Source organism: Streptomyces sp. NPDC032822, from assembly GCF_055578825.1.
In genome coordinates this window covers 488,725-544,377 of sequence record NZ_JBVIOL010000002.1, presented here as the reverse complement: position 1 = coordinate 544,377, position 55,653 = coordinate 488,725, and the positions used below count along the sequence as shown (strand labels likewise).

Annotated in this window: 50 protein-coding genes and 3 pseudogenes (1 of these 53 only partly in view); 29 read left to right on the top strand and 24 right to left on the bottom strand. The window is 71.3% G+C overall.

The genetic code is table 11. The annotated features are described in order from the left end of the window. Window positions 1–335, bottom strand: partial view of a CoA transferase subunit B gene (locus tag ACZ5VD_RS08090; RefSeq protein WP_468551346.1) — the 5' portion only. The gene continues 310 nt to the left of window position 1, outside the view; the window shows 335 of its 645 coding nt (coding positions 1–335); the start codon lies at window positions 333–335; the stop codon falls past the left edge of the window. Then, entirely contained in the window at window positions 335–1,090 is a 756-nt protein-coding gene (locus ACZ5VD_RS08085) for a CoA transferase subunit A (protein ID WP_468681441.1), read from the bottom strand. Before ACZ5VD_RS08085 ends, ACZ5VD_RS08090 begins: the two co-directional genes overlap by 1 nt. 214 nt (window positions 1,091–1,304) lie before the next feature. On the opposite strand from ACZ5VD_RS08085, the gene ACZ5VD_RS08080 reads away from it, so the two are divergent. Beyond that, window positions 1,305–1,772, top strand: coding sequence for a MarR family winged helix-turn-helix transcriptional regulator (locus ACZ5VD_RS08080; RefSeq protein ID WP_468551348.1), 468 nt, complete (start codon window positions 1,305–1,307; stop codon window positions 1,770–1,772). 14 nt (window positions 1,773–1,786) lie between these two features. On the opposite strand, the gene ACZ5VD_RS08075 is transcribed toward ACZ5VD_RS08080, so the two are convergent. Beyond that, on the bottom strand, window positions 1,787–2,794 hold the full coding sequence (locus ACZ5VD_RS08075; RefSeq protein WP_468681440.1) for a DUF3048 domain-containing protein: 1,008 nt from the start codon (window positions 2,792–2,794) through the stop codon (window positions 1,787–1,789). A gap of 193 nt (window positions 2,795–2,987) precedes the next feature. Here ACZ5VD_RS08075 and ACZ5VD_RS08070 point away from each other — a divergent pair, with 193 nt between their 5' ends. Continuing rightward, complete coding sequence (locus ACZ5VD_RS08070; RefSeq protein WP_468551350.1) at window positions 2,988–4,178, top strand: zinc-dependent alcohol dehydrogenase; 1,191 nt, start codon at window positions 2,988–2,990, stop codon at window positions 4,176–4,178. 31 nt (window positions 4,179–4,209) lie between these two features. On the opposite strand, the gene ACZ5VD_RS08065 is transcribed toward ACZ5VD_RS08070, so the two are convergent. After that, window positions 4,210–5,277, bottom strand: a complete 1,068-nt coding sequence (locus tag ACZ5VD_RS08065) for an ATP-dependent DNA ligase (RefSeq protein WP_468681438.1) — start codon at window positions 5,275–5,277, stop codon at window positions 4,210–4,212. A 353-nt stretch (window positions 5,278–5,630) separates the two neighbouring features. Between ACZ5VD_RS08065 and ligD the strand changes: the two genes are divergently transcribed. Next, window positions 5,631–6,707, top strand: coding sequence for a non-homologous end-joining DNA ligase (gene ligD / locus ACZ5VD_RS08060; protein ID WP_468681435.1), 1,077 nt, complete (start codon window positions 5,631–5,633; stop codon window positions 6,705–6,707). Here ligD and ACZ5VD_RS08055 read toward each other — a convergent pair. Together ACZ5VD_RS08055 and ACZ5VD_RS08050 are read right to left on the bottom strand one after the other, a co-directional pair. After that, complete coding sequence (locus tag ACZ5VD_RS08055; RefSeq protein ID WP_468681678.1) at window positions 6,694–8,847, bottom strand: OmpL47-type beta-barrel domain-containing protein; 2,154 nt, start codon at window positions 8,845–8,847, stop codon at window positions 6,694–6,696. The genes ligD and ACZ5VD_RS08055 overlap by 14 nt on opposite strands. Window positions 8,848–8,894: 47 nt before the next feature. Next, window positions 8,895–11,393 (bottom strand): ThuA domain-containing protein, encoded by a 2,499-nt coding sequence (locus ACZ5VD_RS08050; RefSeq protein WP_468681433.1) that lies wholly within the window; start codon window positions 11,391–11,393, stop codon window positions 8,895–8,897. 189 nt (window positions 11,394–11,582) lie between these two features. On the opposite strand from ACZ5VD_RS08050, the gene ACZ5VD_RS08045 reads away from it, so the two are divergent. Beyond that, window positions 11,583–12,614 (top strand): multicopper oxidase domain-containing protein, encoded by a 1,032-nt coding sequence (locus ACZ5VD_RS08045; protein WP_468551354.1) that lies wholly within the window; start codon window positions 11,583–11,585, stop codon window positions 12,612–12,614. A 148-nt stretch (window positions 12,615–12,762) separates the two neighbouring features. Next, entirely contained in the window at window positions 12,763–13,797 is a 1,035-nt protein-coding gene (locus ACZ5VD_RS08040) for a LacI family DNA-binding transcriptional regulator (protein WP_468551355.1), read from the top strand. Window positions 13,798–13,810: 13 nt separating this feature from the next. On the opposite strand, the gene ACZ5VD_RS08035 is transcribed toward ACZ5VD_RS08040, so the two are convergent. Further along, window positions 13,811–14,605: a VOC family protein gene (locus ACZ5VD_RS08035; protein WP_468681431.1), complete on the bottom strand. Its 795-nt coding sequence runs from the start codon at window positions 14,603–14,605 to the stop codon at window positions 13,811–13,813. Window positions 14,606–14,865: 260 nt separating this feature from the next. On the opposite strand from ACZ5VD_RS08035, the gene ACZ5VD_RS08030 reads away from it, so the two are divergent. Next, the gene (locus ACZ5VD_RS08030) at window positions 14,866–15,111 is read left to right on the top strand and encodes a WhiB family transcriptional regulator (RefSeq protein ID WP_468551357.1); all 246 of its coding nucleotides are present in this window, start codon (window positions 14,866–14,868) and stop codon (window positions 15,109–15,111) included. Between the two features lie 34 nt (window positions 15,112–15,145). Here the strand turns inward: ACZ5VD_RS08030 and ACZ5VD_RS08025 are convergent, their stop codons facing one another. The 4 genes from ACZ5VD_RS08025 to ACZ5VD_RS08010 all read right to left on the bottom strand — a co-directional run bounded on the left by ACZ5VD_RS08025 (window position 15,146) and on the right by ACZ5VD_RS08010 (window position 20,282). After that, window positions 15,146–15,799 carry a maleylpyruvate isomerase N-terminal domain-containing protein gene (locus ACZ5VD_RS08025; protein ID WP_468551358.1) on the bottom strand — a complete coding sequence of 218 codons (654 nt, stop codon included), beginning with the start codon at window positions 15,797–15,799 and terminating at the stop codon, window positions 15,146–15,148. 329 nt (window positions 15,800–16,128) lie between these two features. Further along, window positions 16,129–17,106, bottom strand: a complete 978-nt coding sequence (locus tag ACZ5VD_RS08020) for an acyl-ACP desaturase (protein ID WP_468551359.1) — start codon at window positions 17,104–17,106, stop codon at window positions 16,129–16,131. 210 nt (window positions 17,107–17,316) lie between these two features. After that, window positions 17,317–18,093 (bottom strand): dimethylargininase, encoded by a 777-nt coding sequence (gene ddaH, locus ACZ5VD_RS08015; RefSeq protein ID WP_468551360.1) that lies wholly within the window; start codon window positions 18,091–18,093, stop codon window positions 17,317–17,319. Window positions 18,094–18,656: 563 nt separating this feature from the next. Then, window positions 18,657–20,282 (bottom strand): ABC-F family ATP-binding cassette domain-containing protein, encoded by a 1,626-nt coding sequence (locus ACZ5VD_RS08010; RefSeq protein WP_468681428.1) that lies wholly within the window; start codon window positions 20,280–20,282, stop codon window positions 18,657–18,659. 317 nt (window positions 20,283–20,599) lie between these two features. Between ACZ5VD_RS08010 and ACZ5VD_RS08005 the strand changes: the two genes are divergently transcribed. After that, window positions 20,600–21,256: a GOLPH3/VPS74 family protein gene (locus ACZ5VD_RS08005; protein WP_468681424.1), complete on the top strand. Its 657-nt coding sequence runs from the start codon at window positions 20,600–20,602 to the stop codon at window positions 21,254–21,256. A 148-nt stretch (window positions 21,257–21,404) separates the two neighbouring features. On the opposite strand, the gene ssgD is transcribed toward ACZ5VD_RS08005, so the two are convergent. Then, window positions 21,405–21,821: a spore wall synthesis regulator SsgD gene (gene ssgD, locus ACZ5VD_RS08000; protein WP_468551363.1), complete on the bottom strand. Its 417-nt coding sequence runs from the start codon at window positions 21,819–21,821 to the stop codon at window positions 21,405–21,407. Window positions 21,822–22,163: 342 nt separating this feature from the next. Here ssgD and ACZ5VD_RS07995 point away from each other — a divergent pair, with 342 nt between their 5' ends. Then, on the top strand, window positions 22,164–23,228 hold the full coding sequence (locus ACZ5VD_RS07995) for a WD40/YVTN/BNR-like repeat-containing protein (RefSeq protein ID WP_468681422.1): 1,065 nt from the start codon (window positions 22,164–22,166) through the stop codon (window positions 23,226–23,228). Window positions 23,229–23,231: 3 nt separating this feature from the next. Here the strand turns inward: ACZ5VD_RS07995 and ACZ5VD_RS07990 are convergent, their stop codons facing one another. Next, window positions 23,232–23,528: a YciI family protein gene (locus ACZ5VD_RS07990; RefSeq protein WP_468681419.1), complete on the bottom strand. Its 297-nt coding sequence runs from the start codon at window positions 23,526–23,528 to the stop codon at window positions 23,232–23,234. Window positions 23,529–23,584: 56 nt separating this feature from the next. Between ACZ5VD_RS07990 and ACZ5VD_RS07985 the strand changes: the two genes are divergently transcribed. Together ACZ5VD_RS07985 and mmpA are read left to right on the top strand one after the other, a co-directional pair. Further along, window positions 23,585–24,307 (top strand): endonuclease V, encoded by a 723-nt coding sequence (locus ACZ5VD_RS07985; RefSeq protein ID WP_468551366.1) that lies wholly within the window; start codon window positions 23,585–23,587, stop codon window positions 24,305–24,307. A gap of 209 nt (window positions 24,308–24,516) precedes the next feature. Continuing rightward, window positions 24,517–24,669: a morphogenic membrane protein MmpA gene (gene mmpA / locus ACZ5VD_RS07980; protein ID WP_468551367.1), complete on the top strand. Its 153-nt coding sequence runs from the start codon at window positions 24,517–24,519 to the stop codon at window positions 24,667–24,669. Between the two features lie 7 nt (window positions 24,670–24,676). Here mmpA and ACZ5VD_RS07975 read toward each other — a convergent pair whose 3' ends face one another. After that, window positions 24,677–25,855 (bottom strand): saccharopine dehydrogenase family protein, encoded by a 1,179-nt coding sequence (locus ACZ5VD_RS07975; RefSeq protein WP_468551368.1) that lies wholly within the window; start codon window positions 25,853–25,855, stop codon window positions 24,677–24,679. A 92-nt stretch (window positions 25,856–25,947) separates the two neighbouring features. Here ACZ5VD_RS07975 and ACZ5VD_RS07970 point away from each other — a divergent pair, with 92 nt between their 5' ends. The 6 genes from ACZ5VD_RS07970 to ACZ5VD_RS07945 all read left to right on the top strand — a co-directional run bounded on the left by ACZ5VD_RS07970 (window position 25,948) and on the right by ACZ5VD_RS07945 (window position 32,758). Further along, window positions 25,948–26,328, top strand: a complete 381-nt coding sequence (locus ACZ5VD_RS07970; RefSeq protein ID WP_468681676.1) for an MmcQ/YjbR family DNA-binding protein — start codon at window positions 25,948–25,950, stop codon at window positions 26,326–26,328. A gap of 265 nt (window positions 26,329–26,593) precedes the next feature. Continuing rightward, on the top strand, window positions 26,594–27,748 hold the full coding sequence (locus ACZ5VD_RS07965; RefSeq protein WP_468681418.1) for a CaiB/BaiF CoA transferase family protein: 1,155 nt from the start codon (window positions 26,594–26,596) through the stop codon (window positions 27,746–27,748). A 10-nt stretch (window positions 27,749–27,758) separates the two neighbouring features. Beyond that, the gene (locus ACZ5VD_RS07960) at window positions 27,759–28,901 is read left to right on the top strand and encodes an acyl-CoA dehydrogenase family protein (RefSeq protein ID WP_468681416.1); all 1,143 of its coding nucleotides are present in this window, start codon (window positions 27,759–27,761) and stop codon (window positions 28,899–28,901) included. A 54-nt stretch (window positions 28,902–28,955) separates the two neighbouring features. Beyond that, window positions 28,956–30,170 carry an acetyl-CoA C-acetyltransferase gene (locus ACZ5VD_RS07955; RefSeq protein ID WP_468551371.1) on the top strand — a complete coding sequence of 405 codons (1,215 nt, stop codon included), beginning with the start codon at window positions 28,956–28,958 and terminating at the stop codon, window positions 30,168–30,170. Window positions 30,171–30,249: 79 nt separating this feature from the next. Continuing rightward, a complete protein-coding gene (locus ACZ5VD_RS07950) occupies window positions 30,250–32,463 on the top strand; it encodes a 3-hydroxyacyl-CoA dehydrogenase NAD-binding domain-containing protein (RefSeq protein ID WP_468681414.1) in 2,214 nt (737 codons plus the stop codon). A gap of 136 nt (window positions 32,464–32,599) precedes the next feature. Further along, window positions 32,600–32,758, top strand: a complete 159-nt coding sequence (locus ACZ5VD_RS07945; RefSeq protein WP_468681412.1) for a hypothetical protein — start codon at window positions 32,600–32,602, stop codon at window positions 32,756–32,758. A gap of 8 nt (window positions 32,759–32,766) precedes the next feature. Here the strand turns inward: ACZ5VD_RS07945 and ACZ5VD_RS07940 are convergent, their stop codons facing one another. Further along, window positions 32,767–33,507, bottom strand: a complete 741-nt coding sequence (locus ACZ5VD_RS07940; protein ID WP_468551374.1) for a MerR family transcriptional regulator — start codon at window positions 33,505–33,507, stop codon at window positions 32,767–32,769. 216 nt (window positions 33,508–33,723) lie between these two features. Here ACZ5VD_RS07940 and ACZ5VD_RS07935 point away from each other — a divergent pair, with 216 nt between their 5' ends. Next, window positions 33,724–35,190, top strand: coding sequence for an amino acid permease (locus ACZ5VD_RS07935; RefSeq protein WP_468681411.1), 1,467 nt, complete (start codon window positions 33,724–33,726; stop codon window positions 35,188–35,190). Between the two features lie 160 nt (window positions 35,191–35,350). On the opposite strand, the gene ACZ5VD_RS07930 is transcribed toward ACZ5VD_RS07935, so the two are convergent. After that, a complete protein-coding gene (locus ACZ5VD_RS07930; RefSeq protein ID WP_468681409.1) occupies window positions 35,351–36,865 on the bottom strand; it encodes a M1 family metallopeptidase in 1,515 nt (504 codons plus the stop codon). Window positions 36,866–37,062: 197 nt separating this feature from the next. On the opposite strand from ACZ5VD_RS07930, the gene ACZ5VD_RS07925 reads away from it, so the two are divergent. From ACZ5VD_RS07925 to ACZ5VD_RS07915, 3 genes are all read left to right on the top strand, one after another. Next, a complete protein-coding gene (locus ACZ5VD_RS07925) occupies window positions 37,063–39,015 on the top strand; it encodes a Xaa-Pro dipeptidyl-peptidase (protein WP_468551377.1) in 1,953 nt (650 codons plus the stop codon). Continuing rightward, window positions 39,012–39,155 (top strand): hypothetical protein, encoded by a 144-nt coding sequence (locus ACZ5VD_RS07920; protein ID WP_468681408.1) that lies wholly within the window; start codon window positions 39,012–39,014, stop codon window positions 39,153–39,155. Before ACZ5VD_RS07925 ends, ACZ5VD_RS07920 begins: the two co-directional genes overlap by 4 nt. A gap of 67 nt (window positions 39,156–39,222) precedes the next feature. After that, on the top strand, window positions 39,223–39,630 hold the full coding sequence (locus ACZ5VD_RS07915; RefSeq protein ID WP_468681405.1) for a hypothetical protein: 408 nt from the start codon (window positions 39,223–39,225) through the stop codon (window positions 39,628–39,630). 155 nt (window positions 39,631–39,785) lie between these two features. On the opposite strand, the gene ACZ5VD_RS07910 is transcribed toward ACZ5VD_RS07915, so the two are convergent. Beyond that, window positions 39,786–40,142 (bottom strand): MerR family transcriptional regulator, encoded by a 357-nt coding sequence (locus ACZ5VD_RS07910; RefSeq protein WP_468551380.1) that lies wholly within the window; start codon window positions 40,140–40,142, stop codon window positions 39,786–39,788. Window positions 40,143–40,582: 440 nt separating this feature from the next. Between ACZ5VD_RS07910 and ACZ5VD_RS07905 the strand changes: the two genes are divergently transcribed. The 3 genes and pseudogenes from ACZ5VD_RS07905 (at window position 40,583) to ACZ5VD_RS07895 (ending at window position 43,725) form a co-directional block, all read left to right on the top strand. Continuing rightward, the gene (locus ACZ5VD_RS07905) at window positions 40,583–41,491 is read left to right on the top strand and encodes an NADP-dependent oxidoreductase (RefSeq protein WP_468681402.1); all 909 of its coding nucleotides are present in this window, start codon (window positions 40,583–40,585) and stop codon (window positions 41,489–41,491) included. A gap of 85 nt (window positions 41,492–41,576) precedes the next feature. Next, window positions 41,577–41,941, top strand: a pseudogene (locus ACZ5VD_RS07900) (carboxypeptidase); the annotation flags it as partial. Between the two features lie 86 nt (window positions 41,942–42,027). Then, the gene (locus ACZ5VD_RS07895; protein ID WP_468551382.1) at window positions 42,028–43,725 is read left to right on the top strand and encodes a BCCT family transporter; all 1,698 of its coding nucleotides are present in this window, start codon (window positions 42,028–42,030) and stop codon (window positions 43,723–43,725) included. Between the two features lie 106 nt (window positions 43,726–43,831). Here ACZ5VD_RS07895 and ACZ5VD_RS07890 read toward each other — a convergent pair whose 3' ends face one another. Beyond that, entirely contained in the window at window positions 43,832–44,782 is a 951-nt protein-coding gene (locus ACZ5VD_RS07890; protein ID WP_468681400.1) for an FAD-dependent oxidoreductase, read from the bottom strand. Between the two features lie 66 nt (window positions 44,783–44,848). On the opposite strand from ACZ5VD_RS07890, the gene ACZ5VD_RS07885 reads away from it, so the two are divergent. Together ACZ5VD_RS07885 and ACZ5VD_RS07880 are read left to right on the top strand one after the other, a co-directional pair. Beyond that, window positions 44,849–45,868, top strand: coding sequence for an oxidoreductase (locus ACZ5VD_RS07885; RefSeq protein ID WP_468551384.1), 1,020 nt, complete (start codon window positions 44,849–44,851; stop codon window positions 45,866–45,868). Between the two features lie 51 nt (window positions 45,869–45,919). Then, window positions 45,920–47,560 carry an ABC-F family ATP-binding cassette domain-containing protein gene (locus tag ACZ5VD_RS07880; RefSeq protein WP_468551385.1) on the top strand — a complete coding sequence of 547 codons (1,641 nt, stop codon included), beginning with the start codon at window positions 45,920–45,922 and terminating at the stop codon, window positions 47,558–47,560. Between the two features lie 67 nt (window positions 47,561–47,627). Here the strand turns inward: ACZ5VD_RS07880 and ACZ5VD_RS07875 are convergent, their stop codons facing one another. The 3 genes from ACZ5VD_RS07875 to ACZ5VD_RS07865 all read right to left on the bottom strand — a co-directional run bounded on the left by ACZ5VD_RS07875 (window position 47,628) and on the right by ACZ5VD_RS07865 (window position 51,288). Beyond that, entirely contained in the window at window positions 47,628–50,045 is a 2,418-nt protein-coding gene (locus ACZ5VD_RS07875) for a Tex family protein (RefSeq protein WP_468551386.1), read from the bottom strand. Between the two features lie 147 nt (window positions 50,046–50,192). Then, window positions 50,193–50,324, bottom strand: a complete 132-nt coding sequence (locus tag ACZ5VD_RS07870; protein ID WP_257027966.1) for an LPFR motif small protein — start codon at window positions 50,322–50,324, stop codon at window positions 50,193–50,195. 94 nt (window positions 50,325–50,418) lie between these two features. Continuing rightward, window positions 50,419–51,288 carry an SCO6745 family protein gene (locus tag ACZ5VD_RS07865; protein WP_468681399.1) on the bottom strand — a complete coding sequence of 290 codons (870 nt, stop codon included), beginning with the start codon at window positions 51,286–51,288 and terminating at the stop codon, window positions 50,419–50,421. 72 nt (window positions 51,289–51,360) lie between these two features. Here ACZ5VD_RS07865 and ACZ5VD_RS07860 point away from each other — a divergent pair. After that, window positions 51,361–51,456 (top strand): annotated as a pseudogene (locus ACZ5VD_RS07860) (GlxA family transcriptional regulator); the annotation flags it as partial. Continuing rightward, window positions 51,454–51,749: pseudogene (locus tag ACZ5VD_RS07855) on the top strand (DJ-1/PfpI family protein); the annotation flags it as partial. The pseudogenes ACZ5VD_RS07860 and ACZ5VD_RS07855, both read left to right, overlap by 3 nt. Here the strand turns inward: ACZ5VD_RS07855 and ACZ5VD_RS07850 are convergent. Beyond that, on the bottom strand, window positions 51,721–52,476 hold the full coding sequence (locus ACZ5VD_RS07850; RefSeq protein WP_468681397.1) for an enoyl-CoA hydratase/isomerase family protein: 756 nt from the start codon (window positions 52,474–52,476) through the stop codon (window positions 51,721–51,723). The pseudogene ACZ5VD_RS07855 and the gene ACZ5VD_RS07850 sit on opposite strands and share 29 nt — an antisense overlap. Window positions 52,477–52,599: 123 nt before the next feature. Between ACZ5VD_RS07850 and ACZ5VD_RS07845 the strand changes: the two genes are divergently transcribed. Next, entirely contained in the window at window positions 52,600–53,223 is a 624-nt protein-coding gene (locus ACZ5VD_RS07845; protein WP_468550931.1) for an HdeD family acid-resistance protein, read from the top strand. Window positions 53,224–53,397: 174 nt separating this feature from the next. Further along, on the top strand, window positions 53,398–53,907 hold the full coding sequence (locus ACZ5VD_RS07840; protein ID WP_468551143.1) for an ATP-binding protein: 510 nt from the start codon (window positions 53,398–53,400) through the stop codon (window positions 53,905–53,907). A 6-nt stretch (window positions 53,908–53,913) separates the two neighbouring features. On the opposite strand, the gene idi is transcribed toward ACZ5VD_RS07840, so the two are convergent. Together idi and ACZ5VD_RS07830 are read right to left on the bottom strand one after the other, a co-directional pair. Further along, the gene (idi, locus tag ACZ5VD_RS07835; RefSeq protein ID WP_468550930.1) at window positions 53,914–54,507 is read right to left on the bottom strand and encodes an isopentenyl-diphosphate Delta-isomerase; all 594 of its coding nucleotides are present in this window, start codon (window positions 54,505–54,507) and stop codon (window positions 53,914–53,916) included. 187 nt (window positions 54,508–54,694) lie between these two features. Continuing rightward, window positions 54,695–55,633 carry a cation diffusion facilitator family transporter gene (locus tag ACZ5VD_RS07830; RefSeq protein WP_468550929.1) on the bottom strand — a complete coding sequence of 313 codons (939 nt, stop codon included), beginning with the start codon at window positions 55,631–55,633 and terminating at the stop codon, window positions 54,695–54,697. Window positions 55,634–55,653: the final 20 nt, after the last annotated feature.

The following is a 55,653-nucleotide window of genomic DNA, read 5'->3' as shown; positions in this document are numbered from 1 at the left end:
TCGCCCCGCTCGGAGACCTGCATGGCGCCCAGCACGGCGACATCGATGTGCCCGCCGCGGATCATGCCGAAGGACAGCGCCGAGTCGAAGAAGGAGGCACCCGGCAGCACGGTGACGGTCTCCTTGCCCGCGTTGATCAGATCGGGGTCGACCCGGTCCTCGGCGGGATAGGGGCCGGTGCCCAGGATGCCGTTCTCCGACTCCAGGATCACCTCGACGCCCTCGGGCAGGTGGTTCGGGATCAGCGTCGGCAGCCCGATGCCGAGATTGACGTACTGCCCGTCCCGCAGTTCGCGCGCCGCCCGCGCGGCCATCTCTTCCCGCGTCCACGCCATCAGTCGCTCACCGTCCGCCGCTCGATCTTCTTGTCCGCCGCCTGCTCCGGGGTGAGCGCGAGGACGCGCTGCACGAAGATGCCGGGCAGGTGCACCGCGTCGGGATCGATCTCGCCCGGCTCGACCAGTTCCTCCACCTCGGCGATCGTCACCCGGCCGGCCATCGCGGAGAGGGGGTTGAAGTTCCGCGAGGACTTGTTGAAGACGAGGTTGCCGTGCCGGTCGCCCTTCGCCGCCCGCACCAGCGCGAAGTCGGTGCGGATGCCGTGCTCCAGCACGTAATGGGTGCCGTCGAACTCCCGCACCTCCTTCGGGGGAGACGCGAGGGCGACGCCGCCGGAGCCGTCGTAGCGCCAGGGCAGTCCGCCCTCGGCGACCTGCGTGCCCACCCCGGCGGGGGTGTAGAAGGCGGGGATGCCGGCGCCGCCGGCCCGCAGCCGCTCGGCGAGCGTGCCCTGCGGGATCATCTCGACCTCCAGCTCACCGCCGAGGTACTGGCGGGCGAACTCCTTGTTCGCGCCGATGTAGGAACCCGTCACCCGGGCGATCCGCCCGGCCGACAGCAGCACGGCGAGACCGGACTCCATCGCCCCGCAGTTGTTCGAGACCACGCTGATCCCGGTGACCCCCCGCTCGAACAGCGCCTCGATCAGCACGTTCGGCACACCGCTCAGACCGAAACCGCCCACCGCGAGCGACGCGCCGTCCGGCACATCGGCCACCGCCTCCAGGGCCGTGGCGACCACCTTGTCCATCCGTGAAGCCCCATCCCGTCCATGCGCCCGTCGTCCAGCAATTAGTCAGGGCACTGATGATTTCAGCGAGGTGTCCTTCACGCTGCCACCGGAGCGCCGGGGCGTCAAGAGTCAGGAGAAAGACGAGGTCGGATCGCCTGGGCGGGACCGCAGACAGTCGATGCTCCGCCCGGTATTGTTCAGTGCACCAACGAATGCAACCTCGGGAGCGCACATGGCCGCGGTGGACCTCACCACCCACCCCGGGCACCTGGCCCGGCGGCTCCAGCAGGCCCACTACCTGCTGTGGAACACGATGGTCTCCGAGGAGATCACCTCACCGCAGTTCGCGGTCCTCAACGCGCTCGTCGGGGAACCGGACCGCCTGGACCAGCGGACCGTCGGGGAGCGCGTGGGGCTGGACCGGTCGACCATCGCCGAGGTGATCAGCCGGCTAGGCCGGCGCGGCCTCCTCGACAAGGTGCGCGACCCGCAGGACGGCCGGCGCTTCCTGCTGCACCTCACCGACGAGGGCCTGCGCACCCACCGCAAGCTGACCGTGCGCACCGCCCGGATGAACCAGGTGTTCCTGGCCCCGCTCTCGGCCACCGAACAGTCCGTGTTCTTCGACCTGATCCAGCGGGTCTCGGACGCCGCCGAGGGGCTCCGCAACCCGACGGAACCCCTCCTCACCCAGCCCTGAGGCCGTTCAGCCGGTCATGGCCGCTTCACCAGCACCACCCACACCTGCCCCTTGGCGAAGTTCACCGGCGCACCGGCGTCCGTCGTGAACTCGGTGCCCTCCGCGGCCTTCGCGCGCGACCAGTTCACGTCGTAGGACCGCCCGCCGCGCAGCACCTCCGCCGTCCCCGAACCGACCGTCTCGGTGTACGGCGTGTTGTTGCCGAGGAAGTCGTGGAAGGCGGACTTGCGGACCTTCACGTACTGGACGACGACGGTGGCCGGAGCCACCCGCTTCCCGTCGGTCGTCACCGTCGGTGTGCCGTCCGTCGAGAGCAGCCAGCGGGAGCGGTCCGCGGACCAGGTGAAGGTGAAGCTCGCCGACGGGTAGCGCACGGTCCGCGAGGTCTCCTTCCGTCCCCCGGAGGGTGCGGCGCCGTAGCGGAAGCCCGTGGTCAGCGCGTCCGCGCCGGGTGCCTGGGACAGCAGCCGGCCCGGGCGCAGGTAGAGGTTGTGCGGGGAGGGCTTGTCGGTGCCGCGGTAGTAGGCGCCGGGCGCCTTCTCGGGCGTCTTCGCGGCCAGCGGGGCCTTGTTGATCGACGGCATCAGCTTGCCCTGGGCGCCGGAGAAGGCGAGCGTCGGCCGGTCGAACTGGCGGAGCAGCTCCAGGTCGGACTCGCGGGCGCTGCGCACCGGGCCGACGGCCTTCGGCAGCTTCGTCGCGTACACCGCCATCAGCCGGCTGAGCCCGCCCTCGACCTGCTCGGCGTACACGATGTCCGCGGAGTTGAGACCCGTCTGGGGCCGGGCCGCGCGCACGTTGTCGATCTTCACGGCCAGCACGGGGCCGGCCGTGGCGGCGCTCTCGCTCGGGCTCGCGCCGGGGCTCTCGCTGCCGCTCTCGGCGGGCTTGCGCAGCTGCCCGCGCCCGTCCTCGGCAGTGCCGCGTCCGCCCGTGCAGCCCGCCGCCATCGAGGCGGTCGCCGCCACGGCCAGCAGCGCCACCGCCGTACCGGCGCGTCGCGTGCGCGCCTTGTGTCCCATGCCCACCGTGGCCACCCGTCTGTTGTTAATGATTGTGCGCTTATAAGTTCATTGGTGCCCATACCCGCTCGGTTCTGATTGCGCGCGTCGAATACGCCGATCGGCTCAGACATGGCGGTTCACGGGGGTGGCGCCCGGGTACTCGGGCGCCACCACGGACCGGAACACGTCGACGTGAACCAGGGAGCACGTGATGAGGGCAGTGACCTGGCAGGGCAAGCGGGACGTACGGGTGGAGACCGTGCCCGATCCGACGATCCAGGAGCCGACGGACGCCGTCATCCGCGTCACCTCCACCGGGCTGTGCGGCTCCGACCTGCATCTGTACGAGGTGCTCACCGCGTTCATGACACCGGGCGACATCCTCGGCCACGAGCCGATGGGCATCGTCGAGGCGGTCGGCGCCGGAGTGCCGGACCTCTCGGCGGGCGACCGGGTCGTGGTGCCCTTCCAGATCGCCTGCGGCACCTGCTGGATGTGCATGACCGGCCTGCCGACCCAGTGCGAGACCACCCAGGTCACCAGCGAGGGCATGGGCGCCGCCCTGTTCGGCTACACCCGCCTCTACGGCTCGGTCCCCGGCGCCCAGGCGGAGTACCTGCGCGTCCCGCAGGCACAGTTCGGCCCGATCAAGGTCCCCGAGGGCCCGCCCGACGACCGCTTCGTCTACCTCTCCGACGTCCTGCCCACCGCCTGGCAGGCGGTCGCCTACGCCGAGGTCCCGCAGGGCGGCAGCGTCGCCGTGCTGGGCCTTGGACCCATCGGTGACATGGCCTGCCGCATCGCCCTACTACGCGGCGCAGGGCGGGTGTTCGGGGTGGACCTGGTGAGCGAGCGACTGCGCCGGGCCAAGGACCGGGGCGTGGAGACGTACGACCTCAGGAGCTTCGACCACGAGAAGGAACTGATCCAGGCGATCCGCGACGAGACCGACGGCCGCGGCCCCGACGCGGTGATCGACGCCGTCGGCACCGAGGCCCACGGCAGCGCCGCCGCCCGCCTCGCCCAGCAGGCCTCCGCGCTGCTGCCCCGGAAGATCGGCGGGCCGTTCGCCGAACGCTTCGGCGTCGACCGGCTCGCCGCCCTGTACACCGCCATCGAACTGGTGCGCCGCGGCGGCACGCTCTCCCTGGTGGGGGTGTACGGCGGCATGGCGGACCCGCTGCCGATGCTCACCATGTTCGACAAGCAGATCCAGATCCGGATGGGCCAGGCCAACGTGCGCCGCTGGAGCGACGAGATCATCCCCTACCTCATCGACGAGGACCCGCTCGGCGTCGACGACTTCGCCACCCACCGGCTGCCGCTCACGGACGCACCGCACGCCTACGAGATGTTCCAGCGGAAGCAGGAGGGCGCGGTCAAGGTGCTGATGACGCCGTGAGCCCCGCGCGAAGGGCTGCCCGCGCCGCCGGTCAGGAGCCGCCGAGGATCTCGCCCAGGTCGTAGCGGACCGGCTCCTCCAACTGCGCGTACATGCAGCTCTCGGGGGTGCGGTCCGGGCGCCAGCGGCGGAAACGCGCCGTGTGCCGGAACCGCGTGCCGTTCTCCATGTGGTCGTACGCCACCTCCGCCACCCGCTCCGGCCGCAGCGCCACCCACGACAGGTCCTTCTTGCCCGACCAGCGGCTCGGCGCGCCAGGCAGCCGGGCACCCTCGTGCGCCGCCTCGTCGGACCAGGCCGCCCACGGATGCCCCCTCACGTCGTCCATGCGCAGCGGCTCCAGCTCCTCGACCAGCTCGGCGCGCCGCTTCATGGCGAAGGCGGCGGACACGCCCACATGCTGGAGGGCGCCCTCGTCGTCGTAGAGACCGAGCAGCAACGAGCCCACGACCGGGCCGCTCTTGTGGAACCGGTAGCCGGCCACGACGACATCCGCCGTCCGCTCGTGCTTGATCTTGAACATGGCGCGCTCGTTCTGGAGATAGCGCACGGTGCGCGGCTTGGCGACGACACCGTCCAGGCCCGCCCCCTCGTACTGCTCGAACCACCGCCGAGCCACCTCGATGTCGGTCGTCGCCGGCGCCACGTGCACCGGCGCCGGCACGTCGGCCAGGGCCATGGTCAGCAGCGCCCGCCGGTCCCCGAGCGGTACGTCGAGCAGCGACTCGTCCGCCAGCGCCAGCAGGTCGAAGGCGACGAACGAGGACGGTGTCCGCTCGGCCAGCGTCCGCACCCGGGACTCCGCCGGGTGGATGCGCTCGGTCAGCGCGTCGAAGTCCAGCCGCCCGTCCCGCGCGATGACGATCTCCCCGTCCAGTACGCACCGCGGCGGCAACCGCTCCCCGAGAGCCGCCACCAGTTCGGGGAAGTACCTGGTCAACGGCTTGCCCGAACGGCTGCCCAGCTCGATCTCGGGCCCGTCACGGAACACGACCGCCCGGAACCCGTCCCACTTCGCCTCGTACTGCATACCCGGCGGGATGGCCGCCACCGACTTGGCGAGCATGGGCTTCACGGGCGGCATCACCGGCAGATCCATGGTCCGACTCTAGGAGCGGTCCGTGGCACCCGCCTCTTGAGCCGCCACCCACGAAGGCCAGGTCAGGGGGGCCTGTACGGCGGTGACGCGGGGGCATCCCCCTGCCCCTGCCTCTTCTTCCGAGTCGAGGACCTGGACGCCGCGGTGTCCGGGGTGCGTGAGCCGGGCGGCACCGCGGAGGCCTCGGGGAGGAGGGCGAGGCGTCGGCCCGCCCGGTTCGGCCGCCTCAGCCTGTGCCGTGACGACCAGGTGTCCGCCTTCGCGCTGCATCGGCCACCGAGGGGACGGTGACGCCGGAGACGGCAGAGGCATCCGGTGTGCGAGGTATGTCCGGTGCGCCTACCGTGGCTCGCATGGGCGAAGCGGTGGAACTGGAGGCGGGCGGCCGGGCCGTACGGCTGTCCAGCCCCGACAAGGTCTTCTTCCCGGAGCGCGGCTTCACCAAGCTGGACCTGGCCCGCTACTACCAGGCCGTCGGCCCCGGCATCCTGCGCGCTCTGCGCGACCGCCCCACCACCCTGGAGCGCTACCCGGACGGTGTGGGCGGCGAGTCCTTCTTCCAGAAGCGGGCGCCCAAGAACATGCCCGACTGGATCCCGACCGCCCACATCACCTTCCCCAGCGGTCGAAGCGCCGACGAGATGTGCCCCACCGAGGAGGCCGCCGTGCTGTGGGCCGCCCAGTTCGGCACCCTCACCTTCCACCCGTGGCCGGTGCGCCGCGACGACGTGGACCGCCCCGACGAACTGCGCATCGACCTCGACCCGCAGCCGGGCACCGACTACGACGACGCCGTCCGGGCGGCCCTGCGACTGCGGGACGTACTGGAGGAGTTCGGCGGTCTGCGCGGCTGGCCCAAGACGTCCGGCGGGCGCGGTCTGCACGTCTTCGTACCGATCGAACCGAGATGGACCTTCACCCAGGTCCGGCGCGCGGCCATCGCCGTCGGGCGCGAGCTGGAACGCCGGATGCCCGACCGGGTGACCATCAAGTGGTGGAAGGAGGAGCGGGGCGAGCGCATCTTCGTCGACTACAACCAGACGGCCCGGGACCGCACGATCGCCTCCGCCTACTCGGTACGGCCGCACCCGCACGCCCAGGTCTCCGCACCCCTGTGCTGGGAGGAGGTGGGCGAGGCGCACCCGCAGGACTTCGACATCGCGACGATGCCGGCCCGCTTCGCCGAACTCGGCGATGTGCACGCGGACATGGACGACCACGCCTTCTCGCTGGAGGCGCTGCTGGAGCTGGCCCGGCGGGACGAGCACGAGCACGGGCTCGGTGACCTGCCGTACCCGCCCGAGTACCCGAAGATGCCGGGGGAGCCCAAGCGGGTGCAGCCGAGCCGGGCGAAGAAGGACACCGAGAAGCACGCCGAGAAGGAGGCGCCTCCGTCGGAGGCGCCTCCCGCGGAACCTACAGCTCCTTGATCCTGATGTCCCGGTACGAGACCACGTCCGTCGTCCCGTGCACCTGGAGCCCGAGGTAGCCGGAGGCGAACCGCCGACCGTCCGTGCCCGGGTCGTCCGAGCGCGCCGGGACGAAGTCCTGACCGCCGAGGTTGTCGAACTCGTTGATCAGCACACCGTTGCGGTAGACCGAGTAGTGCTGGTCCACCACCCGGATCTCGTAGTCGTTCCAGGTGCCCTTCTGGGTGACGCCGGCCCCGGCGAGGCCCACCCGGTCGAAGCCGTAGACCGAGCCCGTCTTGTACATGTCCCCGTCGGGCCGGTCGAACACCTGCACCTCGTGCCCGTACTTGATGGCGGCCCACTCCGGCCGTGACTCCTCCGGATGGTCGAGGATCCACGGGAACCGTACGAACACACCGGAGTTGGCGTTGCCGGTGCCGGGAGCGTCGTCACGCCACTGCAGCCGGAGCGAGAAGTCGCCGTACTTGCGCTGCGGGTACCACAGCATGCCGAGCCCGTCCTTTGTGGTGCCGGAGGTGATCGACCCGTCGGCGTTCGGCGCGAACGAACCGCCGCCCACCTGCTGCCACTTGGCGAAGGAACCCGCGCTGCCGTCGAGGATCGTGCGGTAGCCCTCGGTCTGTCCGGGCCTGCCGATCCCCGACTCGCGGGCGGCCCCGTCGATCGCGTCGTACTCGCGCTCGTCGAGGACGCCTTCCTTGAACAGCTTGTCGAGGACCGTCGTGACGTGCTTCAGGAACAGCGCATGGGACGTCCACTCCTTCTCGTCCTCGATCAACTCGTTGATCATGCACCGGCTCTTGGTGACCCGGTTCGGCACACCCGAGTCGACCGTGCCGACGATCACCGTCAACCGCTCGTCGTACTCGGGGCAGTTGGGCGCGGGCACCCCGCCCCCGGTGGTCACGACGAAGCTGACCGTGCGGGCGGCGGAGGTGTTGCCCGCCTTGTCGGTCGCCCGGTAGGCCACGGTGTGCGTGCCGGCCCGGTCGACCACCACGGGTGCGGTGTAGGCGAGATAGGGCCCGCCGTCGAGCGAGTACTCGATCCGGTCGACGCCCGACCCACCGTGCTCGTCGGTGGCGCTCACGGTCACCCTGGCGTTCCCGACGTACGCCCCGTCGGAGTTCCGGGTGCCGTCGAGGGTCACCCCCGTCACCGGCGGGGTGGTGTCCCGCGGAGCCGCCGCGACGACGGTGAACCGCACACTCTTCTCCGCGGCGGCGTTGCCGGCCTTGTCGGTGGCCCGGTAGCGCACGGTGTGGGTGCCGACCTGGTGCACCATCACGGGGGCGGTGTACGGCTGCCAGGCGCCGGAACCGACCGCGTACTCGATGGTGTTGACGCCGGAACCGGTGTCGGAGGCGCTCACCGTGACCGTCGCCATGTCGACGTACGTCCCGTCCGCGTTCCGCTCACCGCTCACGGTCGCCGAGGTGTCCGGCGGTGCCGTGTCGTCCGAGGGCGGCGGGACGACCGTGAACTCGACGCTCTTCTCGGCCGACACGTTGCCCGCCTTGTCGAGGGCGCGGTACCGGACGGTGTGGCTGCCGACCTGGTCGACGACGACGGGTGTGGTGTAGGGCAGCCAGTCGACCGAGTCGCCGACCGCGTACTGGACGGTGTCGACGCCGGATCCGCCCTCGTCGGTCGCGCCGATCGCGACACTCGCCGAGCCGACGTACTCGCCCTGCGCGTTCTGGGCGCCGGTCACCTGGGCCGACGCCACGGGCGGTGTGGTGTCCTCGCCGGTGCCCTCGGTCACCACGAGGATGCCCTGCATCTGGCCGTGCCCCGGGATCGTGCAGTGGTAGAAGTAGCGGCCCGGGGTGAGCGTGACCTCGGCGGTGTGGCGGCCGTCCTGGTCGTCGCCCGGGTTGGCGAGGATGTTGAGCGGGACGTCGTCGTTGAACTCGGGGTCGGACGTCGCGAAGGTCAACGTGTGCGGCATGCCGGTGGTGTTGCCGGTCGCCGTGCTGTTCTCGAAGACGATCGTCGCCGTCCCCGCCACCGCCGTCGTCGGAGCCGAGTCGTACCGGGTGATGTCGTCGCCGGCGGTCCAGGTGAGCACCTGGGCGGCGGCGGCCCCCACCCGTTCGGGCTGTGCGGAGACCGGCACCGCCTGGAGCCCGAGCATGGTCAGCAGGGCGGCCAGCAGGGCCGTCCAGATTCTTCGTTGCCGTGTCACCGCGTCCCCCTCGCCAGCTGGTCGGCGGCCGGGGTGGGCCCGCCTCCCGTGTAGGTGATCCGCCACAGTGCCGACCGGGAGTCCGAGGTGAAGAAGCCGCGGCCGTAGTCGAGGACGTACAGCGCGCCGTCCGGACCGAACTTCCAGTCCATGAGGTTCTTGATGCCGTCGTTGCCGATCGGCACGATCTTCTTCAGTGACTCCGAGTGGACCGGCAGACCGCCGGTGCCGTGGTTCTTCGGATCGGTGATGACCGCGTTGCGCGGCTGGTCGGCGTCGTAGAAGTCGCCGACGAACCACTTGCCGTCCCAGTAGGAGGGCCACTTGACGGTGCTCGTGGCCGCGGCGGTGTCGTACCGGTAGACCGGCCCGTTCATCGCGGCCTGACCGCCGCCCTTGAGCCACGGCAGCAGATAGGTGGCCTCCTCCTGCTTGTAGGAGGGGATGCCGTTCGCGTCACGCGGGTAGTCCGGGGCGCCGCCCTGGGGCGAGTACCAGATGTTGTTGCCGGTGACGGGCGGCAGGTTGACGAGGCCGTCGTTGTTCGGCGACTCGTTCTTCGGGTGGTCGCAGTCGTACCATCCGAGCGGCTGTTCGGGGTTGGGCAGGTTGCGGTCCCGGTAGGGCTGCTTGTTGCCCATGCAGTACGGCCAACCGCGGTTGCCCGCCTCGGTGATGACCGCGAACGTGTCGTACTTGGCAGGCCCCCAGGTCGTCGACGGCGCACTCGCGTCGGGGCCGACCCAGCCCGCGTAGAGGACGTCGGTCTTCTTGTCGACGGAGATCCGCGCCGGGTTGCGGACACCCATCACATAGATCTCGCCGCGGGTCTTCCCACCGCCCTCCTCGGTCTCCCGGCCGGTGAAGAGGTTCCCCTCGGGGAGCGTGTACGTCCCGTCGGACTCCGGGTGGATGCGCAGGATCTTGCCGTTGAGGTTGTTGGTGTTGCCGGCGGTGCGGCGCGCGTCGGCGAAGGAGACGCCCTTGTACGCGGGCTGCGGGTTGTTGCCGGAGTAACCGCCGCTGAATCCGCTGGAGTTGTTGTCACCCGTGGCGATGTACAGATTGCCCTGGGAGTCCCAGGCCATCCCACCACCCGAGTGGCAGCAACTGTGCACCTGCACCGGCCACTTGAGCAGCACCTTCTCACTGCCCAGGTCCAGCTTGCCGGTGGCGCGGGCGAGCGTGAAGCGGGAGACGCGCCGCTCGGCGATCCGGGTGTCCCGGTTCAGCTGGGAGTGGGGTGTGTAGTGCAGGTACACCCAGCCGTTCTCCTCGAAGCGCGGGTCGATCTCGATGCCGAGCAGACCCTCCTCGACCTTGACGAGTTCGTCGCCGCCGCCCTTGTTGCCGAAGACCGTCAACTCGCCCGCCAGGGTGACCTTCTTGGTCGCGGGGTCGTAGATGTGGATCTGCCCCTTGCCCTTGCCGATGTCGGGGTTGTTCCAGTCGGTGACCACGGGCTGGGCCGAGTCGGCGCCGCCCCGGCCGATGTAGAGCACCCGGCCGTCGGGCGCGGTGACCAGTCCGTGCGGCTCGCCGATCTGGTCGTTCTGCCCCGCCTGGTTGGGCTGGGTGAGCCGCTCCGCCTTGTAGCTCGCGTTGATCGTCGCCTTGCAGTCGGCCTGGGTCAGCCGGGTGGTCCACAGCAGCGCGCCGCGCAGATGCGCGCGGAAGTCCGTCTCGTCGTACGAGGACACGGTGCCGCCCATGCCGGTGTAGAAGGAACGCCCGCCGTCGTAGTTCCGGCACCAACTCACCGGGTGGTCCCAGCCGTTGGCGCTCGCACCCGGCTGGTAGGTCGACTCCCGTACACGGGCGACCGTGTGCACGTCGCCGGACGGGTTCTTCACCCAGTTGAGCCACCGGTCGGGGCGCTTCCACTGGACCGGCAGATCCTTGGTGGCCGGGTGCTGCCGGTCGCCGACCTCGACGGTGGCCCGCTGCACGCCCGTCGGGCTCGACGCGGCCGGACGGGCGCCGACGAGGCCGGTGAACCAGTCCGAGTACGGTTCCGCGCGGGCCGCGTCATGGATGCCGAGGAAGCCGCCGCCGGCCTCCATATAGGCCTCCAGGCCCGCTTCCTGGTCGGGGTCGAGGACATCGCCGCCACCGGTCAGGAAGGCGATGGCGTTGTAACTCCCCAGCCTGGTCCCGTCGGTGAAGACCGAGGGATCGCCGGTGGCCTCGACGTCGAAGCGCTGGTTCGTCGGTCCGGACAGACCGATCCCCTCGATCGCCGCGATCCCGGCGTTGACGACCGGCGACTCCTCGCCGGCCGCCGCGGAGCCATGGAAGATCAGCACCCGCACGTTCCCGCCGCCCGGCGGCGCCTTCACGGACATCGTTGTCGAGGACGGCTCCGGGGCCGGACGCGCGCTCGCGGCAGGTCCCGACACCAGTCCGGCGGTGACGATCCCGGCGGTCACGGTGGCCGCCCAGGCCCGTCTTCTCGTGTGTCTCCCACTTCTCTCGCTCAACCCTCGTAAGTGCATGGGCACCTCCTCGGTCACAGCAACAGCGCGTTGGAAGCTAGACCTCTTTGCGCAACTCGCCAATACCTATGACCGAGTTGGAGCGAACTTTGTCCTGAGTGTGGATAAACAGGAGGGCGGCCGGTACCGTCTCACCGGTTCATCACAGGTGCGTCCGGGCAAGTTCCGTATCACGCTGGGGAGTTCCGCATGGACCGACGCGGGTTCAATCGACGAGTACTGCTGGGCGGCGCGGCTGTCGCGACATCGTTGTCCGTGGCCCCCGAGGCCATGAGCGCCGCCACTCCGGCGAAGACCGCCCCGGCCGGAGGCGAGGTGAAACGCGTCAAGCTGTATGCCGAGAAGCTCGCCGACGGGCAACTGGGCTACGGCTTCGAGAAGGGGCGGGCGACGATCCCCGGACCGCTGATCGAACTCAACGAGGGCGACACCCTGCACATCGAGGTCGAGAACACCCTGGACGTGGCGGCGAGCCTGCACGTGCACGGCCTGGACTACGAGATCTCCAGCGACGGCACGAAGCTGAACAGGAGTGACGTCGAACCGGGCGGCACCCGCACGTACACCTGGCGCACCCATGCCCCCGGCCGCCGCACGGACGGCACCTGGCGGGCGGGCAGCGCCGGTTACTGGCACTACCACGACCACGTCGTGGGAACGGAACACGGCACCGTCGGCATCCGCAGGGGCCTGTACGGGCCGGTGATCGTGCGCCGCAAGGGCGACGTGCTGCCGGACCGGACCCACACGATCGTCTTCAACGACATGCTGATCAACAACAGGCCCGCGCACTCCGGCCCCGACTTCGAGGCCACGGTGGGCGATCGGGTCGAGTTCGTGATGATCACGCACGGCGAGTACTACCACACCTTCCACATGCACGGTCATCGCTGGGCGGACAACCGCACGGGCATGCTGACCGGCCCCGACGACCCCAGTCAGGTCGTCGACAACAAGATCGTGGGTCCCGCGGACTCCTTCGGTTTCCAGGTGATCGCGGGGGAGGGGGTGGGGGCCGGGGCCTGGATGTACCACTGCCATGTGCAGAGCCACTCCGACATGGGCATGGTGGGCCTGTTCCTGGTGAAGAAGCCGGACGGGACGATCCCCGGCTACGAGCCGCACGAGCATGTGAACGGGCAGACCCGGGAGGACGGACGGACCGGAGAGGAGAAGCAGACCGCGGACGAGCGGGCCGCGGGGGAGGGGCACGCGCACTGACCGCCGGGTGACGACTGCCGCCGACCGGCCCGGATCCCCACTTCCGTGACTCCTGCGCCGCTCCCGCGCGACTCCTCCGAGAGCGCTCTCACACCGCTTCACGTCCGGGGCTATCCTGATCCGCACCCCGCCGGTGAGGAGCCCCGAAGTGACCGAGACAGCGCCGCGTCCCACGCTGGAGGCCGTGGCCGCGCGGGCCGGGGTCTCACGGGCCACCGCCTCGCGGGTGGTCAACGGCGGGGACGGGGTGCGCGAGCCGCTCGTGGAGCGGGTGCGGCGGGCGGTGGACGAACTGGGCTATGTGCCCAACCAGGCCGCCCGCAGTCTGGTGACGCGGCGGCACGACGCCGTCGCCGTCGTCGTCGCCGAACCGGAGACCCGGGTCTTCGCCGACCCCTTCTTCGCCCGGCAACTGCGCGGTATCAGCAAGGAGTTGACGGCCCTCGACAACCAGCTCGTCCTGCTCCTCACCGAAGGACGGGACGATCACGCCCGGGTCGGCCGCTATCTCGCCGGCGGCCATGTCGACGGGGCGCTGGTGTTCTCCCTGCACCTCGACGACCCGCTGCCCGGACTGATCCGCCGGGCCGGCGTGCCGACGGTCTTCGGCGGACGCCCCGGCTGGAGCGACGGCGAGGGCGGCGACGTCGTGTACGTCGACAGCGACAACCGGGGCGGCGCCCGGGACGCCGTACGCCATCTCGTCGGCCTCGGCCGCACCCGCGTCGCGCACATCACCGGCCCCCTCGACCAGACCTCGGCGGCGGACCGGCTCGACGGCTACCGGGACGTCATGACGGACGGCGACCCGCGACTGGTCGTGCCGGGCGACTTCACCCCGGCCGGCGGCGAGCGGGCGATGCGCGAACTCCTCGACCACCGCCCCGACGTGGACGCCGTGTTCGCCGCGAACGACCTCACCGCCGTCGGCGCGCTGCGCGTGCTGCGCGAGCACGGGCGGCGGGTGCCCGAGGACGTCGCCGTCATCGGCTTCGACGACATGCTGCCCGTCGCCGAACAGAGCGACCCGCCGCTCACGACGGTCCGTCAGGACATCGAGGAGATGGGCCGGTTGATGGCCCGCCTGCTGCTGCGCGGCCTCGACCGCCGCACCACCGACGAGGACGCGCCCCGGTCCGGCGTCGTGCTGCCGACGACCCTGGTCCGCCGCGCCTCGGCCTGACCGCCCGGAGTGCCTACGCCGGCTGCGGAGGTGGCGCGCTCTTGAGCACCGCGAAGCGCGCCCCGTACGGGTCGGCGAGTTCGGCGAACCGCCCGACGTCCTCCAGGTCGGTGGCCGGCAGCCGGACCGTGCCGCCCCGCTCCTGTGCGGTCCTGACGGCCGCGTCCGTGTCCGGGACCTCGAAGTACGGCAGCCAGGCCCCGGCCGCCGCCTCGGTCGGGTCGTCCTCCAGCGGGACGAGACCGCCGAACATGGCGTCCGGCTCGGTCCCCGAGGGGTGGACGGTGGTGTACGTGGCCCCGGCGAAGGGCAGGGCGGAGGTCTCCCAGCCGAACAGCCTGTTGTAGAACCCGGCGGCCGCGGGCAGGTCCGGTGTGTACAGCTCCAGCCAGCACACCGAGCCCGGCTCCTGCACGACGTCCAGGCCCTTGAGGGACGCGGGCTGCCAGATGCCGAAGGCCACGCCCGCCTGGTCGGCGAGGATCGCCATCCGGCCCTTGTCCATGACGTCCATCGGTTGCATCAGCACCGAGCCGTGCGCCTGCTCGGCGGCCTTCGCGGTGGCGTCCGCGTCCGCCGTCCGGAAGTACACGGTCCAGGACGGCGGGCCCTGGTCCGGGGTGGTCTGCATGCCGCCCGCGGCGGTCCTGCCGTCGAGTTGGAAGAAGCCGTAGCCGCCGGCCTCGGGTCCGGCCGACTGGAACTGCCAGCCGAACAGGCCGTTGTAGAAGGAGGAGGCGCCCTCGATGTCGGGTGTGCCGAGATCGAGCCAGTTCGGGGCGCCCGTGACGAAACGGGTGGTGAGCATCTCTGCGCTCCTCTGAAGGGTCCCGTTGCCTGCACTGCCGAGTCTCGCACCGCCCACTGACAATCGCGCGGATGTCACCGACGGCCGCCGACCCCTGTGACGCGTGGTGACCGTCCTGCTTCGTCCGGTCGTACGGCGTTCCGCGCGCCGCCTTTCGCCCGGGTGTCCGCGCGGGTCATCATCGATCGGCCGGGGGCCGTGGGCGTCGCGTTGATCGCACGTTGATGGAACGTTTTTCGCTGTCCGGCACGATCTCGTCCATGCACATCGACACCATCACCCCGGCCGATCTCGGCTGGCAGAAGCAGGCGCTGTGCGCGCAGACCGGAGCGGACTTCTTCTTCCCCGAGCCGGGCAGTTCGGTGCGGGAGGCCAAACGCATCTGCGGCATGTGCGAGATGCGGCCCGCCTGTCTGGAGTACGCCCTGGCCAACGACGAGCGTTTCGGAGTCTGGGGAGGCCTGTCCGAGAAGGAACGGCTGCACCTCAGGCGCACGAACGACTAGGACGACCGGACAGCGACCGACCAGGACCCGCCGTTCAGCCGAGCACGAGCGGGATCCTCGCGGCCAGATCACCCAGCGAGGCCCGCTCGGGGTCCGTCGGCGCCCGGCGTCCGGTTCCGACCAGCAGGGCGTCCCGGTCGGAGAACGACGCCGGGATCGGGGCCCCGGCGATCTCCTCCAGCGCCGCGCGGGAGGCCGCGAGCGTCTCGGCGGGCGGTCCGGCGGCCGAGGGCAGCCGCGCGGTCAGGTCGAGGTGGTGCAGCGTCCATTCCATGACGTACGCGCGGAGGTAGTCGCCGACGGTCAGCACCTGGTCGCGGGTGCCGACCCGGACGGCCGGGTCGGCGAGTTCGGCCGCGCGCCCGGCGGCGGAACCGACGTCGTCGAAATGGAACCTGAGCAACCCGGGCTCGCCGTACGCGGCGGCCAGCCGGGGGATCAGCGCGTCGAGCGGATCCTCGCCGGTCGGGGGATCGACCAGCTCCCAGTAGGTGACCGAGTCCACGGTCGGTTCGGCCTCCACGGGCGTGACCAGGGTGATCAGGACGTCCTGGGCGTCGATGACCAGGTGACACACCAGGTCCCGCACGAGCCAGCCGGTGCAGCCCGACGGCCGTTCCCAGTCCTCGTCGGAGAGTTCGTCGACCGCCGTGCGCAGTGCCGTCCAGGAGCGCGAGAAGAGATCCACTCAGGCAACGTAGTCCCCCACCGGAACGACGGACAAGCACGGATCCCCCGTCCGTCACCGCGCGCCCCGTCGGGTCCGTGAACCGGTACGGCCGGCGGGAGACGTGGTGAGGATCCGGGGGTGCGGCCGGGCGTAGCGCAGAGGCGGTCGCACCGCCGTGCTCAGGCGGACACGCCGGTCGCGATCCGGTCGACCGGATCGCGTGGGTGGGGCGGTGGCGCGGCGGCAGGCGCACCTGCGCGGCATGGGGGCACCCGGTGTGAATCCGGTCGTCCCGCCCTCTCGTAGGGCCCCGCGCGGGTGCTCGTACGAGGGCTCGTGCGGGGGTGTCAGCCGGCCGCGCGGGCCGCCATCCTGGCCTTGCGTGCCGCGAGCTTCTCGTCGAACTTCGACGCCTCCGAGTCCAGGCCGCTCATGTACAGGCCCAGTTCCTCCTGCGCCTTGAGGCCCTCCGGGCCGAGACCGTCGATCTCCAGGACCTTCAGGAAGCGCAGCACGGGCTGGAGGACGTCGTCGTGGTGGATGCGCATGTTGTAGATCTCGCCGATCGCCATCTGCGCGGCGGCCCGCTCGAAGCCGGGCATGCCGTGACCGGGCATACGGAACTGCACGATCACATCGCGAACCGCCTGCATCGTCAGGTCGGGCGCGAGGTCGAAGGCGGCCTTCAGGAGGTTCCGGTAGAAGACCATGTGGAGGTTCTCGTCGGTCGCGATGCGCGCCAGCATGCGGTCGCAGACCGGGTCCCCGGACTGGTGGCCCGTGTTGCGGTGCGAGACGCGGGTCGCGAGCTCCTGGAAGGCGACGTAGGCCACCGAGTGCAGCATCGAGTGCCGGTTGTCCGACTCGAAGCCCTCGGCCATGTGGGCCATCCGGAACTGCTCCAGCTGGTCCGGGTCCACCGCGCGCGAGGTGAGCAGGTAGTCGCGCATCACGATGCCGTGGCGGCCCTCCTCGGCGGTCCAGCGGTGCACCCAGGTGCCCCAGGCGCCGTCGCGGCCGAACAGGCTGGCGATCTCGTGGTGGTAGCTGGGGAGGTTGTCCTCGGTCAGCAGGTTCACGACCAGGGCGATCCGGCCGATGTCGGTGACCTTGGACTGCCCCTTCTCCCAGGCCTCGCCGTCGTCGAAGATGCCCGGGAAGTTACGGCCGTCGCTGAAGGGGACGTACTCGTGCGGCATCCAGTCCTTGGCGACCTTCAGGTGCCGGTTGAGCTCGGTCTCGACAACTTCCTCCAGCGCGAACAGCAGCCTGGCGTCGGTCCAGGCCGAGGACGGGCTGCCGAGGTTCGGGGAAGTGATCGTCACGGGTACTCCAGGGGGACGCGGTACAGAAACGTGGGCGGCCGGCGAGCGGTGCCGGACCGGTACCTACGGAATCGTAGGCTACGTATCCGTAGGTTACGAGACCGTAGGTTAAGAGCGGTGTAAAGATCCCTGATCAGCAGTGTTCCCCGGGCATGACAAGCGGCCCGGGAGTCGCAGGTCCAGGGCCGAAGGGGTGAGACCGTCACCCGGTCAGGCATACAGATCGCGCATCCGCACTGAGAGACAAGTCACACATCCTTCGAGCTTCTCGAACTCGCCGATGTCGACCAGGACCGGCTCGTGGCCGAGCCCGCCCAGGAGTTCCGCGGTCTTCGGCGCGCTCGCCGCCATCAGCAGCTTGGACCCGCCCAGCAGCACCACATGGGCCCCGGACTCCTCCGGCACCGGCAGAAAACGCGGGAACAGCGAGGGCGCGTCCAGCTGCGGGATGCGCCCGAGGACGGTGCCGTCGGGCAGCGCGGTGACCGCGGTCTTGAGGTGCAGCACCTTGCTCACCGGCACCGGGACGATCCGTGCCCCGAGGGGCTCGAAGGCGGCCCGCAACTGCTGGACGCCCGCCGCGTTGGTGCGCCCGCCGCGGCCGACGTAGATCGTGTCGCCGACCTTCAGGACGTCGCCGCCCTCCAGTGTGCCCGGCTCCCAGATCCAGTTCACCGAGCAGCCCAGGCGGGCCACGGCCTCCTCGACCCCGATGGTCTCCTCGCGCCGGGACTCGGCGCCGGGCCGGCTGATCAGCGCGACGTTCTTGTACATGACGACCGTGTCCTCGACGAACACCGAGTCGGGGCAGTCGTCCTCCGGATCCACCTCGACGGTCTCCCAGCCGTGCGTGACCAGGGCCTCGACATACGCCTCCCACTGTTCGAGCGCGAGGTCGACATCGACCTTCTCGCGCTCGATGTGCGTCACCAGACCTTCGGCGAGGCGCGGGCTGGGGCGGCGGACGAGGGCCTTCTTGCTGGACACGAGGGGATCTCCGGGTCGGTGGGACGGGGTGGGCCGGTCCGGTGGTACCGGTGAGCGAGGCCCCGGCACCGTTGTGGGGCGCCGATCAGCCATCATGCAGGGCCGGTGCACGCGGGCAAAACCCCCGTCGTCAGGCTGTGCCCCTCCTGAGACGCTCCGCCGCAGCGGGGTCGCGGACGGCCGACAGGTCCCGCGGGGCCCTCGAAGATCACTCGCCCTTCGCCCCCGGCCGCCCTTCCCCCTCCTCCTCCCTCCCTCTCCCTCCTTCGCGGCCACCGGCCGACGACGGGCTTCAGGTCCGCCGGCGCCTCCGTGTGAGGTCGCTCCTGCTATGGCGGCCGGTGGCGCGCGAACCGGGTGAACGTCTGTCTCATCGAGCTGCCGTTGCTGTCGCCGCTGCCACTACGACTCGACCGTGAACGTGTCGAAGGCGGCCGGGAACTTCCCCGATCCCGAAAGGCCGGTGCGCTCGGTCAGCCGGCCTTTCGGGATGCGGAGGGAGACGTCCTCGGCGTTGTCTCGCGGGCCCGACGCGGGTGACGCACGCGGGCACGCACCCGACGCTAGCCGGGATGTCCGACGGCTTCCGGCGTGGTTTCCTTCAGCTCTCCGTCCTCCATCAGCAGCCAACGGGTGATGCCGATCGACTCCAGGAACGGCAGATCGTGACTGGCCACGAGCAACGCTCCCTCGTACGACTCCAGAGCCGTGGTCAACTGCCGCACGCTGGCCATGTCGAGGTTGTTCGTCGGCTCGTCCAGCATCAGCAACTGCGGTGCGGGCTCCGCCAGCATCAGCGCGGCCAGCGCGGCCCGGAAGCGTTCGCCGCCGGACAGCGTCGCCGCCTTCTGGTCGGCGCGGGCGCCCCGGAACAGGAAGCGGGCCAGCCGCGCCCGGACCCGGTTGTTGGTGGCGGCCGGCGCGAACCGGGCCACGTTCTCGGCAACCGTCAGCTCGCCGTCCAGCACGTCCAGCCGCTGCGGCAGGAACCGCATCGGCACATGCGTCCGCGCCTCGCCCGCCACCGGCATCAGCTCCCCGGCGATCGTGCGCAGCAGCGTCGTCTTGCCCGCGCCGTTGCGCCCGATCAGCGCGATCCGCTCCGGACCGCGCAGGTCGAGACCACCCGCCACGCGCGCGCCGTAGGCGAGTTGCAGGTCCAGGAGGGTGAGGACGGTACGGCCGGGAGGCACGGCCGTGTACGGCAGGTCGACGCGGATCTCGTCGTCGTCCCGTACGGCCTCCACCGCCTCGTCCAGCCGCTCCTTCGCCTCGGTGAGCCGCTCCTCGTGCAGGATGCGGTGCTTGCCGGCGGACTCCTGCGCCGCCCGCTTGCGCGCCCCCATGACGATCTTCGGCTCGCGCTTCTGCTCGAACATCTTCTGTCCGTACCGTTTGCGCCGGGCCAACTTGACCTGGGCGTCGGACAGTTCACGCTTCTGCTTCTTGACGTCGGACTCGGCGACCCGGACCATCCGCTCCGCCGCGTCCTGCTCCACGGCGAGAGCCTCCTGGTACGCCGAGAAGTTGCCGCCGTACCAGGTGACCTCGCCCGAGCGCAGATCGGCGATCTGGTCGACCAGGTCGAGGAGTTCGCGGTCGTGGCTGACCACGACCATGACACCCGGCCAGGACGCGACGGCCGCGTACAGGCGCCTGCGGGCGTACAGGTCCAGGTTGTTGGTGGGCTCGTCGAGCAGCAGCACGTCCGGCCGGCTCAGCAGCAGCGCGGCCAGCCGCAGGAGCACCGACTCACCGCCCGACAGTTCGCCGATGGTGCGATCCAACTCGATGTGGCCGAGCCCGAGTTCGCCAAGGGTGGCGAGCGCGCGCTCCTCGACGTCCCAGTCGTCGCCGACCGTCTCGAAGTGTTCCTCGGCCACGTCACCCGCCTCGATGGCGTGCAGCGCGGTCCGCTGCGCGGCGATGCCCAGGGTCTCGTCCACCCTCGACGCGGTGTCCAGGGTGACGTTCTGCGGGAGGTAGCCGACCTCGCCGGCGACGCGGACGGTTCCGTCGGCCGGGGCGAGTTCACCGGCGATCAGCTTCAACAGGGTGGACTTTCCGGACCCGTTGATGCCGACGAGGCCGGTGCGGCCCGGGCCGAACGCCACGTCGAGGCCTTCGAAGACAGGGGTGCCGTCGGGCCAGCCGAAGGCGAGGGAGGTACAGGTGATGGAGGTAGACATACGGGTCTCCGCGGTTGCTTGGGGCGGTCGGGGGCAAACGCGTATCGAGACAGCTGCGACCGAAGGGGAGAGGTCCCGGGGAGAAGGGGGAAACCCCTCTCGGGCAACGAAAAAGCCCTGTTCCGGAGGACGGCTCGAACGCTGAGGTCGCACGCAGCGCACACACCCCAGGTGTGTGACGCGGTGTCTCAGAACCTCAGACGAGCAACGTCCTTCTCCAATCGACGGCAACAGGACCGCTTCACACGGTATGAGCGGCCTCTGAGGCTGTCAACGCATTAACGTCGGCCCCGACCGCACCTCGCTAAGGAGATCCCGTGCCCCACGGCTCGCTCACGCTCCCGGCCCGGCTGTGCCTGCTGGCCTGGAACAACGCCGAGGCGAACGCCTCCGGCGCCGACCGGCTGCCGCCGCTGGTCCGGGCCGGCGCCCTCGTCGAACTGGCCCGGCACGGCCTGCTCACCGACGAGGACGGCATCGCCACCCCCGCCGACCTGGACTCCGAGACGGGGGATCCCGTTCTCGACGGCCTCCTCGAACTCGTCCGGGAGTCCCGGCCGCACCGCTGGCCGGAGTGGATCCCCCTGCACGCGCGGATCACCCTGGACGCCGTACGGGAACAACTGGTCGCCGAAGGCCATCTGCGGGCGGAGAAACGAAGGGTCCTCGGGGTGTTCCCCAGCGTGGACTACGCCCTGGAGGGCGTCGCCGTCGTGGCGGCCCTGCGCGAGGAGGCGCGGGCCGTGCTGTCGGGCCCGGTTCCGGTGGCCGAGGTCTCCGAGCAGGACGCGGCCCTTGCCGTACTGGCGGACGCGGCGGGCCTGCTGACCGATGCCGATGCCGATGCCGGTGGTGTCGGTGTGCCGGGGCGTCTCGAAGCGCTCATCGGGCGCGGCGGGTCGGGGGCACCCGCGCTGCGGGCGGTGGTCCGGGAGGTGCGGACCGCGAGCGTGGCGGCGTCCGCCGCCGACTGAGGCTCAGGTGTCGCCCGGGCCGCGCACGCGCTGGCGCGCGGGGCCGCCCGGGAGGTGCCGGGTGGGCGCGGGTCCTTGCGGCACGCCGGCCGACGGGCTCGACCACGGTGAGCTCGACGCGCGGCCGGGCCGGTGACGCCGGCAGGGCTCAGCAGGCGTCCCGCATGAGTTCCGCCAGGTCGTGGTCCAGGTCGAGCTGGAGGTGTTCCAGACCGACCGGCACCAGCTCGTCGGTCGCCTCCAGGAAGCGGCGGAGTTCGCCTGTGCGTACATGCACGACGGCGGTGCCCTCGGGGGCGTGGAACTCCAGCACGGTGCGGTCGTAGCCGTACGGCCGCACCCGCACGTCGCCGTGGCCCTCGGGCTCCTGGAGGCCGGCCGTCAGGAGGTCGCGGCTGAAGGTCCAGCAGACCTCCACGCCCTCCAGGGTGGCCGGGGCCGGGAAGGTCATGCGGACGGCGAACGGGTCACGCCGGTCGTAGTGGAGCGTCGCGGGAATGCTCGGCATCCGCGGCGCGGCGGCGACGAGACGGGCCTCGACGGGCTGCTCGATGACGATGGACAACGCCTTGCTCCCTTACGACGGCGGGACGGACTAGCGGGACGGACTTCCGGTGATGAGGCCGGGCACTGGAAGAGACGCCGGAACGGGCCAATCCGTGCACACCAAAGTCGAGTGACCTCCGTCACCGTCTTCATTCACGGAAGTGACCAGGCAATTCCTCTGGGGGTGTGAATGACGCCTGTGGTGAGCGGGTCGGCGTCAGGAGGGTGATCGGGGCCCTCTGGACGGCGTCCGGGCGGTGGGCTAGCTTCGCCCGCCATGAGGCGCTTGGGGAACACGCGACGGACGAGACGGCCGGGACGGATCGCAAGGACGGCGAGGACGGGACGGACGGGGCGCGCGATGAGCGCGGCGCTGGCGTGCGCGGCGGCGCTGGCCGCCCTGACCGCCGTACCCGCACAGGCGCGGGAGCCGTCGGCGTCCGGGCAGCCGACACCGCACTGGGAACTCAAGGACACCGGCAGCCCCGGGGTGCGGTTCCGTGGGCTCGCGGCCGTCGGCCGGGACACCGCCTGGGTCGCCGGCACCCAGGGCACCGTGCTGCGCACCACGGACGGCGGGGCGAGCTGGCGGAACGTCTCGCCGCCGGGCGCCGGGGATTTGCAGTTCCGGGACGTCGAGGCGTTCGACGCGCGGCGCGCGGTCGTCCTGGCCATCGGCGAGGGCGAGGCGTCCCGCGTCTACCGCACCGACGACGGCGGCCGGACCTGGACCGAGTCCTTCCGCAACACCGACGCGCGGGCCTTCTACGACTGCCTCACCTTCTTCGACCGCCGCCACGGCCTCGCGATGAGCGACCCGGTCGACGGGAAGTTCCGCATCCTGTCGACCGCCGACGGCGGCCGTTCCTGGAAGGTGCTGCCCCATGCGGGCATGCCGGCCGCGCTGGACGGCGAGGCCGGGTTCGCGGCGAGCGGCCAGTGCCTGGTCTCCACCGGCCCCCGGGACGTCTGGCTGGCCACCGGCGGGGCCACCCGCGCGCGGGTGCTGCACTCCTCCGACCGCGGACTGACCTGGACGGCCTCCGACACGCCGATCCCGGCGGGCGACCCGGCCCGCGGTGTCTTCGCGCTCGCCTTCCGCGACCGCACCCACGGTCTGGCGGTCGGCGGCGACTACCGCCCGGACCAGACGTCCCCCTCCCCGGCGGCCCGCACCGCCGACGGCGGAGGCGGCTGGCAGCCCGCCGCCGAGCCGCCGCCCGCCTACCGCTCCGGCGTCGCCTGGCTCCCGTACAGCCGCACGGCCGCCCTGGCGGTCGGCCCCACCGGCACGGACCTGACCACGGACGCCGGCCGCAGCTGGCGGACCGTGGACACGGGCTCGTACGACACCGTGGACTGCACACCCGACCTGGCCTGCTGGGCGGCCGGCGAGCAGGGACGGGTCGCCCGTCTGGAGGGCTGAGTCTCAGGCCGGCGTCTGCCGGTACCGCGCCAGCTCCGGCGCCGTCTTCGTCGCGTCGAACTCGGTGATCCGGTACGCGCACACCCCGGCGGTGACGAAGGGGTCGCCCGCGGCGATCTCCTCGATCCGCGCACGGTCCCCCGCGACGGCGATGATCACCCCGCCGTCGCGGGGGCTCTTGCGCCCGGACGCCAGGAAGACACCCCGCGCGTACTGCTCGTCGAGCCAGGAGACATGCGCCTCCAGAACGGCGTCGACGGCGTCCAGCGGGGCGGTGTAGGTCAGCTCCATCACGAACATGATCACGAGCCTACGCCGTCCGGGTGAGGGGCCGTAGGCTCGTGCGCGTGCCCATCATGACGACCGTAAGCATCCCCGCGGACTGGCCCACCACCGAGGAGCGGGCCCGCGCGGTCCAGGACGAGTTGCGCGAGCGCGTGGTGCTCGACGAACCGGGCCCGCCGCCCGGCACGGGCCATGTCACCGGGGTCGACGTGGCGTACGACGACGAGCGTGACGTCGTCGTGGCCGCCGCCGTCGTCCTGGACGCGGCCACCCTCGCCGTCGTCGCCGAGACCACGGCCGTCGGCCGGATCTCCTTCCCGTACGTGCCCGGCCTGCTCGCCTTCCGGGAGATCCCCACGGTCCTCGCCGCCCTCGACGCGCTGCCCTGCCCGCCCGGCCTGGTCGTCTGCGACGGCTACGGCCTCGCCCACCCGCGCCGCTTCGGCCTCGCCAGCCACCTGGGCGTCCTCACCGGCCTGCCCACGATCGGTGTCGCCAAGAACCCCTTCACCTTCACCCACGACGAACCGGACACGCGGCGCGGCGGCGCGTCCCCCCTGCTCGCCGGCACCGAGGAGGTCGGCCGCGCCCTGCGCACCCGCACCGCCGTCAAGCCCGTCTTCGTCTCGGTCGGCCACCGGACCACCCTCGACAACGCCTGCGCCCACACCCTCGCGCTGACCCCCGAGTACCGCCTCCCGGAGACGACCCGCAGAGCGGACGCGCTGTGCCGCAAGGCTCTGCGGGAGGCGACATCGGCCGGGAACACCGTCGCCGAAGCGGACGGCGCCTGACCGCGCCCGGGCCGGGTGCACGGGGCACGGGCGCGAGCGGCAGTCCGACCCGGCAGCCGACCCGGTGGCCCGGACGCGGGAACGGGAGCTCCGCGGCCGGGGCCGCGCCGGGCGAGGCGCCCGGCTCGTGCAAGCGGCCCCGGCCGAGTACCCGAACTGAGTACCTGTACGGATGTGGGCGGCCCGCCCCGGTCGGCAGGCTGGCTCGCATGACGACGCACCGCCACCGCGCCCCCAAGCCCCTCGCCGACCCGGACCGTCCTGTCGAGCGGGCCGTGACCGCCGCGCTGGTCCTCGCGACCCTGGCGGGGCTCGGATGGATCTGCGGGATGATCTACACGGTCACGCAGTGGCCCCTGTAGGTCCCGCTCAGCGGCTTTCGGCCACCCGGAAGGTGATCCCGGCCCGCCGCAGCCGCTCGGTCAGCGCGTCGCCCATCGCGACCGCCGTGGTGACCTGACCGGAGGTCGGCGGGAGGTCGTCGAAGGCCAGGGACAGGGCCGACTCGGCGAACATCTTCGCCGTCTCGTCGTAGCCCGGGTCGCCGCCCGACACCTCGGTGAACACGCGCCGGCCACCGCCCTCGCCGACGAAGCGGACCCGGAACCAGCTCTTCGCGCGCTTCTCGGGGTCCGGCCCCTCGCCGGGCTTGAGCCGGTCCGACAGCCAGCGCCGGGCGGGCGGGAGCTGGGCGGCGGCGAACAGGGCGCCGACGGCGGCGACCCCGCCCACCGCGACCGGCAGATGCCGTACGGCCGCGTAGTGGCGATAGCGGAAATCGGGGCCGTAGCGCTCCAGGGCCGTCGCGGACCGCCGGACGATCTGCGCGTCGATGGTCGGCAGGGGCAGTGCCCAGGCGCCGACCTCCCGGGCGAACCGCGGTGAACCGGTCGGGGCGTGGGCCCGCCGTCCCACCAGGCGCGGTTCGTGCCGGCCGCGGTCCCGGGCGGCGCCGACCATCTGGCGTCCGCGTGCGAACTGGTTCAGCGCGGACGCGAACGTGCCGCCCGAGAAGGTCGCGTCCGCGGTCACGAAGCCGTCGACACGCAACGGCACGCCCTCGGGGAGCTGCCGGACCGTGAAGTACGCCCCCAGGTCGTGCGGCACCGAGTCGAACCCGCAGGCGTGCACCAGCCGGGAGCCGGTCTCCCGCGCGCGGGCGTCGTGGCGGACGTACATCAGGTCGACGAACTCCGGCTCGCCGGTGAGGTCCAGATAGTCCGTGCCGGTGTCCGCGCAGGCGGCGACGAGTTCCTCGCCGTGGGTCACATAGGGGCCGACCGTGGTGGCCACCACGCGCGCGTGCCCGGCGAGGGCGCGCAGCGAGGCCGGGTCGGACACGTCGGCGGTGAGGACCCCGACGTCCGCGCCGCCGGGCAGGTTCTCCCGCAGCCGGTGGAGCTTGTCCGCGCTGCGGCCCGCGACGGCCCAGCGCAGTCCCTCGGGGGCGTGCGCGGCCAGGTACTCCGCGGTGAGCCTCCCCACGAAGCCGGTGGCTCCGAAGAGCACGATGTCGTAAGGACGATCCGTCCGGTTCAGCCTGCTCATGACACCTCTCGGTCCCGCCGCTCGCGCCGTTGTCGGTGGCCGAGGCTAGCGTGAGGAGTGCGGTGCCCGACGACGAGGCCGGAGGTGGACAGGTGGCGGTGGCGGAGAACGCCTTGAAAAAGTGGGAAAAAGTGCGTGAGTTCGCCCTCGGGATGCCGGGCGCCACCGAGGAGTTCCCCTGGGGGGAGTCGGTCGCCAAGGTCAACAAGAAGGTGTTCGTCTTCCTCGGCGTCGACGACGGCAGCCATCCGCTGGGCCTGACGGTGAAGCTCAGGGACGAGGCCGTCCACGCCCACGCGCTGACCTGCCCCGGCGCCGAACCCGCCGGGTACGGCCTCGGCAGATCCGGCTGGGTGAGGGTCCCGCTGGCCGGGAAGGGCGCCCCCGCCGCCGAGCTGCTGTGCGACTGGGTGGAGGAGAGCTACCGCGCGATCGCGCCGAAGCGGCTGACGGCGGAGCTGGACGCGCGCTGAGTGCGGGGACCGAGTGCAGGGACCGGCTACCGACCGAGTGCAGGACCTGTCTGCCGGGACCGAGTACGGGGTCTGGATACCGGGACCGACGGTCGAGGCCGAGCACCGGCGCGGAGCACCCGCGTCGAGCACGCTCGCCGGGCCGGTCCGCGGGTCCTCGGGGCACAATGCGACTAAGCGCTTGCTCTCCAGGTCTTGTGCCCGGTCGAACACGTTCCTAGCATCGCTGGTGTTACATCAGTTGTGTCACACCCCTGGGGGCTGAATGGCAACGACGCCGCAGCAGGGCCCGCTGACCGGCGTACGCGTGGTCGAGCTGGCCGGGATCGGGCCCGGCCCGTTCGCCGCCATGCTCCTCGCCGACCTGGGCGCCGACGTGGTCCGCGTGGACCGGCCCGGGGGAGCGGGACTGGCCGTCGACCCGCGGTTCGACGTCACCAACCGCAACAAGCGCTCGGTGATCATCGACCTCAAGACCCCCGAAGGACCCGCCCGCGTACTCGACCTCGCCGCGCGCGCCGACATCCTGATCGAGGGCTACCGCCCCGGAGTCGCCGAGCGGCTCGGCGTCGGCCCCGAGGACTGCCACGCCCGCAACCCCGCGCTCGTCTACGGCCGGATGACCGGCTGGGGCCAGGACGGCCCCCTCGCCCCGCGCGCCGGGCACGACATCGCGTACATCGCGCTCACCGGCACCCTCGGCATGATCGGCGCCCCCGGTGAGCCGCCGGCCGTCCCCGCCAACCTGCTCGGCGACTACGCGGGCGGCTCCCTCTACCTCGTCGTCGGCGCGCTCGCCGCCCTGCACCACGCCCGCGCGACCGGCACCGGCCAGGTCGTCGACGCCGCCATCGTGGACGGCACCTCCCACCTCGCCGCGATGATCCACGGCATGGTCGCCGCCGGCGGCTGGCAGGACCGGCGCGGCGCCAACCTCCTCGACGGCGGCTGCCCCTACTACGGCACCTACGAGACCGCCGACGGGGCGTACATGGCGGTCGGCGCCCTCGAACGGCGGTTCTACGAGGAGTTCCTCGACCGGCTCGGCCTCTCCGAGCACGTCGAGGCCCGCAAGGACTGGACCCGTTGGGGCGAGCTGCGCGAGGCGGTCGCCGCCCGCTTCAAGACCCGCACCAGGGACGAGTGGACGGCCCTCTTCGAGGGCTCCGACGCCTGCGTGGCACCCGTACTGTCCCTGCGCGAGGCGCCGCACCACCCCCACCTCGCCGCCCGCGGCACCTTCACCGACCACGGCGGCATCACCCAGCCCGCCCCCGCCCCCCGTTTCTCCGCCACCCCGACCGAGGTCCGCACCGGGCCCGCCCGGCCGGGCGCCGACACCGCGGACGTGGCACGCGACTGGGGCGTACCCGACCTGGTGAACGACCCCGGACGAAAGACCTCGGAGGATCACGGATGAAGGACCTCGGATGAAGCGGCGGCTCTTCGCCCCCGAGCACGACGCGTTCCGCGCGACCGTGCGCAGCTTCCTGGCCAGGGAGGTGCTGCCGTACTACGCGCAGTGGGAGAAGGACGGCATCGTCTCCCGGGACGCCTGGCGGGCGGCCGGCAAGCAGGGACTGCTCGGGTTCGCCGTGGACGAGCGGTACGGAGGCGGCGGCACCCCCGACTTCCGCTACAGCGCCGTCCTCGCCGAGGAGTTCACCCGTGCGGGCGCCCCAGGGCTCGCCCTCGGCCTGCACAACGACATCATCGGCCCCTATCTGACCGGCCTGGCCACCGAGGAGCAGAAACGGCGCTGGCTGCCCGGCTTCTGCGACGGCACGCTGATCACGGCCATCGCCATGACCGAACCCGGCGCGGGCTCCGACCTCCAGGGGATCCGCACGCACGCCGAGGACAAGGGCGACCACTGGCTGCTGAACGGCTCCAAGACGTTCATCTCCAACGGCATCCTCGCCGACCTGGTGATCGTGGTCGCGAAGACGACCCCCGAGGGCGGCGCCCGCGGCCTGTCGCTGCTGGTCGTCGAGCGCGGCACGGAGGGCTTCGAGCGCGGCCGCAACCTCGACAAGATCGGCCAGAAGGCCCAGGACACCGCCGAGTTGTTCTTCCACGACGTGCGCGTGCCCAAGGAGAACCTCCTCGGCGAACGCGACGGCGCCTTCGGCCACCTGATGACGAATCTCGCGCAGGAGCGCCTGAGTATCGCGGTCGCCGCGATCGCCGCCGCCGAACACCTGCTGGAGATCACCACGGAGTACGTCAAGGAGCGCGAGGCGTTCGGCCGGCCACTGGCGACCAAGCAGCACATCCGCTTCGAGATCGCCGAACTGGCCACCGAGTGCGCCGTCACCCGCGCCTTCCTCGACCGCTGTATCGAAGAGCATTCCGGGGGCGGCCTCGACGCCGTGGACGCCTCCATGGCCAAGTGGTGGGCGACCGAACTGCAGAAGCGCGCCGCCGACCGCTGCCTGCAACTGCACGGCGGCTACGGCTACATGAGCGAGTACCCGGTAGCCCGTGCCTTCACCGACGGCCGTATCCAGACCATCTACGGCGGGACCACCGAGATCATGAAGGAGATCATCGGCCGGTCCCTGCTGGGCTGACCTTCTCCCTCCCCCGCCCCTCGCCTTCCCCCGCCTCTCCCGAAAGGCTTACCAGTGAGCACCGAAGCGTACGTGTACGACGCGATCCGCACCCCGCGCGGCCGCGGCAAGGCGAACGGCGCCCTGCACGGCACCAAGCCCATCGACCTGGTCGTAGGGCTCCTCCACGAGATCCAGAGCCGCCTCCCGGACCTCGACCCGGCCGCCGTCGACGACATCGTCCTCGGCGTCGTCGGACCGGTCGGCGACCAGGGTTCCGACATCGCCCGGACCGCCGCCGTCGCCGCCGGACTGCCCGACACGGTCGCCGGCGTCCAGGAGAACCGCTTCTGTGCCTCGGGTCTGGAAGCCGTCAACATGGCCGCCGCCAAGGTGCGTTCGGGCTGGGAGGACCTGGTCCTCGCGGGGGGCGTCGAGTCGATGTCCCGGGTGCCGATGGCCTCGGACGGCGGCGCCTGGTTCAACGACCCGATGACCAACCTCGCCGTCAACTTCGTGCCGCAGGGCATCGGCGCCGACCTCATCGCCACCATCGAGGGCTTCACCCGGCGCGACGTCGACGAGTACGCGGCGCTCTCACAGGAGCGCGCGGCCACCGCCTGGAAGGAGGGCCGCTTCGACCGGTCCGTCGTCCCGGTCAGGGACCGCGGCGGCCTCGTCGTCCTCGACCACGACGAGTACATGCGCCCGGGAACCACCGCCGACTCCCTGGCCCGGCTGAAGCCGTCCTTCGCGGACATCGGCGACCTCGGCGGCTTCGACGCCGTGGCACTGCAGAAGTACCACTGGGTGGAGGAGATCGACCACGTCCACCACGCGGGCAACTCCTCCGGCATCGTGGACGGCGCCTCCCTCGTCGCGATCGGCTCCCGGGAGGTCGGCGAGCGCTACGGACTCACCCCGCGCGCGCGGATCGTCTCCGCCGCCGTCTCCGGCTCCGAGCCCACCATCATGCTCACCGGCCCCGCCCCCGCCACCCGCAAGGCCCTCGCCAAGGCCGGACTGACCATCGACGACATCGACCTCGTCGAGATCAACGAGGCCTTCGCGGCGGTCGTCCTGCGCTTCGTGCGGGACATGGGCCTCTCCCTCGACAAGGTCAACGTCAACGGCGGCGCCATCGCGCTCGGCCACCCGCTCGGCGCCACCGGCGCCATCATCCTCGGCTCTCTCGTCGACGAACTGGAGCGCCAGGACAAGCGCTACGGCCTCGCCACGCTGTGCGTCGGCGGCGGCATGGGCATCGCGACGATCGTCGAACGCCTCTGAATCCCGGCGGCCTTCCACAGACTCGGCGGCCTTCCACAGGCCTCGGCGGCATTCCACAGACTTCTACGGAGACCCTGTCATGACACAGAGCACCACCATCCGCTGGGAACAGGACCGTACCGGCGTCGTCACCCTCGTCCTCGACGACCCGGACCAGTCCGCGAACACCATGAACCCGGCGTTCCGCGACTCCCTCGCGGTGATCACCGACCGTCTGGAGGCCGAGAAGGACACCATCCGCGGCATCATCATCACCTCCGCCAAGAAGACCTTCTTCGCCGGCGGCGACCTGCGCGACCTGATCCGGGTCACCCCCGAGACCGCCCAGGAACTCTTCGACGGCGGCATGGCCATCAAGCGCGACCTGCGCCGCATCGAGACCCTCGGCAAGCCCGTGGTCGCCGCGCTGAACGGTGCCGCCCTGGGCGGCGGTTACGAGATCGCCCTCGCCTGCCACCACCGCATCGCCCTCGACGCCCCCGGCTCGAAGATCGGCTGCCCCGAGGTCACCCTCGGCCTGCTCCCCGGCGGCGGCGGAGTCGCCCGCACCGTACGTCTGATGGGCATCACCGACGCGCTGCTCAAGGTGCTCCTCCAGGGCACCCAGTACAGCCCGCGGCGCGCCCAGGAGAACGGTCTGATCCACGATGTGGCCGCCACCCGGGACGAACTGCTCGCCAAGGCGCGCGCGTTCATCGAGGCCAACCCCGAGTCGCAGCAGCCCTGGGACAGGCCGGGCTACCGGATCCCCGGCGGCACGCCTGCCCACCCCAAGTTCGCGGCGAACCTGCCCTCCTTCCCCGCCAACCTGCGCAAGCAGACCAACGGCGCCCCCTACCCGGCCCCGCGGAGCATCCTGGCCGCCGCCGTCGAGGGCTCCCAGGTCGACTTCGAGACCGCGCAGGTCATCGAAGGCCGCTACTTCGTGGAACTGGCCGCCGGACAGACCTCGAAGAACATGATCCAGGCGTTCTTCTTCGACCTCCAGGCCGTCAACTCCGGTGCCAACCGCCCCCAGGGGATCGAACCCCGCCCGGTCCGCAAGGTGGCCGTGCTCGGCGCCGGGATGATGGGCGCCGGCATCGCCTACTCGTGCGCCCGCGCCGGCATCGACGTCGTCCTCAAGGACGTCTCCCCGGAGGCCGCCCTCAAGGGCAGGGCCTACTCGGAGAAACTCTGCGCCAAGGCCGTCTCCCGGGGACGCAGCACCCAGGAGAAGGCGGACGCCCTGCTCGGCCGGATCACCGCGACCGCCGACCCGGCCGACCTCGCGGGCTGCGACGCCGTCATCGAGGCCGTCTTCGAGGACACCTCCCTCAAGCACAAGGTGTTCCAGGAGATCCAGCACCTCGTCGAGCCGGACGCGCTGCTCTGCTCGAACACCTCCACCCTCCCCATCACCGCCCTCGCCGAAGGCGTCGAGCGCCAGAGCGACTTCATCGGCCTGCACTTCTTCTCGCCGGTCGACAAGATGCCGCTCGTCGAGATCATCAAGGGCGAGCGCACCGGCGACGAGGCCCTCGCCCGCGCCTTCGACCTGGTCCGGCAGATCAGGAAGACGCCGATCGTCGTCAACGACTCGCGCGGCTTCTTCACCTCACGGGTCATCGGGCACTTCATCAACGAGGGCGTCGCCATGGTCGGCGAGGGCATCGAGCCCGCCTCGGTCGAACAGGCGGCGGCCCAGGCCGGATACCCGGCCAAGGTCCTCTCCCTGATGGACGAGCTGACGCTCACGCTGCCCCGCAAGATCAGCAAGGAGACCAGGCAGGCCGTCGAGGAGGCGGGCGGCACCTGGACGGAACACCCCGCCGACGCCGTCATCGACCGCATGGTCGACGAGTTCGGCCGCCCCGGCCGCAGCGGCGGAGCGGGCTTCTACGAGTACGGCGAGGACGGCAGGCGGGCCCGCCTGTGGCCGGGCCTGCGCGAGCACTTCACGCGCGCGGGCACGGAGATCCCCTTCGTGGACATGCAGGAACGCATGCTCTTCTCCGAGGCCCTCGACACCGTCAAACTCATGGAGGAGGGCGTCCTCACCTCTGTCGCCGACGCCAACATCGGCTCCATCTTCGGCATCGGCTTCCCGGGCTGGACCGGCGGCGTCCTCCAGTACATCAACGGCTACGACGGCCGCGCCGGGGGAGGGGCCGGCGCCGGGACGGGTGTGGGCCTGCCCGCCTTCGTGGCCCGTGCGCGGGAACTGGCCGAACGCTACGGCGAGCGGTTCACGCCCCCCGCGCTGCTGGTGGAGAAGGCGGAGAAGGGCGAGGTCTTCACCGACGCGCGCTGACGTGCCACCGACGTACCGCTGACGCACCACCGACGTGACGCCGACGTACCGCTCAGCGGTACGTCGGCGTCGCTCCTCAAGGGCCGGACAAGGACGCTCACCCGCGACCGTTCCCCGCCCCCACGAGGAGCTCCCCGTGGGACACCACCCCGCCCTCGCCCTGCCGGAGATCCTGTGCGGCGAGGGCGTGGACCGGATCTTCGGCAACCCGGGCACCACCGAACTCCCCTTCGTTCCCTGCTGTACGGGGTCGACGGGGGCAGCGGCCTCCTCACCGGCCAGACCCTCGACGTGAGCGGCGGGTCAGCCTACCTGTGACTCCGGCCGTGCCTGCGGCGGTGACTCCTGCGGTTCCTGCGGTGCCCAGGCGCGCAGTTCCTCCCTGAGGAAGCGCTGGAACGTGGTCAGCAGCGCCTGCACCACCAGGGGATGCATGTGCGCCGACAGCGACTTCACGTCCCGCGCGTCCCGCTCCGACACCTCGCCGCGGAACAGCTCCGCCAACTCGTGGGCCGCCGCGCGCGAATGCTCCACGAGGACGCCCCGCGAGGCGAGGATCGCCTCCTGGGACAGCGGTACGTCCAGCAGTTGGACGCCGAGGCGGAGCAGACCGACATCGACGCGGAAGGACTCGCCGTCGGCCCGCACCACACCCATCGCGGCGAGCCGCGCGACCTCCCCGTCGCCCAGTTCCCGCCCGGCCCGCCGCTGCAACTCCTGCCACGACACCGTCTCCACGGTCTCCGGCGCCCAGGAGGTCACCACCGCCCGGTGGATCGCGAGGTCGTGCGGGCTCAGGTCCGGCGGCAGCTGCCGCAGATAACGCTCGATCGCGGACAGGGTCATCCCCTGCTGCTGCAACTCCTCGATCAGCGCGAGCCGCGCGAGGTGGTCCCGGCCGTAGTGCCCGACCCGGCGCGGACCGATCACCGGCGGGGGCAGCAGACCCTTGGTGCCGTAGAACCGGACCGTGCGGACCGTGACACCCGCGCGCGCGGCCAGCTCGTCGATGGTGAGGGTCGGCTCCTCGGCGTCCGTCGTCATGTGCAGCAGTATCGCTGTCTCACCAATGGTGTGAAACCTCTCGGACCCCCTCGACGACCATGCGACACATGCCCTTGTGTGACGTGCGCCATCGCATGGGGTGTGTTTTCCCGGGCACGTGCCCCCTTGGCCCAGGCCCCTGCGAGGGCACCGGTCGCATCACGTCCGGATCCCCGAGCGATACCCGTCGGGGCGCACCAGAGAGTGGAACCACCCGTGAGCAAGGACGCCGTGGAACCGGCACAGGCCGCCTCCCGCACCGACGCGGCCCAGGTGCCCGCGGACGCGGGCGACGCCGGCTACAGCAAGGACCTCAAGGCCCGCCACGTCAACATGATCGCCATCGGCGGTGCGATCGGCACCGGGCTCTTCCTGGGCGCCGGAGGCCGTCTGCACACCGCGGGCCCGGCCCTCGCGCTCGTCTACCTGGTGTGCGGTGTCTTCGCCTTCTTCGTGGTCCGGGCCCTCGGCGAGCTGGTCCTCTACCGCCCGTCGTCCGGTTCCTTCGTGTCGTACGCGCGCGAGTTCCTCGGCGAGAAGGGCGCGTACGTCGCCGGCTGGATGTACTTCCTGAACTGGTCGACGACCGGGATCGCCGACATCACGGCCATCGCGCTCTACACCCACTACTGGAGCCTGTTCACCGACATCCCGCAGTGGACGCTGGCCCTGATCGCCCTGGCCGTGGTCCTGGCGGTGAACGTGATCTCGGTGAAGATCTTCGGTGAGCTGGAGTTCTGGTTCGCGATCATCAAGGTGGCCACCCTGGTCGGCTTCATGCTGATCGGCATCTTCCTGCTGGCCACCCGGCACGAGGTGGACGGCCGGACCCCCGGCGTCGGCGTGATCACCGACAACGGCGGTGTCCTCCCGCACGGCCTGATGCCCGTGGTCCTGGTCATGCAGGGCGTGATCTTCGCGTACGCCGCCCTGGAGCTGGTCGGTGTCGCCGCGGGCGAGACCGCCGAGCCGGAGAAGGTCGTCCCGCGCGCGGTGAACTCGATCATGTGGCGCGTAGGCCTGTTCTACGTCGGCTCGGTGGTCCTCCTGGCCCTCCTCCTCCCCGGCTCGGTCTACTCGGCCGGCGAGAGCCCCTTCGTCACGGTCCTGTCGAGGATCGGTGTCCCGGCGGCGGGCGACGTGATGAACCTGGTGGTCCTGACGGCCGCGATGTCCTCGCTGAACTCGGGCCTGTACTCCACCGGCCGGATCCTCCGCTCGATGGCCATGGCGGGCTCGGCACCCCGCTTCACCGCCCGCATGAACCGCAGCCAGGTCCCCTACGGCGGCATCCTGCTGACCTGCGCGGTCTGTGTCCTCGGCGTCGGTCTCAACTACCTCATGCCGAGCCAGGCCTTCGAGATCGTGCTGAACGTCGCCTCCCTCGGCATCATCAGCACCTGGGTGATCATCATGGTCTGCCACCTGGTCTTCGTCCGCCGAGCCCGCGCCGGCCTTCTCACCCGCCCCTCGTTCCGCCTGCCCGGCAGCCCCGTCACGGAGCTCACCACGATCGCCTTCCTCCTCGCCTGCCTCGTCCTGATGGCCGACGACCCGGAGATCGGCCGAAAAACCCTCCTGCTCATCCCGGTGATCGCGATCCTGCTGGTGGCGGGCTGGTTCGGTATCCGCCGCCGGGTCGAGAGGACGGCGGACCAGGAACTGACGGACCTCACGAAGTAGGCCTGTCGATGGGGGCCCGCGGTGACTGCCCGGCCGACGGCCGGACAGTCACCGCGGGAGCGCGGGGGAACCGCGCGCCCGGCCGGCCACGACCCGCGGACGCCCCGGCCCGTCAGCTCGACGGCGACAGACAGCCGAGCACCGTCGCCCGACGCTCTCGTCAGTGCTTGTGCTTGTGCTCGTGCTCGTGCACGTCGTTCGTCGCCGCGATCTTCTGCCACGACTTCGGCCGTACCGGAGCCGCCCCCACCGACCGGGCGGCGGACGCGTCACGGGCCGCGGGTGTCGCGGGCTTCACCGGCTGGTACAGCCAGGTGTCGAACAGCGGGCCCAGCGGCTTCCCCGACACTCGCTCGGCGTACTTCCGGAAGTCGACGACGGTCGCGTTGCCGTACGCGTACTTCTGCGGCCAGCCCTTGAGGATCGCGAAGAACGCGTCGTCGCCGACCTCGTTGCGCAGCGCCTGGAGGGCGAGCGCGCCCCGGTCGTAGACGGCGAGGTGGAACTGGTTCTCCGGGCCCGGATCGCCGGGCTTCACCGTCCAGAACGGGTCGTCGGCCGGATGCGAGGCGTACACGTAGTCGGCGAGTTCCTGTGCCGTCCCCTCGCCCTCGTGCTCGGACCACAGCCACTGGGCGTACCGCGCGAAGCCCTCGTTGATCCAGATGTCCTTCCACCCGGAGACCGACACGAGGTCCCCGTACCACTGGTGGGCCAGCTCGTGCACGACCACGGAGGTGTTGGTGCCGCCCGCGAACTGCCGAGGGCTGTAGAAGGGCCGGGTCTGGGTCTCCAGCGCGTACCCGGTGTCGGTGTTCGGCACATAGCCGCCGAGCGCGTTGAACGGATACGGGCCGAAGTACCCGGTCAGCCAGTCCGCGATCTCCCCGGTCCGCTCGATGCTCGCCCGCGCCGCGCCGTAGTTGTCGCCGAGGTCCTTGCTGTAGGCGTTGACGACCGGGATGCCGCTCTCGGTCGTCCCCGTCGTCACGTCGAACCTCCCGACCGCCAGGGTGGCCAGATAGGTGGCCTGCGGCTTGTTGGACCGCCAGTTGTAGCGGGTCCACCCCAGGCGTGAACTCGTCGACTGGAGTGTGCCGTTGGAGATGGCCTGGGTGCCGTCGGGCACCAGGACCGACACGTCGTACGTCGCCTTGTCGAGCGGATGGTCGTTGCTGGGGAACCACCACCAGGCCGCCTCGGGCTCGTTCGCCCCGACGCCGCCGTCCGCGGTGCGGTGCCAGCTGGTGAAGCCGTACGCCTGCTTCGACGACGGCACGCCGCTGTACCGCACCACGACCGTGACGGCCGTGCCCTTCGCGAGCGGCGTCTTCGGGGTGATCTCCAGCTCGTGCTCACCGGAGGTCGTGAACGACGCCTTCGCGCCATTGACCCGTACCTCGGCGACGTCCAGCAGAAAGTCCAGATTGAACCGTGACAGGTCCTCGGTGGTGCGGGCCAGCAGGGTCGCGGTGCCCTCCAGCTCGTCCGTCGCGGGCTGGTACTTCAGCCGCAGGTCGTAGTGCGAGACGTCGTATCCGCCGTTGCCGTAGTCCGGGTAGTAGGGGTCGCCGATGCCCGGCGCGCCGGGGGAGAGACCCGCGGCCGATGCCGGGATCGCCAGCAACAGGGAGGCCGCCGCGAGGGCGCCCGGCGCGATGATTCTGCGGTGCACGAAAGCTCCAAGTCGTAGGGGCGCGAAGTCTGTTCGAAGCCTATTGATTCCCTGTGGACCCGGGTCTGTCCACGGCCACCCCTGTCACACGAATGCCATTCGGCCGTCATGAACCCACCGCCGCGCGCGCCCCACGGGCCTCCTGCGCGTCCGGTTGCCCTCTTCTGCGCGGGAGTTGACCGATGTACCGTCCGCGCATGCCGATACGCATGCGCTTCACGACCTGGAGATCGCCCGCCACGGCCGCCGTCGCCGCTCTCATGGCCGCCCTCGTCACCCCGGCGGCCGCCCACGGCACCCCGCGGGAGAGCAGACCGGTCTACTCGTACGAGAACGCCGTCCGCGAGGCCGTCTGGGTGGACACCGGCCTCGACGGTGACAGCGACGGAGAGGCGGACCGCGTCGCCGTCGACATCGTCCGGCCGCGCGAACCCGCCCGGCAGGGCCGCAAGATACCCGTGATCATGGACGCCAGCCCCTACTACTCCTGCTGCGGACGCGGCAACGAAAGCCAGTTGAAGACCTACGACGCCGCCGGCAACATCGTCCAGGCGCCCCTGTTCTACGACAACTACTTCGTGCCGCGCGGCTACGCCTACGTCGGCGTCGACCTCGCCGGCACCAACCGCTCCGACGGCTGCGTGGACGTCGGCGGACGCTCCGACATCCAGTCCGCGAAGGCCGTCGTCGACTGGCTGAACGGCCGCGCCAAGGCGTACACCACCCGCACGGGGAGTACGAAGGCCAAGGCCACCTGGACCAACGGCAGGACCGGCATGATCGGCAAGAGCTGGGACGGCACCATCGCCAACGGTGTCGCCGCCACCGGCGTCAAGGGCCTGAAGACCATCGTCCCGATCAGCGCCATCTCCACCTGGTACGACTACTACTTCTCCAAGGGCGCCCCGCTCTACGACTCCGGCCCCGACTGGTTGTCCGACTACGTCAACAGCCCCGACGCCCGCACCCGGTGCGCGGCCGTCCAGCAGAAACTCGTCGACGGCGCCCCGCGCACCGGCGACCGGACCCGCCTGTGGAGCGAGCGCGACTACGTCAAGGCCGCGAGCAAGGTGAGGGCGAGCGTCTTCCTGGTCCACGGCATGCAGGACCTCAACGTCCGGATGCAGCACGTCGGCCCCTGGTGGGACGCCCTCGCGAAGAACGGCGTCGAGCGCAAGATCTGGCTCTCCCAGACCGGCCACGTCGACCCCTTCGACTTCCGCCGCGCCACCTGGGTCGACACCCTGCACCGCTGGTTCGACCACGAACTCCTCGGCTACGACAACGGCATCGACCGCGAACCCGTCGCCGACATCGAACGCCACCCCGACCAGTGGGCCACCTCCACGTCCTGGCCGCCGCGCTCCGCCTCCGCCACCACCCTGCGTCCCGCCGAGGGCGCTCAGGAGGGCGTCGGCACTCTCGGCCTGCGCAAGGGCACCGGCACGGAGACCTTCACCGACGACCCGCGGCTGAGCGAGACCGACTGGGCCGCGCGGATCGACACGCCGACTCCCGCGAAGGCGGGCTTCACCACCGGGCCCCTCACCCGCGACCTGCGGCTGTCCGGCTCCTCCAAGGTCACCGTCACCGCCACCCCGACCACCTCGACGGCCCATCTCTCCGCCGTCCTGGTCGACCTCGGCCCCGACACCATCCGCGACTACGCGGCGAGCGGCGAGGGCATCAGCACCCTCACCGACCGCACCTGCTGGGGTGCCGGCACCACCGGGGACAGCGCCTGCTTCAAGGAGACGCGGGCGAAGACCGCCGACGTCGACCTCACGGTCGTCAGCCGCGGCTGGGCCGACCTGGGCAACCACGCCTCCGGCCAGGGCGCCCCGCTCACGCCGGGCAAGGCGTACACCATCACCCTCGACCTCGGGGCCACCGACCACGTCGTCCCGGCCGGCCACCGCCTCGCGCTGATCGTCGCGGGCACCGACAAGGACCTCATCGACCCGCCGGCCAGTACCCCGACGCTGACCCTCGACCTGTCCCGTACATCCGCCCGCGTACCGCTGGTAGGCGGCACGGCCGCGTTCGCGCGGGCCACCGCGGGCGCCGCACCCCTCGCCCCCGAGGCCACCCCGCTCGACGGCGTCCGGGCACCGAGTACCGCGCGGCGCGTCCCGGAGGCAGGCCGATGATCCGCACCCTGCCCCTGCCCCTGCCCCTGGGCCTGGTGACGGCCGCCCTGGCCGCCTCCCTCGTGGCGACCCCGGCGGAGGCCGGGCAAGCCCCAAGTGGTTGTCCGACGGGTTCGTCGAGCGATCTCCTGATGGTGTAACCGCATCTCGGCAGGTCGATGCTGTGTACCCGTCACTCACTCGTGGGGAAGTCGCCGGGGCTGTTCGGTGGTGTCACCGACAGCCCCGGCGACCAGCGAGCCACAGCCGCCGGAAGACGGTCTGGCGGACGCGGGTGAGATGCTCCGGCGGTTCGGTGCGTCGGTCGGGTCGCCGATCGACCCGTCCAACCGACCGGACCACCGGGGCGAGTCCGGCCTGCGCATTCCGCCGTCGAAGCGGGCGACGGCGGAGTTCTTCGCCGCCCGGCGCACTGGGCTGCCGGACGCCCGCGAGTATCCGGTGGCCGTACGCGACTGCCGCATGGCGAAGATCGCCTGCGTCTCCGGCGTCCGCGCGACCGGGTTGTGCACGGTGCGGATCGGCGACTTCCGCTGGGAGCTCGGTCGGTGGGGCCGCTTCGTCGTCCAGGGGGAGGGCGCCAGGGCCTCGTGTCCGCGCGAGAGGGAGGCGTAGCTGTTCACCGAGGGCCGCCGACTTCCGTGGTGGTACATCGAGGAGATCCGTGGAGAGTTCGCCGCCGACCCCTCCGACCCCTGGGGCTTCCCGTGGGCGGCCGGCGCCCGGTAGGTGCCGGACAGGTCGGGGTCCCACCCCTCGCGACGGGTCGATCAGTCCTGCGCCACGGTCGCCGCGGTCACGTTCTCGATCACGCGGCCGAGTTTGGTCTCGGCCCGGGTCAGGTCCTGGATGCGTGCGGCGATGCGGTCGCGTTCGATGATGAGCTGGTCGAGCATGTCGGGGGTCGCGACGCCGGTGCTCACACACGGCAGGAGTTCGACGACGGTACGACTGGAGAGGCCAGCCGCGAAGAGGTCCTGGATGAGCTGGACCCGCTCCAGGGCCTCGTCGGGATAGTCACGCTGCCCACCGGGCGTCCGCGCCGATTCCAGGAGCCGCTGTTCCTCGTAGTAGCGCAGGGCCCGCACGCTGACCCCTGACCGCCTGGCGAGCTGTCCGATGCGCATGACGCAGGGCACTCCCTTCCCGCTCGTACCTCACATTGACGTCAGGTTCAGGCTAGCAATACCGGCTCCGGGGGCAGCCCTGGAGGCCGATCGAACCGCTGCCGGCGCCGAGATCGATCATGACCCGGTGGCGGACCCGAGGGCGTGCACCCGATTCACGCAGGCACGGCAGCCCTCACGTCGGGCCGGGATCCGGGATCCGGGATCGCCGAGCCCGCCCGAGGGCACATGGGTGTCGACCGTGACGGGCGGCGTGACCCCTCGGAGTGGCGCAGGCCCCACGCTCACCCCCGCCCGCTCGGCAACCTCACCCATCCGCGCCCACCCTCCTCCGGCCGGGCGGCAGTTGCGGGCTTGCACCTCACGTCAACGTCAGGTTCTAGAGTGGCGAGCGTCGGACGAACACGTCATTCCGGCCCGTCAAAGTGAGGCAGACCATTATGCGCGCAGCCCGGTTCCACGCATACGGCGGAGCGGAGAGCCTGGTGATCGAGCAGGCCCCAGACCCCCACCCCGGACCCGGTGAGATTCGTGTCCGCGTCGCGGCGGCCGGCGTCAATCCCATCGACTGGAAGCTGCGCTCCGGCGCCCTGCGCCAGATCTTCCCCCTGGATCTGCCCGACATCCCCGGGCGCGACGGCGCCGGTGTGGTCGACGAGATCGGCGACGGGGTGCGGGGGGTGAGCATCGGCGACCGGGTCTTCGGGCTGGGCGGCGTCACCGGCGCGACCGCGGAGCTGTTCGTCCTTTCGGCCTGGGCGCACACCCCCGCCACGTGGAACGACGAGCAGGCCGCGGGCGCCGGTCTCGCGTCCGTGACCGCGATGCGTGGGCTCGACGCGCTCGGCCCTCTCGCGGGGCGCACCCTCCTCGTCGAGGGCGCCGCCGGAGGCGTGGGCAGCGCGGCGGTCGAGATCGCCGTGGCGCAAGGTGTCGGCACCGTGATCGGGACAGCCGGCCAACGCAACCACGAGTTCCTCACCTCTCTCGGCGCCGTTCCCACCACCTACGGCCCCGGCCTCGCGCAGCGCCTGGCCACCCTCGCTCCGCACGGCGTCGACATCGTGCTCGACACCGCGGCCTCCGGCTCCCTGGACGACCTCGTCGCGATCGCGGGCGATCCGAAGCGCGTCGCGACGGTCGCCGACCAGGCGGGCGGGCAGCGCCTGGGTACGCATGTGGCCCACGCGGTGAACGACTCCGCTCTCCTGTCCGCGGCGGCGGAACTGGGCGGGCAAGGCCGCTACACACCCCGTATCGAACAGGCCTACCCCCTGGAGCGGATCGCCGACGCCCACGCGCACGCCGAGCGCGGACGTACCCGAGGAAAGATCGTGATCTGCATCTGAACGGGCCGATCTGTATCCGAACGAGCCCACGAGGTAGGCACCTCGCGACGTGCGGGCCCGCGTGGCGAACGTGCCCTCGATCGGTCGCGTGAACTCCCAACTCGCCGCACTGAAAGGCCTGTTCGGGTCACCGGCACCCGGCGTGGGCAGGTCGAGGAGGCCACCGGGGCGGCCCGGCGGGCGGGCCTCGCCGGCCCCGGACCCGTCTACGTCGGCGGCGCCGACAACGACCCGCCCGAACCGGCCGAGGTGATCCAGGACCCGCCCTGCGGCTACCGGCTCACCGCCGGCCAGGACGCCGAGGCCAAGGACGAGCTCGTCCTGCCCGGAGTGCGGACACGGGGCACCTATGTTCCGCTCCGTCAGTCCCTGCGCGCGCTCGTCCCCTTGCTCCTCGATGCCCGGGCGCCGTACCACCTCACGGTGGGGGAGCCCGACACCCGCTGCTGAAGCGGTCGATATCGGCGGCACCTGTGGTAGGTCGTAGTCACGCGCGGAACAGGTGTAACCACGGCTTTCAGGGGAAGGTGCCGCTGATGACGCAAGATCTCAAGAAGAGGGGAGGCCGGGAGGGTCCTACGGACACTGCCGGCCACCAGACGGACAAGGTGGTGTTCGGTGTCACCGCCGCCATCACCGTGGCCTTCGTGGTCTGGGGCTCGGTGGCCACGGACTCGCTGGAGAGCGCCTCCACCACGATGCTCAACGGCCTGATCCACAACGGCGGTTGGGCCTTCATGCTGGCCGCCTCGTGCTTCGTGGTGTTCGCGCTGTGGCTGGCGGTCAGCCGCTACGGCCGGATCCACCTCGGCGCCGAGGGCGAGGAACCCGAGTTCAAGACGGTGTCCTGGGTCGCCATGATGTTCAGCGCCGGCATGGGAATCGGCCTGATGTTCTACGGCGTGAGCGAGCCGCTCTCGCACTACACGACCCCACCGCCGGGCACCAACCCCGCCGACTCCGCGGAACGCATGGAGACGGCGATGGCCACCACCCTCTTCCACTGGACGCTGCACCCCTGGGCGATCTACGCGGTGGTCGGCCTGGCCATCGCCTACAGCACCTTCCGCAAGCGCCGCCGCCAGACCATCAGCGCGGTCTTCACCCCGCTCATCGGGGAGAAGCACGCGAACGGCAACGCCGGCCGGGCGATCGACATCCTCGCGATCATCGCCACCGTCTTCGGGTCGGCGGCCTCGCTGGGCCTCGGCGCCCTCCAGATCGGCTCCGGCTTCACCGAGCTGGACTGGATGGACAACGTGAGCGACGGGCTGCTCGTCGCGATCATCGCCGTCCTGACGGTGGCCTTCGTCGCCTCCGCCGTGTCCGGCATCGAGAAGGGCATCCAGTGGCTGTCCAACACCAACATGGTGCTCGCCCTGGTGCTCGCCGTGTTCGTGTTCGTCGCCGGCCCCACCATCATCGTCCTCGACCTGCTGCCCACCTCGGTCTTCGCCTACCTCGGTGACCTGCCGCAGCTCGCGGGCCGTACCGAGGCCAGCACCGGCGAGGGCGTCTCGGACTGGCTGGGCAGCTGGACCGTCTTCTACTGGGCGTGGTGGATCTCCTGGACGCCCTTCGTCGGCATGTTCATCGCCCGCATCAGCCGCGGTCGCACCATCCGGCAGTTCGTCGGCGGCGTCATCCTGGTGCCCAGCACCGTCAGTCTCATCTGGTTCGCGATCTTCGGCGGTACGGCGATGAAGCTGAAGGAGGGCGGCGCGCTGGGCGGTGAGTCGACCCCCGAGGGCCAGCTCTTCGCGGTCCTCCAGGAGTTCCCCATCGCGACCGTCACCAGCCTGCTGGTGATGATCCTCGTCGGCATCTTCTTCGTCTCCGGCGCCGACGCCGCGTCCATCGTGATGGGCACGCTGTCCCAGAAGGGCGCCCTGGAACCCGGCCGGTTCGTCGTGGTGTTCTGGGGTGTGGTCACCGGAGCCGTCGCCGCGATCATGCTGCTCGTCGGCACCGAGGGCGACGCCCTGACCGGCCTGCAGAACCTCACGATCCTGGCCGCCGCGCCCTTCGTCCTCGTGATGATCGGCATGTGTGTCGCCCTTATGCGCGACCTGCGCGAGGACCCGGTCATCGTGCGCCGCGAGATGGGCTCCGAAGCCGTCGGCCTCGCCGTGATCGAGGGCCACAAGAAGTACGACGGCGACTTCGAGATCAGGGTCGGTCCGGGAGCAGGCACCGAAACGGAGGGCGACCCGCTCGGCCACGACCACGGCTGAGCCCCACCGACCGCACCTCACGAAGCGGTGATCCCAGGAGGCGGCGACCCTGTCGCCGCCTCCTCCCCGCGCTCCGGGCCACCATCGCCCCGCCCGTCCGGCTACGTCAGCGCACGGCGAGCCCCGCCGCCTCCTCCGCACACCCCCAGGCCACGGTCACGCCCCCGCCCCCGTGCCCGTAGTTGTGCACCAGCACCCGCCCTCCGGGCAGCGTCTCCCGCTCCAGGCGGACCCGCTCCCGCGCGGGCCTGAGCCCCACCCGGTGCTCCAGCACCCGCGCCCCGGCGATCTCGGGCCGCAGCGCCGCACACCGCCCCACGATCGCCGCCGCGACCGCCGGATCGGGGTCGAGGGACCACGTGTCCTCGTCGGAGGTACCGCCCAGGACGAGCCGGTCGGGGTGGGGGAAGAAGTACGTCATCTCGCCGGCGGTGTCCTTGGAGACCAGCCAGGTGCGGATGCCGGGGTTCTCGACGATCACCAACTGCCCCCGCGCGGGCCGCACGGACGGGTCCGGCACCAGCTCCCGGGCGCCCAGCCCCGTGCAGTTGACCACGACCGCCGCCCCGACCCCGGCCAGATCGGTCACCGTACGCGTCTCGACCACCCCGCCCGCCGCGAGGAACCGCGCCCGCAGCCACGGCAGATGAGTCGACATGTCGATGAGGGGCAGTCGTGCCCACATCCCCGTCCCGGCGTACTCCGTGGCCGTCGACGCCCGCAGACCCGGCAGCCGGACGCCCGCCCACGCCCGGGCCCCGTCCAGATCCGCGTCGCCCATTACCCCTTCGACCATCCGTACGCCGGTCGCCTCGGGCGAGGCCGCCCACTTCTCGTAGACGTCCAGCGAGCGCAGCGCCCACGCACGGGCGTGATCGACCGGCTCGATCGAGTACGGCCACCACAGCGCCCCGGCAACCACCGAGGTGGTCCGCTCGACCGGGTCCCGCGTCCACACCCGCACCCGCCGGCCGCGCTCGGCCAGCACCAGGGCCGTCGTCAGTCCGATGACCCCGCCGCCGACCACGACGACGTCGTTCCTGAGATCGCTTTCCACGCCCGGACGTTAGCGGAATATGTCATGCCGTGCTCAGACCGGTCCCACTCTGGGGATACTCACAGCATGTCTGCCCCGTACGCGACCTTCGGCCTGGCACCGGCGATGCGTGCCGGTGGAGTCCTCGCCAACGGCGACTACCAAATCCACCGGGACTTCGTGGACTTCATCGTCGACGGCCGCCCGTTGCTCTTCCAGCTCTCCGACCTCGACGCCGTCTCCCCGCTCGCCTCCGACATCCCACCCGCGATCTTCACCGCCCAGGTCCGCAGCCTGCTCCTGGAGTCCGACGCCCCGCTGCCGGACGGGCGTTACGTCGTCTACGGCTGTCCCGAATGCGAGGACCTGGCCTGCGGGGCCGTCACCGCCGTCATCGACCGCGACGGCGACGACTTCGTCTGGCGGGACTTCGCCTGGCAGACGGAGGAACACGCCGACCTGGAACTCAACGGCTACCACGGCATCGGCCCGTTCCGCTTCCACGGCACCGGCTACCGCGAGGCACTCAACTCCCTCCTCGACACCGCCGAGAGCACCCGCCGCCGCGTCCTGCTGATCGGCGCCCGGGCCGCCCTCCTGGCCAAACTCGCCGCCGCCCTGCGCACCATCGGGATCGGCGCCGACATCACCCGTGACACCCACGACGTCCCCGCCGACGAACTGCGGGCCTACGGCGTCGTCGCCTTCGGCCGTGCGATCACCGAGGAGGAACGTGCCTCCGTCCGCCACTCCTTCGAACAGGCCGGTGTCGACGTCACCTACGTCGACGGACTCGCCCCCATCGTCCCGCTCCTGGTCGCCCAGATAGAACACGCCCTGGACCGCAGCCCGGTCGAACGCCGCCGGCTCACCCGCCTGGTCGCCGCCGACGGCGAGGCGGGCGTCGAGGTCACCTCCCCGTGCCGGGTCAGCCTCACCGCGTACCGCCTCGACCGCCTCTACCGCACCCACGCCCACGAGGTCTTCGACGGCATCCTCGAACCGGGCCGCCACCGCATCGCCCTGGACACCAAGGCGGTCCGGGGGGAGTCCTTCGTGGTGGCGCGGACCTCGGGGAGTGTGCTGGTGGAGGCGATGGTCCACTGAGAAGGCCGTGACACGGACCCCAGGACCCGGACCACTAGAATCGGCGGTCTCATGACTGCCACCCTCGTCGCCAAGAACCTCGCCGCCGGCCACGGCGACCGCTCCCTGTTCTCCGGGCTCGACCTCGTCGTCGCGCCCGGAGACGTCATCGGGCTGGTCGGAGCCAACGGCGCGGGCAAGTCCACGCTCCTCAGGATGCTCGCCGGGCTGACCGCCCCCGAGGAGGGCGAGCTGCGGCTCTCCCCGCCGGGCGCGTCCGTCGGCCACCTCCCGCAGGAGCCGGAGCGAGCGCCCGGCGAGACCGTGCGGGACTTCCTCGCCCGCCGCACCGGCGTCGCCGAGGCCCAGCGGACGATGGACGAGGCGACCCAGGCACTGGTCGACGGCGCTCCCGGCGCCGACGACGCCTACGCGACGAGCCTGGAGCGCTGGCTCGACCTGGGCGGCGCCGACCTGGACGAGCGGGCGGAGGAGGTCGCCGACTCGCTCGGCCTCACCGTCGACCTGGACCAGCCGATGACGTCCCTGTCGGGCGGCCAGGCGGCCCGCGCCGGCCTCGCCTCCCTCCTCCTGTCCCGCTACGACGTCTTCCTCCTCGACGAGCCCACCAACGACCTCGACCTGGACGGCCTGGAGCGCCTCGAACGCTTCGTGAGCGGCCTGCGCGCCGGCACCGTCGTCGTCAGCCACGACCGCGAGTTCCTCACCCGCACCGTCACCAAGGTCCTCGAACTCGACCTGGCCCAGCAGCAGATCACCCTCTACGGCGGCGGCTACGAGGCCTACCTGGAGGAGCGGGACGTCGCCCGCCGGCACGCCCGCGACGACTTCGAGGAGTACGCCGACAAGAAGGCGGCCCTCCAGGACCGGGCCCAGGTCCAGCGCTCCTGGATGGACAAGGGCGTGAAGAACGCCCGCCGCAAGGCGGGCAACGACAACGACAAGATCGGCCGCAAGTTCCGCAGCGAGTCCAGCGAGAAGCAGGCCGCCAAGGCCCGCCAGACCCAGCGCATGATCGAACGCCTCGATGTCGTCGACGAGCCCCGCAAGGAGTGGGAGCTGCGCATGGAGATCGCGTCGGCCCCGCGTTCGGGCGCGGTCGTGGCGACCCTGCGGGACGCCGAGGTCCGGCGCGGCGACTTCGCCCTCGGCCCGGTGTCCCTCCAGATCGACTGGGCGGACCGGGTGGCGGTGACCGGGGCGAACGGCGCGGGCAAGTCGACACTGCTGGGCGCCCTGCTGGGCCGGATTCCGCTGGACGCGGGCAGTGCCACGCTCGGCTCGGGTGTGCTGATCGGCGAGGTCGACCAGGCCCGCAAGCTGTTCCACGGCGAGGAACCCCTGATGGAGGCCTTCGGTGCGGCCGTCCCGGACACCGAACCGGCCGAAGTCCGCACTCTGCTCGCCAAGTTCGGCCTGAAGGCGAACCACGTCCTGCGCCCGGCCTCGTCGCTCTCCCCGGGCGAACGCACCCGGGCCGCGCTGGCGCTCCTCCAGGGCCGGGGCGTCAACCTCCTGGTCCTCGACGAGCCCACCAACCACCTCGACCTGCCGGCGATCGAACAGCTGGAAGCGGCCCTGGACGCCTACGAGGGCACCCTCCTCCTGGTCACCCACGACCGCCGCATGCTGGACGCGGTCCAGGTGACCCGCCGCCTGGAGGTGGCGGACGGCAAAGTAACGGAACGCTAGACGCGCCCCGAAGGGGCGCGGGGAACTGCGCGACCGGCCACAACGGCCCCGCAGTTCCCCACAACCGTCAGCGCTTGCCGTTCTTCGGATCGACCAACCCCGCCTTGCGCAGAGCATCGGCCATCGCACTGTTGGCCGGCGGCGGCGCGGCCTGCCGCGAGCCACCGCCCTGGCGGGAGCCACCGCCCTGCCGCGAGCCGCCCCCCTGCTGCTGCCGCTGCTGAGGCGGACGCCCGCCACGCTGCCGACGATCACCTCCACCGCCCTGCTGCCCCGGCTCCTTCGGCGCAGCCTCGTCGTCCAGGCGGAGCGTCAGCGAGATCCGCTTGCGCGGGATGTCGACCTCCAGCACCTTCACCTTGACGATGTCACCCGACTTCACCACGTCCCGCGGGTCCTTGACGAACGTCTTCGACAGCGCCGAGACATGCGCCAGGCCGTCCTGGTGGACGCCGACGTCGATGAACGCCCCGAACGCGGCGACATTCGTGACGACACCCTCCAGGACCATCCCGGGCGTCAGGTCGGAGATCTTCTCGACGCCGTCCTTGAAGGTGGCCGTCTTGAACGCGGGCCGCGGGTCGCGCCCCGGCTTCTCCAGCTCCCTCAGGATGTCCGTCACGGTCGGCAGACCGAACGTCTCGTTCACGAACTCCTGCGGCTTCAGCGAGCGCAGCACACCGGTGTTGCCGACGAGCGAGGCGACCTCCTGGCCGGACGTCTTCACCATCCGCCGCACCACCGGATACGCCTCGGGGTGCACGCTGGACGCGTCCAGCGGGTCGTCGCCGCCGCGGATGCGCAGGAAGCCCGCGCACTGCTCGAACGCCTTGGGGCCGAGCCGGGCCACGCTCTTGAGCTGGGTGCGGGACCTGAAGGGGCCGTTGGCGTCGCGGTGCGCCACGATGTTCTCGGCGAGGCCGGACGTGATGCCGGAGACCCGGGAGAGCAGCGGGGCCGAGGCCGTGTTGACGTCGACACCCACGCCGTTCACACAGTCCTCCACCACCGCGTCCAGCGAACGCGACAGCTTCACCTCGGACAGGTCGTGCTGGTACTGGCCGACACCGATCGACTTCGGGTCGATCTTCACCAGCTCCGCGAGGGGGTCCTGCAGTCGTCGCGCGATCGAGACCGCGCCGCGCAGCGACACGTCCATGTCGGGCAGTTCCTGCGAGGCGAAGGCGGACGCCGAGTACACGGAGGCGCCGGCCTCGGACACCATCACCTTGGTGAGGTTCAACTCCGGGTGCTTGGCGATCAGTTCACCGGCGAGCTTGTCGGTCTCCCGGGACGCCGTGCCGTTGCCGATGGCGACCAGGTCGACCGTGTGCTCCTTGGCGAGGCGGGCCAGCTTGGCGATGGCCTCGTCCCACCTGTTGGCCGGGACGTGCGGGTGGATGACGTCGGTCGCCACCACCTTGCCGGTCGCGTCGACGACGGCGACCTTCACGCCCGTACGGAACCCTGGGTCCAGGCCCAGGGTCGAGCGGGTGCCGGCCGGGGCGGCCAGCAGCAGGTCACGGAGGTTCGCCGCGAACACGTTCACCGCCTCGTCCTCGGCGGCCGTCCGCAGCCGCAGCCTCAGATCCAGCCCGAGGTGCACGAGGAGCCGGGTGCGCCAGGCCCAGCGGACCGTGTCCTGGAGCCACTTGTCGGCAGGGCGGCCCCGGTCGGCGATGGCGAACCGGTGCGCCACGATTCCCTCGTACGAGGACGGGCCGGGCTGCTCGGACGGCTCCTCCGGCTCCAGGACGAGATCGAGGACGTCCTCCTTCTCGCCGCGCAGCATCGCCAGGATGCGGTGCGAGGGCAGCGCGGTGAACGGCTCGGCGAAGTCGAAGTAGTCGGCGAACTTGGCGCCCTCCTCCTCCTTGCCGTCCCGGACCTTGGCGGCCAGCCGCCCGCGCACCCACATGCGTTCGCGCAGCTCGCCGATCAGGTCGGCGTCCTCCGAGAACCGCTCGGTGAGGATCGACCGGGCCCCGTCGAGGGCGGCCTGCGGATCGGCCACGCCCTTGTCGGCGTCGACGAACGCGCTCGCCGCGGTCAGCGGGTCCACGGTCGGGTCGCCGAGCAGCCCCTCGGCCAGCGGCTCCAGCCCCGCTTCCCGGGCGATCTGCGCCTTGGTGCGCCGCTTCGGCTTGAACGGCAGGTAGATGTCCTCCAGGCGCGCCTTGGTCTCCGCACCCCGGATCCGCGCCTCCAGCTCCCCGGTGAGCTTGCCCTGCTCGCGCACCGACTCCAGGATCGCCGCCCGCCGCTCCTCCAACTCCCGCAGATAGCGCAGCCGCTCCTCGAGCGTGCGCAGCTGCGCGTCGTCGAGCATCTCGGTCGCTTCCTTGCGGTAGCGGGCGATGAAGGGAACCGTGGAACCGCCGTCGAGCAGCTCCACGGCAGCCTTGACCTGCCGCTCCCGTACGCCGAGTTCCTCGGCGATCCTGCCTTCGATGGACCCTACTTCGATGGACCCGGGTGTCGTCACGATCCCGTACCGCCTTCTCCACTGGGGTTGCGCGGCAATTGTGGCAGGTGGCGCCGACAGTCGGGGATCAGGGCGGCGACGCGGCGGGCCGGGGGACAGGCCGCGGCCCGCGGCGTCGCCGCCGCGGGCCCGCGAACGTCCCCGGGCTCAGGCCCGGCGGCCGCGTGTCGAACTCGATGCGCCGCCGAACAGCCGGGCCAGCGCCCGGAAGGGCAGTGTCACGACGGTGGCGATGGCCCCACCGATCTGGCGCAGTACGTCTGCGATCGCACGGAACACGAGTTTCCCCTTTCCTCTCCCGGCCACGACGACCGGGAGAGGTACGGGTACCTCGGGAGAGGCCCGGCATGCCTGGCCACCGTGATCGGCCGGTTCAGGCCTTGCCGACCAGATCGGCGGGGAAGGCGCCGGCGGTGGCCGCGGCGCGCGCGAATCCCGTGCCGAGCGCGGTCAGGCGTGCGACGCCGTCCGCGCCCAGGTGCTCGTACGGAGCCCGGTCCAGCCGGTCGGTGTCCCGCTCGATCCCCTCGCGCAGCGCCACGCCCTGCTCGGTCAGTTCGCCGGCCGCGTCCAGCAGCCCGCGCTCCCGCAGCCGCCCGACGGCCGCCTCCCAGTCCTCCCGGGTCCAGCCCCGGGTGGCGCACACCCATCCCGGTGTCATGCCCTTGCCGGTCGCCGTGTGGGTCACCACGGCCTCCAGGCCGTCCAGCCCGGCGGACAGCAGGGCGGCGAGGTGTCCGTCGCCGCGGTGCTCCCGCAGCAGCGTGGCCGCGTGCCAGTACGCCAGGTGCGCGGGTTCGGGCACCGGCAGGTCGGCATGGGCGGAGTACAGCGGCCGGGCACTGCGCGAACAGGCCTCGGCGGCGCGCAGGGCGAGCCGGGCGGCCTCCGCCATCTCCGCGGACGCGAGCGCCTCCTCGCCCAGCAGGCGGCGCAGCGTCGCGTCGACGGCTCGCGCGCGTGCGGCCAGTACCTGTCCGGGCGTGGCGGTCTCCCACACCGCGGGCACGTACCGGGCCACCAGCTCGTGCTTGTAGTTGTAGAACGCCGCCGTCACCGTGCCGGCCCCGACCGGTCCCAGCGCGGCGGCCCGCACCGCGAAGTTGACGGCCCGGGGGTGGGTGACACCGATGGCGCCCAGCTCCCGCCCCAGGTCGGGGGAGAAGTAGTGCGTCGCGTGCAGTGAGTTGAGCACGTTGTGGCAGCGGCGGCCCGCGCGCGGGTCCAGAGCAGCGGTAGTCATGACGAACACGTTACCGACCGGTCAGTATCTGATCCAGGTGCGGGTCCCGGAGAGGTGGGCCCCGATCGGCGCGGCAACGGCACCCCGGAGGCCATGCGCCGCGCCTTCCTCAAGGCCCTCGGCGAGGCCCCGGCCGAGTACCGCCGCCGGTTCCACCCGGCACCCGCCGCGGCGGGACTCCTCAAGGTGCCGCCGGGCGACCTCGCACCGGCCGGCGCTCGACTTCCTGAAGCGGTTCGGGGCCGAGCCGACGGGAGAGCGGGTCGTCCTCGACGGCGGGTACGTCACCCCTGCCGGGCAGGATCGCCGGCGACGAACAGGCCCAGGCGCTGCGGCTGATGACGGAGTACGACCCGAGGTCGCCCTACGACGCCGGATCCCCGCGGAAGGCGCCCGCGCACCTCGTCGAGCGGCTGCGGGCCGGCAGCCGCCTCACCCCGACGCGGGCACGCTCCAGGTGAAGCGCGGCGGCCTGCGCTCCAGGAACGCGGCGACGCCCTCCGCGGTGTCGCCGCTGGCGCGTGCCTGTCCGCCCCAGTACGCGTCGCGGTCCGTGTGCCCGTTCGCGAACTCCTTCGCCGCGGCCTGCGTCAGTTGCGAGCGGGATGCCAGGATCCGGGTGAACTCCGCTACCCGCTTGGTGAGTTCGCCCTCGGGGAGTACCTCGTCCACCAGGCCCGTGCGCAGCGCCCGCCCGGTGTCGATCAACTCGCCCGAGAACAGCAGGTACTTGGCGGCGGCCGGACCGACCAGCGACACCAACCGCCGGGTGGAGGAGGCCGGGTACACGATCCCGAGTTTCGCCGGCGTCACCCCGAACAGCGCGCCCTCCTCGGCGAACCGCAGATCGCAGGCCGCCGCGAGCTGCGACCCGCCGCCCACACAATGTCCACGGACCGCCGCGAGCGTCGGCTTCGGAAACGCGGCCAGGGCCTCCTCGGCCCGCACGGCCAGCCCCTGCGCCTCCTCCGCGGACCCGCGGAGCGTGGAGATGTCCGCCCCCGCGCAGAACGTCCCGCCCTCACCGGTCAGCACCAGTGCCCGGACGCCGGGATCGGAGGCCAGAGTGTCGAGCAGCGGCGGCAGGGCCCGCCACATCGCGGCCGTCATGGCGTTCCGCTTGGCCGGATGGTGGACGACGACGGTGGCGACCGAGTCGGCGACGGTGTGCAGCAGCTGCGGCTCCATGCGCCGGATGCTATCCGCCCCGCCCGGAGAGGCGATCAAGAAGGGTCCGGGTGAGGGTTACGGCACCGGGGGTATGGGGGACTAAAGGACAAAGAGTGATCAAGGGGGATCAAGGAGGCGCTCATGTCCAGGTCCACCCAGCCGAGGAGCGAGACGGAGAAGCTGAGCCGCGGGTTCAGCTGGCTCGCCGTGCTCGGCGTGCTGCTCGTCCTCGCGGGACTCGTCGGACTGATCTACGCCGGGGTCGCCACGCTGACCTCGATGCTGCTGTTCGGGTGGCTGCTGCTGATCGGCGGCGCCGTGGGTCTGCTGCACGCGATCCAGGCCCGCGGGTCCAACTTCTTCTGGCTTGGTGTGGTGGTCGCCGCCCTGAACATCGCGGCCGGCGTGGTCATCATCCGCAGGCCGGAGGCGGCGGCCGAGGCGCTGACCATGTTCGCGGCGCTGCTCTTCCTGACCGGCGGGGTGTTCCGCCTGGTCGGCAGCGTGGTGGTGCGCGGCACACAGTTCGGCTGGACCCTCGTCCAGGGCGCCTTCGACCTGCTGCTGGGCATTCTGGTGCTGGCGTCCTGGCCGAGCAGCAGCAAGTACGTGATCGGCACCTTCTTCGCCCTCGCCCTGCTGTTCGACGGGCTCGGTCTGATCGCCACCGGGTTCGGCGGTCGCCGCATCGTCGGCATCGTCTCCGACCAGCTGACCGCCGAGGACCCGGCCGAGCCCGCCGCCAAACCCGTACAGCCGGAATAGTCCGAGAAGTCGGCGCGAGCGGTACAAGAGCGATCCCGTAACCGACCGGGTCGTACGTCAACGATCAGAACCGCTCGATATCTGCTGACTTCTGTTCAGTTCTCCGGGGTGGAGCAGCTCGTTGCCAACACTCAAGAGGTGGTGACAATCGAGCGCAAGGGTGGCGACCGGACGATGGAAGACCATGGGCGCGGGTCCGCTCCACGCCCAGCAGGCGATACGGGCGAGCTCCCCGCCCCGGTGCCGCCGGATCCGTTGCCGTACGAGGGTGTGTGGCGGTTCACCGCCCCCGCCGTCGAGGTGTCGGTCCCGCAGGCACGACACGCCGTACGGGATCTGCTGTACCGCCAGGGAGTACCGGTCTCGGACGAGCTGGTCCAGGGCCTGCTGCTGATCGTCTCGGAGCTGGTCACCAACGCGGTGAAGCACGCGGCGCTGCTGTCGCCGATGCTCGCCGTGGAGATCGCCGTCGGCGCGGAGTGGGTGCGGGTGTCGGTGGAGGACAACCATCCCTACCGCCCGACCGCCCTGGAGGCCGACCACGGCCAGACCGGCGGCCGGGGCCTCCTCCTGGTGCGCGAGGTCACCCGGGAGGCGGGCGGGGCGTGCGACGTCGAGCACACCGCGAGCGGCGGCAAGGTGATCTGGGCCGCCCTGCCGCTCAAGCCCGTACGGATCCCGTAGGAGCGTTCACCAGCCGGCGGACGGGCCCGTCAGCTCCCTGACAGCGGGGCGGGCCGCGTCCAGGACGGTCATGAACCAGGAGGAGAAGGTGTCCTTCGCGTGCCGCTCCGCCAGCTCGGCGGGCGTCACGAAGACCGTCTCGCCGACCTCCTCCGGGTCCGGCCCGGGCACGGACTGCACCAGCCCCACGTAGAGGTGGTTGTACTCCTGCTCGACCAGGCCCGAGGCCGGGTCCGGGTGGTTGTAGCGGACCGTGCCCGCCTCCGCGAGCAGCGAGGGGGAGACACCCAGCTCCTCGTACGTGCGCCGGGCGGCAGCCGCGAAGGGCGCCTCACCGGGGTAGGGGTGGCCGCAGCAGGTGTTGGACCAGACACCGGGGGAGTGGTACTTGCCCTGCGCCCGCTGCTGGAGCAGCAGTCTGCCCTGCTCGTCGAAGAGGAACACCGAGAAGGCGCGGTGCAGTCGTCCCGGCGGCTGATGGGCGGCGAGCTTCTCCTCGGTGCCGATCGTCACACCGTTCTCATCGACCAGTTCCAGCAGAATCGCGTCCGCGGTGCCGTTCGACGAACGGTGCGTCACGGTGGCAGGTGTGATCGGCATACCCATCCTTCGCATTGGTTTTCGCGCCCCAAGTGTGCCGTACGAATCCGGCACTCCCGGCAGGTGATCGTGCCCGGCGCGGCGGCAGGGGAACCGTTCGGGGCGGTGCTGTGAGCATGAGGACGCGGCTGTCCACCGGACCGATGCGTTCCGCCGGAACCTGTGTTTCAGACGTCGTACTGGTGTGTCAGTGACACAGTCGCGCCTCGTGCTCCGCGTGCCCGCTCGGCTCCAGCTGGAAGGTGCAGTGCTCCACGTCGAAGTGGTCGCCGAGACAGCCCTGGAGTTCGTGCAGCATCTTCTCGTGGCCGATCGCGCTGAGCACGTCGGAGCGCACCACCACGTGTGCCGACAGGACCGGCATCCCTGATGTGATCGTCCAGGCGTGCAGGTCGTGGATGTCCTCGACGCCGTCCAGCGCCAGTATGTGGGTCCGCACCTCGGCGATGTCCACGTCCTTGGGGGCCGCTTCGAGGAGCACGTCCAGCGTCTCGCGCAGCAGCTTCCAGGTGCGGGGCACGATCATCAGTCCGATGACGAGTGAGGCGATCGGGTCGGCGGACTGCCAGCCCGTGGTGAGGATCACCACCGCCGAGATCAGCACCGCGACCGAGCCCAGCGCGTCCGCGGCCACCTCCAGGAACGCGCCGCGCACGTTCAGGCTGTCCTTCTGCCCGCGCATCAGCAGCGACAGCGACACCATGTTCGCGACCAGGCCGATCGCGCCGAACACGATGGTCAGCCCGCCCTCGGTGGCGGCCGGCGTGATGAACCGCTGGATCGCCTCGTACAGGACGTATCCGCCGACCCCGAGCAGCAGCAGACAGTTGGCGAGCGCGGCGAGGATCTCCGCCCGGGCCAGACCGAAGGTGCGCCGGTCGCTCGGAGGGAGGCCGGAGAAGTGGATCGCGAGCAGCGCCATGCCGAGGCCGAGCGCGTCGGTGGCCATGTGCGCCGCGTCGGCGACCAGCGCCAGCGAGTCGGCGACCACGCCGCCGATGATCTCCACCACCATGACGCCGAGCGTGATGGACAGCGCGACCCGCAGCCGCCCGCGGTAGGCCGCGGTCGCGGTGCCGCCGGTCGGCGCACCGTGCGAGTGCCCGTGATCGTGCCCAGCCCCCATGAAGGTGCCCTTCCGTGTTC

What these genes read in the sequence shown, in the direction of transcription:
- ACZ5VD_RS08085 (WP_468681441.1), bottom strand. Translation starts at nt 1,090, where the DNA reads ATGGACAAGGTGGTCGCCACGGCCCTGGAGGCGGTGGCCGATGTGCCG.
- ACZ5VD_RS08080 (WP_468551348.1), top strand. Translation starts at nt 1,305, where the DNA reads ATGGCCGCGGTGGACCTCACCACCCACCCCGGGCACCTGGCCCGGCGG.
- ACZ5VD_RS08075 (WP_468681440.1), bottom strand. Translation starts at nt 2,794, where the DNA reads ATGGGACACAAGGCGCGCACGCGACGCGCCGGTACGGCGGTGGCGCTG.
- ACZ5VD_RS08070 (WP_468551350.1), top strand. Translation starts at nt 2,988, where the DNA reads ATGAGGGCAGTGACCTGGCAGGGCAAGCGGGACGTACGGGTGGAGACC.
- ACZ5VD_RS08065 (WP_468681438.1), bottom strand. Translation starts at nt 5,277, where the DNA reads ATGGATCTGCCGGTGATGCCGCCCGTGAAGCCCATGCTCGCCAAGTCG.
- ligD (WP_468681435.1), top strand. Translation starts at nt 5,631, where the DNA reads ATGGGCGAAGCGGTGGAACTGGAGGCGGGCGGCCGGGCCGTACGGCTG.
- ACZ5VD_RS08055 (WP_468681678.1), bottom strand. Translation starts at nt 8,847, where the DNA reads ATGCTCGGGCTCCAGGCGGTGCCGGTCTCCGCACAGCCCGAACGGGTG.
- ACZ5VD_RS08050 (WP_468681433.1), bottom strand. Translation starts at nt 11,393, where the DNA reads ATGCACTTACGAGGGTTGAGCGAGAGAAGTGGGAGACACACGAGAAGA.
- ACZ5VD_RS08045 (WP_468551354.1), top strand. Translation starts at nt 11,583, where the DNA reads ATGGACCGACGCGGGTTCAATCGACGAGTACTGCTGGGCGGCGCGGCT.
- ACZ5VD_RS08035 (WP_468681431.1), bottom strand. Translation starts at nt 14,605, where the DNA reads ATGCTCACCACCCGTTTCGTCACGGGCGCCCCGAACTGGCTCGATCTC.
- ACZ5VD_RS08030 (WP_468551357.1), top strand. Translation starts at nt 14,866, where the DNA reads ATGCACATCGACACCATCACCCCGGCCGATCTCGGCTGGCAGAAGCAG.
- ACZ5VD_RS08010 (WP_468681428.1), bottom strand. Translation starts at nt 20,282, where the DNA reads ATGTCTACCTCCATCACCTGTACCTCCCTCGCCTTCGGCTGGCCCGAC.
- ACZ5VD_RS07995 (WP_468681422.1), top strand. Translation starts at nt 22,164, where the DNA reads ATGAGCGCGGCGCTGGCGTGCGCGGCGGCGCTGGCCGCCCTGACCGCC.
- ACZ5VD_RS07990 (WP_468681419.1), bottom strand. Translation starts at nt 23,528, where the DNA reads ATGTTCGTGATGGAGCTGACCTACACCGCCCCGCTGGACGCCGTCGAC.
- ACZ5VD_RS07985 (WP_468551366.1), top strand. Translation starts at nt 23,585, where the DNA reads ATGACGACCGTAAGCATCCCCGCGGACTGGCCCACCACCGAGGAGCGG.
- mmpA (WP_468551367.1), top strand. Translation starts at nt 24,517, where the DNA reads ATGACGACGCACCGCCACCGCGCCCCCAAGCCCCTCGCCGACCCGGAC.
- ACZ5VD_RS07975 (WP_468551368.1), bottom strand. Translation starts at nt 25,855, where the DNA reads ATGAGCAGGCTGAACCGGACGGATCGTCCTTACGACATCGTGCTCTTC.
- ACZ5VD_RS07965 (WP_468681418.1), top strand. Translation starts at nt 26,594, where the DNA reads ATGGCAACGACGCCGCAGCAGGGCCCGCTGACCGGCGTACGCGTGGTC.
- ACZ5VD_RS07960 (WP_468681416.1), top strand. Translation starts at nt 27,759, where the DNA reads ATGAAGCGGCGGCTCTTCGCCCCCGAGCACGACGCGTTCCGCGCGACC.
- ACZ5VD_RS07950 (WP_468681414.1), top strand. Translation starts at nt 30,250, where the DNA reads ATGACACAGAGCACCACCATCCGCTGGGAACAGGACCGTACCGGCGTC.
- ACZ5VD_RS07940 (WP_468551374.1), bottom strand. Translation starts at nt 33,507, where the DNA reads ATGACGACGGACGCCGAGGAGCCGACCCTCACCATCGACGAGCTGGCC.
- ACZ5VD_RS07925 (WP_468551377.1), top strand. Translation starts at nt 37,063, where the DNA reads ATGCCGATACGCATGCGCTTCACGACCTGGAGATCGCCCGCCACGGCC.
- ACZ5VD_RS07920 (WP_468681408.1), top strand. Translation starts at nt 39,012, where the DNA reads ATGATCCGCACCCTGCCCCTGCCCCTGCCCCTGGGCCTGGTGACGGCC.
- ACZ5VD_RS07910 (WP_468551380.1), bottom strand. Translation starts at nt 40,142, where the DNA reads ATGCGCATCGGACAGCTCGCCAGGCGGTCAGGGGTCAGCGTGCGGGCC.
- ACZ5VD_RS07905 (WP_468681402.1), top strand. Translation starts at nt 40,583, where the DNA reads ATGCGCGCAGCCCGGTTCCACGCATACGGCGGAGCGGAGAGCCTGGTG.
- ACZ5VD_RS07895 (WP_468551382.1), top strand. Translation starts at nt 42,028, where the DNA reads ATGACGCAAGATCTCAAGAAGAGGGGAGGCCGGGAGGGTCCTACGGAC.
- ACZ5VD_RS07885 (WP_468551384.1), top strand. Translation starts at nt 44,849, where the DNA reads ATGTCTGCCCCGTACGCGACCTTCGGCCTGGCACCGGCGATGCGTGCC.
- ACZ5VD_RS07880 (WP_468551385.1), top strand. Translation starts at nt 45,920, where the DNA reads ATGACTGCCACCCTCGTCGCCAAGAACCTCGCCGCCGGCCACGGCGAC.
- ACZ5VD_RS07865 (WP_468681399.1), bottom strand. Translation starts at nt 51,288, where the DNA reads ATGACTACCGCTGCTCTGGACCCGCGCGCGGGCCGCCGCTGCCACAAC.
- ACZ5VD_RS07850 (WP_468681397.1), bottom strand. Translation starts at nt 52,476, where the DNA reads ATGGAGCCGCAGCTGCTGCACACCGTCGCCGACTCGGTCGCCACCGTC.
- ACZ5VD_RS07845 (WP_468550931.1), top strand. Translation starts at nt 52,600, where the DNA reads ATGTCCAGGTCCACCCAGCCGAGGAGCGAGACGGAGAAGCTGAGCCGC.
- ACZ5VD_RS07840 (WP_468551143.1), top strand. Translation starts at nt 53,398, where the DNA reads ATGGAAGACCATGGGCGCGGGTCCGCTCCACGCCCAGCAGGCGATACG.
- idi (WP_468550930.1), bottom strand. Translation starts at nt 54,507, where the DNA reads ATGCCGATCACACCTGCCACCGTGACGCACCGTTCGTCGAACGGCACC.
- ACZ5VD_RS07830 (WP_468550929.1), bottom strand. Translation starts at nt 55,633, where the DNA reads ATGGGGGCTGGGCACGATCACGGGCACTCGCACGGTGCGCCGACCGGC.